General features: G+C 27.0%; 52 protein-coding genes and 1 other annotated feature (2 of these 53 cut by a window edge). Of the genes, 5 read left to right on the top strand and 47 right to left on the bottom strand.

Annotated elements, in window-relative coordinates:
- The 13 genes from wecB to NGI68_RS11205 form a co-directional block, all read right to left on the bottom strand.
- Positions 1–357: the beginning of a non-hydrolyzing UDP-N-acetylglucosamine 2-epimerase gene (gene wecB / locus NGI68_RS11145; RefSeq protein WP_251861563.1), read on the bottom strand. The gene continues 801 nt to the left of window position 1, outside the view; 357 of the gene's 1,158 nt are visible here — the first part of the coding sequence; its start codon is at positions 355–357; its stop codon lies beyond the left edge, outside the window.
- A gap of 13 nt (positions 358–370) precedes the next feature.
- The gene (locus NGI68_RS11150; RefSeq protein WP_251861564.1) at positions 371–1,405 is read right to left on the bottom strand and encodes an MraY family glycosyltransferase; all 1,035 of its coding nucleotides are present in this window, start codon (positions 1,403–1,405) and stop codon (positions 371–373) included.
- Positions 1,406–1,448: 43 nt separating this feature from the next.
- Positions 1,449–1,937 carry a deoxycytidylate deaminase gene (locus NGI68_RS11155; RefSeq protein ID WP_251861565.1) on the bottom strand — a complete coding sequence of 163 codons (489 nt, stop codon included), beginning with the start codon at positions 1,935–1,937 and terminating at the stop codon, positions 1,449–1,451.
- A gap of 326 nt (positions 1,938–2,263) precedes the next feature.
- The gene (gene upp / locus NGI68_RS11160; RefSeq protein ID WP_251861566.1) at positions 2,264–2,893 is read right to left on the bottom strand and encodes a uracil phosphoribosyltransferase; all 630 of its coding nucleotides are present in this window, start codon (positions 2,891–2,893) and stop codon (positions 2,264–2,266) included.
- A gap of 28 nt (positions 2,894–2,921) precedes the next feature.
- Complete coding sequence (gene rpiB / locus NGI68_RS11165) at positions 2,922–3,359, bottom strand: ribose 5-phosphate isomerase B (RefSeq protein ID WP_251861567.1); 438 nt, start codon at positions 3,357–3,359, stop codon at positions 2,922–2,924.
- A 56-nt stretch (positions 3,360–3,415) separates the two neighbouring features.
- Positions 3,416–3,868 carry a low molecular weight protein arginine phosphatase gene (locus tag NGI68_RS11170; RefSeq protein WP_251861568.1) on the bottom strand — a complete coding sequence of 151 codons (453 nt, stop codon included), beginning with the start codon at positions 3,866–3,868 and terminating at the stop codon, positions 3,416–3,418.
- A 9-nt stretch (positions 3,869–3,877) separates the two neighbouring features.
- Entirely contained in the window at positions 3,878–4,933 is a 1,056-nt protein-coding gene (locus tag NGI68_RS11175) for an L-threonylcarbamoyladenylate synthase (RefSeq protein ID WP_251861569.1), read from the bottom strand.
- 21 nt (positions 4,934–4,954) lie between these two features.
- The gene (locus NGI68_RS11180; protein WP_251861643.1) at positions 4,955–5,674 is read right to left on the bottom strand and encodes a ZIP family metal transporter; all 720 of its coding nucleotides are present in this window, start codon (positions 5,672–5,674) and stop codon (positions 4,955–4,957) included.
- A gap of 59 nt (positions 5,675–5,733) precedes the next feature.
- A complete protein-coding gene (locus NGI68_RS11185; RefSeq protein ID WP_251861570.1) occupies positions 5,734–6,342 on the bottom strand; it encodes a hypothetical protein in 609 nt (202 codons plus the stop codon).
- A 31-nt stretch (positions 6,343–6,373) separates the two neighbouring features.
- Positions 6,374–7,450: a peptide chain release factor 1 gene (prfA, locus tag NGI68_RS11190; RefSeq protein ID WP_251861571.1), complete on the bottom strand. Its 1,077-nt coding sequence runs from the start codon at positions 7,448–7,450 to the stop codon at positions 6,374–6,376.
- Between the two features lie 81 nt (positions 7,451–7,531).
- Positions 7,532–8,383 carry a peptide chain release factor N(5)-glutamine methyltransferase gene (prmC, locus tag NGI68_RS11195; RefSeq protein WP_251861644.1) on the bottom strand — a complete coding sequence of 284 codons (852 nt, stop codon included), beginning with the start codon at positions 8,381–8,383 and terminating at the stop codon, positions 7,532–7,534.
- 7 nt (positions 8,384–8,390) lie between these two features.
- The gene (locus NGI68_RS11200) at positions 8,391–9,308 is read right to left on the bottom strand and encodes a DUF1385 domain-containing protein (RefSeq protein ID WP_251861572.1); all 918 of its coding nucleotides are present in this window, start codon (positions 9,306–9,308) and stop codon (positions 8,391–8,393) included.
- A gap of 18 nt (positions 9,309–9,326) precedes the next feature.
- Entirely contained in the window at positions 9,327–9,902 is a 576-nt protein-coding gene (locus NGI68_RS11205; RefSeq protein WP_251861573.1) for a thymidine kinase, read from the bottom strand.
- A gap of 226 nt (positions 9,903–10,128) precedes the next feature.
- Between NGI68_RS11205 and rpmE the strand changes: the two genes are divergently transcribed.
- Positions 10,129–10,347 (top strand): 50S ribosomal protein L31, encoded by a 219-nt coding sequence (gene rpmE, locus NGI68_RS11210; protein ID WP_003355803.1) that lies wholly within the window; start codon positions 10,129–10,131, stop codon positions 10,345–10,347.
- Between the two features lie 39 nt (positions 10,348–10,386).
- Here rpmE and rho read toward each other — a convergent pair whose 3' ends face one another.
- The 7 genes from rho to ypeB all read right to left on the bottom strand — a co-directional run bounded on the left by rho (position 10,387) and on the right by ypeB (position 17,796).
- Positions 10,387–11,832, bottom strand: coding sequence for a transcription termination factor Rho (rho, locus tag NGI68_RS11215; protein WP_251861574.1), 1,446 nt, complete (start codon positions 11,830–11,832; stop codon positions 10,387–10,389).
- Positions 11,833–12,002: 170 nt separating this feature from the next.
- Positions 12,003–12,347, bottom strand: a complete 345-nt coding sequence (locus tag NGI68_RS11220; protein WP_353505389.1) for a hypothetical protein — start codon at positions 12,345–12,347, stop codon at positions 12,003–12,005.
- Between the two features lie 272 nt (positions 12,348–12,619).
- A complete protein-coding gene (gene pyrG / locus NGI68_RS11225; protein WP_251861576.1) occupies positions 12,620–14,221 on the bottom strand; it encodes a CTP synthase in 1,602 nt (533 codons plus the stop codon).
- Positions 14,222–14,453: 232 nt separating this feature from the next.
- Positions 14,454–14,753: a hypothetical protein gene (locus NGI68_RS11230; protein WP_251861577.1), complete on the bottom strand. Its 300-nt coding sequence runs from the start codon at positions 14,751–14,753 to the stop codon at positions 14,454–14,456.
- A gap of 141 nt (positions 14,754–14,894) precedes the next feature.
- A complete protein-coding gene (locus tag NGI68_RS11235) occupies positions 14,895–15,323 on the bottom strand; it encodes a YwiB family protein (RefSeq protein WP_251861578.1) in 429 nt (142 codons plus the stop codon).
- A gap of 23 nt (positions 15,324–15,346) precedes the next feature.
- Complete coding sequence (locus NGI68_RS11240; protein WP_251861579.1) at positions 15,347–16,327, bottom strand: tRNA 4-thiouridine(8) synthase ThiI; 981 nt, start codon at positions 16,325–16,327, stop codon at positions 15,347–15,349.
- Between the two features lie 98 nt (positions 16,328–16,425).
- Positions 16,426–17,796, bottom strand: coding sequence for a germination protein YpeB (ypeB, locus tag NGI68_RS11245; protein ID WP_251861580.1), 1,371 nt, complete (start codon positions 17,794–17,796; stop codon positions 16,426–16,428).
- A gap of 392 nt (positions 17,797–18,188) precedes the next feature.
- On the opposite strand from ypeB, the gene NGI68_RS11250 reads away from it, so the two are divergent.
- Positions 18,189–19,430 (top strand): MGDG synthase family glycosyltransferase, encoded by a 1,242-nt coding sequence (locus NGI68_RS11250; protein ID WP_251861581.1) that lies wholly within the window; start codon positions 18,189–18,191, stop codon positions 19,428–19,430.
- Between the two features lie 37 nt (positions 19,431–19,467).
- On the opposite strand, the gene spoIIR is transcribed toward NGI68_RS11250, so the two are convergent.
- The 12 genes from spoIIR to NGI68_RS11310 form a co-directional block, all read right to left on the bottom strand.
- A complete protein-coding gene (gene spoIIR / locus NGI68_RS11255; RefSeq protein WP_251861582.1) occupies positions 19,468–20,100 on the bottom strand; it encodes a stage II sporulation protein R in 633 nt (210 codons plus the stop codon).
- 72 nt (positions 20,101–20,172) lie between these two features.
- Entirely contained in the window at positions 20,173–21,354 is a 1,182-nt protein-coding gene (locus NGI68_RS11260; RefSeq protein WP_251861583.1) for a Ger(x)C family spore germination protein, read from the bottom strand.
- 37 nt (positions 21,355–21,391) lie between these two features.
- The gene (locus NGI68_RS11265; protein WP_251861584.1) at positions 21,392–22,498 is read right to left on the bottom strand and encodes a GerAB/ArcD/ProY family transporter; all 1,107 of its coding nucleotides are present in this window, start codon (positions 22,496–22,498) and stop codon (positions 21,392–21,394) included.
- Positions 22,499–22,521: 23 nt separating this feature from the next.
- Entirely contained in the window at positions 22,522–23,982 is a 1,461-nt protein-coding gene (locus NGI68_RS11270) for a spore germination protein (RefSeq protein WP_251861585.1), read from the bottom strand.
- A 29-nt stretch (positions 23,983–24,011) separates the two neighbouring features.
- A complete protein-coding gene (locus NGI68_RS11275; protein ID WP_251861586.1) occupies positions 24,012–24,209 on the bottom strand; it encodes a CLC_0170 family protein in 198 nt (65 codons plus the stop codon).
- 150 nt (positions 24,210–24,359) lie between these two features.
- A complete protein-coding gene (gene ispE / locus NGI68_RS11280) occupies positions 24,360–25,202 on the bottom strand; it encodes a 4-(cytidine 5'-diphospho)-2-C-methyl-D-erythritol kinase (RefSeq protein WP_251861587.1) in 843 nt (280 codons plus the stop codon).
- A 92-nt stretch (positions 25,203–25,294) separates the two neighbouring features.
- The gene (gene cphA / locus NGI68_RS11285; protein WP_251861588.1) at positions 25,295–27,916 is read right to left on the bottom strand and encodes a cyanophycin synthetase; all 2,622 of its coding nucleotides are present in this window, start codon (positions 27,914–27,916) and stop codon (positions 25,295–25,297) included.
- A 43-nt stretch (positions 27,917–27,959) separates the two neighbouring features.
- Complete coding sequence (locus NGI68_RS11290; RefSeq protein ID WP_251861589.1) at positions 27,960–28,760, bottom strand: cyanophycinase; 801 nt, start codon at positions 28,758–28,760, stop codon at positions 27,960–27,962.
- A 256-nt stretch (positions 28,761–29,016) separates the two neighbouring features.
- Positions 29,017–30,579, bottom strand: coding sequence for a DUF3794 and LysM peptidoglycan-binding domain-containing protein (locus NGI68_RS11295; protein ID WP_251861590.1), 1,563 nt, complete (start codon positions 30,577–30,579; stop codon positions 29,017–29,019).
- Between the two features lie 103 nt (positions 30,580–30,682).
- Positions 30,683–30,919, bottom strand: coding sequence for a Veg family protein (locus NGI68_RS11300; RefSeq protein WP_251861591.1), 237 nt, complete (start codon positions 30,917–30,919; stop codon positions 30,683–30,685).
- A gap of 197 nt (positions 30,920–31,116) precedes the next feature.
- On the bottom strand, positions 31,117–32,019 hold the full coding sequence (gene yabG, locus NGI68_RS11305; protein ID WP_251861592.1) for a sporulation peptidase YabG: 903 nt from the start codon (positions 32,017–32,019) through the stop codon (positions 31,117–31,119).
- Between the two features lie 122 nt (positions 32,020–32,141).
- On the bottom strand, positions 32,142–33,146 hold the full coding sequence (locus tag NGI68_RS11310) for a CotS family spore coat protein (RefSeq protein WP_251861593.1): 1,005 nt from the start codon (positions 33,144–33,146) through the stop codon (positions 32,142–32,144).
- A 116-nt stretch (positions 33,147–33,262) separates the two neighbouring features.
- Between NGI68_RS11310 and NGI68_RS11315 the strand changes: the two genes are divergently transcribed.
- Positions 33,263–34,393, top strand: a complete 1,131-nt coding sequence (locus NGI68_RS11315; protein WP_251861594.1) for a glycosyltransferase family 4 protein — start codon at positions 33,263–33,265, stop codon at positions 34,391–34,393.
- A gap of 162 nt (positions 34,394–34,555) precedes the next feature.
- On the opposite strand, the gene NGI68_RS11320 is transcribed toward NGI68_RS11315, so the two are convergent.
- From NGI68_RS11320 to NGI68_RS11335, 4 genes are read right to left on the bottom strand one after another with little or no spacing between them, the layout of a single operon-like run.
- Positions 34,556–35,569 carry a CotS family spore coat protein gene (locus NGI68_RS11320; RefSeq protein WP_251861595.1) on the bottom strand — a complete coding sequence of 338 codons (1,014 nt, stop codon included), beginning with the start codon at positions 35,567–35,569 and terminating at the stop codon, positions 34,556–34,558.
- A 12-nt stretch (positions 35,570–35,581) separates the two neighbouring features.
- Positions 35,582–36,349 carry a spore coat protein CotS gene (locus tag NGI68_RS11325; protein ID WP_251861596.1) on the bottom strand — a complete coding sequence of 256 codons (768 nt, stop codon included), beginning with the start codon at positions 36,347–36,349 and terminating at the stop codon, positions 35,582–35,584.
- Between the two features lie 26 nt (positions 36,350–36,375).
- Entirely contained in the window at positions 36,376–36,570 is a 195-nt protein-coding gene (locus NGI68_RS11330) for a hypothetical protein (RefSeq protein WP_251861597.1), read from the bottom strand.
- 14 nt (positions 36,571–36,584) lie between these two features.
- Positions 36,585–37,595, bottom strand: coding sequence for a CotS family spore coat protein (locus tag NGI68_RS11335; RefSeq protein ID WP_251861598.1), 1,011 nt, complete (start codon positions 37,593–37,595; stop codon positions 36,585–36,587).
- Between the two features lie 167 nt (positions 37,596–37,762).
- Here NGI68_RS11335 and NGI68_RS11340 point away from each other — a divergent pair, with 167 nt between their 5' ends.
- Positions 37,763–38,878, top strand: coding sequence for a glycosyltransferase family 4 protein (locus NGI68_RS11340; RefSeq protein ID WP_251861599.1), 1,116 nt, complete (start codon positions 37,763–37,765; stop codon positions 38,876–38,878).
- A 49-nt stretch (positions 38,879–38,927) separates the two neighbouring features.
- On the opposite strand, the gene NGI68_RS11345 is transcribed toward NGI68_RS11340, so the two are convergent.
- From NGI68_RS11345 to ileS, 9 genes are all read right to left on the bottom strand, one after another.
- Positions 38,928–40,202 carry an ABC transporter substrate-binding protein gene (locus NGI68_RS11345; RefSeq protein WP_251861600.1) on the bottom strand — a complete coding sequence of 425 codons (1,275 nt, stop codon included), beginning with the start codon at positions 40,200–40,202 and terminating at the stop codon, positions 38,928–38,930.
- A gap of 220 nt (positions 40,203–40,422) precedes the next feature.
- The gene (locus tag NGI68_RS11350; protein WP_251861601.1) at positions 40,423–41,805 is read right to left on the bottom strand and encodes a radical SAM/SPASM domain-containing protein; all 1,383 of its coding nucleotides are present in this window, start codon (positions 41,803–41,805) and stop codon (positions 40,423–40,425) included.
- 223 nt (positions 41,806–42,028) lie between these two features.
- Positions 42,029–42,775 carry a nickel pincer cofactor biosynthesis protein LarB gene (gene larB, locus NGI68_RS11355; RefSeq protein ID WP_251861602.1) on the bottom strand — a complete coding sequence of 249 codons (747 nt, stop codon included), beginning with the start codon at positions 42,773–42,775 and terminating at the stop codon, positions 42,029–42,031.
- A 21-nt stretch (positions 42,776–42,796) separates the two neighbouring features.
- Positions 42,797–43,603 carry an ATP-dependent sacrificial sulfur transferase LarE gene (larE, locus tag NGI68_RS11360; protein ID WP_251861603.1) on the bottom strand — a complete coding sequence of 269 codons (807 nt, stop codon included), beginning with the start codon at positions 43,601–43,603 and terminating at the stop codon, positions 42,797–42,799.
- Between the two features lie 4 nt (positions 43,604–43,607).
- Entirely contained in the window at positions 43,608–44,906 is a 1,299-nt protein-coding gene (gene larC / locus NGI68_RS11365) for a nickel pincer cofactor biosynthesis protein LarC (RefSeq protein WP_251861604.1), read from the bottom strand.
- A gap of 253 nt (positions 44,907–45,159) precedes the next feature.
- Positions 45,160–46,227 carry a mannose-1-phosphate guanylyltransferase gene (locus NGI68_RS11370; RefSeq protein ID WP_251861605.1) on the bottom strand — a complete coding sequence of 356 codons (1,068 nt, stop codon included), beginning with the start codon at positions 46,225–46,227 and terminating at the stop codon, positions 45,160–45,162.
- A gap of 76 nt (positions 46,228–46,303) precedes the next feature.
- Positions 46,304–50,368, bottom strand: coding sequence for an AAA domain-containing protein (locus NGI68_RS11375; protein ID WP_251861606.1), 4,065 nt, complete (start codon positions 50,366–50,368; stop codon positions 46,304–46,306).
- A 215-nt stretch (positions 50,369–50,583) separates the two neighbouring features.
- Complete coding sequence (locus NGI68_RS11380; protein WP_251861607.1) at positions 50,584–51,582, bottom strand: LacI family DNA-binding transcriptional regulator; 999 nt, start codon at positions 51,580–51,582, stop codon at positions 50,584–50,586.
- A gap of 148 nt (positions 51,583–51,730) precedes the next feature.
- The gene (gene ileS / locus NGI68_RS11385) at positions 51,731–54,847 is read right to left on the bottom strand and encodes an isoleucine--tRNA ligase (RefSeq protein ID WP_251861608.1); all 3,117 of its coding nucleotides are present in this window, start codon (positions 54,845–54,847) and stop codon (positions 51,731–51,733) included.
- A gap of 59 nt (positions 54,848–54,906) precedes the next feature.
- Positions 54,907–55,150: a binding site (T-box leader), on the bottom strand.
- A 136-nt stretch (positions 55,151–55,286) separates the two neighbouring features.
- Between ileS and NGI68_RS11390 the strand changes: the two genes are divergently transcribed.
- Positions 55,287–55,925 carry an MBL fold metallo-hydrolase gene (locus NGI68_RS11390; RefSeq protein ID WP_251861609.1) on the top strand — a complete coding sequence of 213 codons (639 nt, stop codon included), beginning with the start codon at positions 55,287–55,289 and terminating at the stop codon, positions 55,923–55,925.
- Between the two features lie 143 nt (positions 55,926–56,068).
- Here the strand turns inward: NGI68_RS11390 and nrdG are convergent, their stop codons facing one another.
- Positions 56,069–56,584, bottom strand: a complete 516-nt coding sequence (gene nrdG, locus NGI68_RS11395; RefSeq protein ID WP_251861610.1) for an anaerobic ribonucleoside-triphosphate reductase activating protein — start codon at positions 56,582–56,584, stop codon at positions 56,069–56,071.
- Between the two features lie 18 nt (positions 56,585–56,602).
- On the bottom strand, positions 56,603–57,671 hold the 3' portion of the coding sequence (locus NGI68_RS11400) for an anaerobic ribonucleoside triphosphate reductase (RefSeq protein ID WP_251861611.1). The gene runs 1,070 nt beyond the window's last position; 1,069 of the gene's 2,139 nt are visible here — the last part of the coding sequence; its start codon lies beyond the right edge, outside the window; the stop codon is at positions 56,603–56,605.

The following is a 57,671-nucleotide window of genomic DNA, read 5'->3' on the forward strand; positions in this document are numbered from 1 at the left end:
TACGTGGCCAACTTTTATTTGCTTATAAAAAGCAGCTAAGGCTCCTGCAAAAGTTGTAGTTGTATCTCCATGAACCAATATTAAATTAGGTTTTTCTTTTTCAAAAATTTCTTCTAAACCTTCTAGAACTCTAGTAGTTATACCCGTCAAACTTTGTTTGGTTTTCATTATGTTAAGATCAAAATCCGGCTTTATATCAAATAATTCCAAAACTTGATCTAGCATTTCTCTATGTTGAGCTGTTACACAAACATAATTCTCTATTTCTTCTCTTTTTTCTAATTCTTTTACTAAAGGTGCCATTTTTATAGCTTCTGGTCTAGTTCCAAATATGGTAATAATTTTTACTTTATCCACTTTTCCTGCCTCCTTATTCTTTACGACTGAAAAATCCACATTTCCATGCTATTAATATAAGCGCTAACATTATTACTGCAAGTAAAAAATATGATTTTTGATTACTTATTTGCATAGCTATTATAGCAAAGCTTCCTAATACAGCACTTATTAAATACATTATTATAACTGCTTGCCGTTGAGTTAATCCCATATCTAAGAGTCTATGATGAAGATGTCCTCTATCTGCTTGCATTATTGGCTTTCCATTTATCTTTCTTCTAATCATAGCAAATAAGGTATCATATATAGGCAATCCAAGTGCTAATATTGGTACAACTATAGCAAATGCTGTAGCAGATTTAATAGCTCCTTCTATAGATATAGCTGCTAACAAAAATCCTAAAAGTTGTGACCCTGTATCTCCCATAAATATTGATGCAGGATTAAAATTATATGGTAAAAATCCTAATATAGAACCACTTAATATACTAGTTAATATGGCCGCTTCCCATCTTTGGTTTAATATGGCTATCACAAACATGGTAATGCATGAAATTAATGCAACCCCTGCTGCTAATCCGTCAAGTCCATCTATTAAATTTAGAGCATTAGTTATACCTATTACCCATACTATAGTTATAGGTATAGCAAAAGCATGTAATCCTACATATAAAGTAGATTGATTAAAGGGATTTGTTATGAATTCTATTTTTAATCCACACAGTATTATACAAATAGCTGCAACTAGTTGAAATATAATTTTCTTTATAGGAGACATATCATATTTATCATCAATAAATCCCCCTATAACTATAACAGTTGCCCCTAATATTATACCTGCTTCTTGTAAGGTCAAAGGACCTTTTTTAAATATTAAAGCAATTATAAAAGATATATATATTGCTATACCTCCTAAAAGTGGTATTGGCTTTTTATGAATTTTTCTTTTATCTTTAGGTATATCTACTACACCTAATATAACTGCAATTTTTTTTATTATAGGTGTTAAAACAACTGATAGTACTATAGCTGTAATAGCTCCAATTATGTACAATTTTGTATTCATTATAAAACTCTCCTTAATCTAATTACAGGATTTACTATCTTATTTAATATGAACCATCACCACTTAATGAATCATCATTTCTTATCCATTCTATAACTTCTATAATTCTAAATTCTTTTTTGGAATCTCTTATTACTATTTTATCAATACCAGAGTTTATTATAAATCTTTTGCATAATGAACATGGTGCTGCATTTTCAACATATTTTTCAGTATTGTATTCCTTACCAACTAAGTACATAGTTGATGCTATCATATCTTGCCTTCTAGCTGATATAATGGCATTCTGTTCTGCATGAACAGATCTACACAGTTCATATCTAGTTCCACGAGGCACTTTTAGTTGTTCTCTTTTACAATATCCTAAATCACAACAATTCTTTCTTCCTCTAGGTGCTCCTGTATATCCAGTTGCCATTATTTCATCATTTTTTACTATTATGGCAGCAAAATTTCTTCTAAGACATGTACCTCTTTCTAAAACAGTTTCACATATATCCAAATAATAATTATTCTTATCTATTCTATTCATTAATCCCTCCATATATAATATAAATAAAAATTCAATGCTAACTATACTTTATTCTATAATAAAACCCGAATAATTAAAAGTATTTAAACTGATTTTAGAGAAATTACTATATAAAAGCAATTTGTCAGTTATAGTGTACTCTCTTTAAAAATATATACTAAAATTTAAAAAAGTAATTATTGTTATAAATGTTTTATTTTTTAATAAATAAACATGATCAAAAACAATCAATATAATATAATATAATAAAAATAAGAACAACAGAATTTTTCTGTTGTTCTTATTTTTATTATTAGTATGTAAATACCTTTTAAATTCAACTTTTATTATTTTGTACCAAACAATCTATCTCCTGCATCTCCTAAACCTGGAACCACATATCCTTTTTCATTTAGTTTTTCATCTACAGAAGCTACATATATATCTACATCTGGATGTCCATCCATAACTTCTTTTATTCCTTCTGGAGCTGCTACAAGACACATTAATCTTATATGCTTTGCACCTTTTTCTTTTAATAATGTTATAGCATCTTTTGCAGATCCTCCTGTAGCAAGCATTGGATCTGTAACAATTACATCTCTGTCCCCAATGTCTTGAGGTAGTTTGCAGAAATATTCTACAGGTTTTAAGGTCTCTTCATCTCTATAAAGTCCTATATGTCCTACTTTTGCTGCTGGTATTAATCTAGTCATTCCACCAACCATTCCAAGTCCTGCTCTTAATATTGGAACTATAGCTACTTTTTTACCTGATAACATTTTGCATTTTGTTTTACAAATAGGAGTCTCTATTTCAACTTCCTTTAGTTGTAAATCTCTTGTAACTTCATATGCCATAAGCATAGCTACTTCTTCTACCAATTCTCTAAAATCTTTAGAACCAGTGTTTTTATCTCTAATTAAGGATAATTTATGAAGAATTAATGGATGTGCTATTTGTGTTACTTTACTCATTTATATTTTCCTCCTAGTTATGTTTATATTATTTTTCTAATTCCATCATTTTATTGATTCTGTTTTCATGTCTTCCACCTTGGAACTCAGCATTTAAAAAACTATCTACTATATCTAATGCTAAACCTACTCCTACAACTCTTTGTCCTAGGGCTAATATATTAGCATTATTGTGTTCTCTACATGCATGAGCACTGAAAGTGTCACCACATAAAGCTGCTCTAATTCCCTTAACTTTATTTGCAGCTATGCTTATACCAATACCTGTTCCACATACTAATATTCCAAAATCAAATTCTTTTGCTACAACCTTTTCTGCAACTTTTTTTGCATAGTCTGGGTAATCACAAGATTCTTCTGTATATGTACCAAAATCTTGTATTTGTATTCCTTTACCTTCTAAATGTTTTATTATTTCATTCTTCAAAGGTAATCCTGCATGATCGCTTCCTAAAGCTATTTTCATTTAAAACACCTCCATATTATTTATAATTTTGCAAAAAAAGAAGATAAACCACTTATTTAGTTATGTCTATCTTCTTTTAATTTTTTTAATAATAATAAAATAATATTTTTTAATTGGTTATAAGTATTTCTATATACCTCTATGTCTCCACCAAATGGGTCTAAGATTTCTCCTTTTTCTCCTACATATTCAGTTATGCAAAAAATTCTACTACTATCATCTTGAGATAAATTACACAATAAATCCTTGCCTGAATATGTCATAGTTAATATTAAATCTGATTGATCTAATATGTCTTCATCTAATTGAACTGCTTCTCTATTAGATAGGTCTATATTCATATCTTCATTAATTATTTTACAAGCGTTACTTGACGAAACACTTCCTGGCACCACAGCTATTCCTGCTGATTTAGCAGTAACATCTTCTATATGGTTTAAATGATTAAATATAGCTTCTGCCATAAAACTTCTACAAGTATTTCCTGTACAAACAAATAATATGTTCATTAGTACCTCCTAATCTAAATTTATAATATCATAGCCTGCTGATTTTTTTAATCTATTCATTATGGCTACTCCCATGTCTTTCTCATCAAATGCCTCAGATAAAATTAAATCTACATTTTTTTCATCAAAACTTCTTAAAACATAAAACAGATTGTGAGCAATAGTACTTAAATCTTTTCTGCTACCTATGGAAACTACCTCTCCCTGTTTATAATTGCCTCTAGTTTCATCTGTAGCTATAATTCCTACTCTCTTTTTTGCATCTATATAATTTTGCACTATTTCATTAATTTTTTCAATAGTTTTATTTAAATCCCCTTTAACTATTTTCAATGGAGCTTTGGGTGCATAATGTCTATATTTCATACCTGGGGCCTTTGGTCTTAAGTCTTTACTAGGCTTTTTCATTATAGCTGGATCAATATATATATTTGGATCTACTTCTTTTAACATTTCTAATGTTATTCCACCTGGTCTTAGAACACAAGGCTCATCCACTGTACAATCTATTACAGTAGATTCAACACCTACTTCAGAAATTTCTCCACCTAATATTACATCTACTTTACCATGTAGATCCTCTATACAAGTTTCTACATCTGTTGGACTAGGCTTCCCTGATAAATTTGCAGAAGGAGCGGCTATGGGCACACCTGCCTTAGAAATAAGTTTGGCTGCTATTTTATTAGATGGCATCCTAATTCCTATACTATCTAACCCTGCACTAGTTTCATTGGGTATTATATCTTTTTTCTTTAATATAATTGTCATGGGACCAGGCCAAAATCTATCCATTAATTTTTGAGCTATAGGAGATATATCCTCAACCAAATTCTTTATATCTTCTATATGACCTATATGAGCTATCAATGGATTATCTTGTGGTCTTCCTTTGGCTACAAATATCTTTTTTACTGCATCTTTATCCAAAGCATTAGCTCCTAGTCCATAAACTGTTTCTGTGGGAAATGCTACAAGGCCTCCTTGTCTTAATACATTTCCAGCTTGGCTTATAACATCTTCATCTATATTGTTCTCATCTAATTTAATAACCTTTGTTTCCATAATGAACCACCATCCTAAGTTTTATAATAATTTTATTATAATAAGTCCCGCAATAACACCCACTATCATGTAAAAATATGAAGTGATTTTATCACCTAAATTTCTTGATTCTGGAATCATTTCAGCACATACCACATAAATCATTATTCCTGAAGCTAATGCTAAGAGTATACTTAAAAAATTTTTAGATATATTAGCAATATAAGAACCTAAGAGTACACCAAACAATGTAGGAATTGCAGTAAGAAAAACATAAAACAAAGTTTTACTCTTTTTTTCATTGGATGCTATTAAAGGAGTGGCCACTGCTATACCTTCTGGTATATCATGTATGGATATAATAATTGCCATTTTAAGACCTAATCTATTTCCTGCTTGAAACCCAACTCCCATTAAAATCCCCTCTGGGAAATTGTGCAATATGAGACCTAAAGCTGTCATAAAAGCTACCTTTTTATGCATATTTATGTCTATGCTGTTTGTATTTTTATCAATAAAATATACAATTAGTATACCTATTATTAAAAAAATTAAAACTCCAGAGTAGTTCCATGTGTTTAAGGCTTCTGGTATTAAATCAAAAACTACTACAGACAACATAAGCCCTGCTGAAAAGCCCATAAATTTACACAGAAGTTTTTCAGAAGGATTTTTTAAAGACGTTCCTATTACAGCTCCTATCATTGTTCCTGACAAAGATATAATAGTTCCTATTACAATAATAAATAAAAATTTACTCAAAAAATCACCTTTTTTTATTGTTTCCATATGATATTTATTATTGTAATCTATCAAATATTCTAATCAATCTGAATTTCTTTTCTAAGTTCTTTTATTTTTTCTATGCAGTCCTCTGTAAAGTGTGCATATACACACGTTCTATATAGTGCATCTAACAAATAATACTTTTTAAGTCCACCTCTGCGTACAATTGTATAGTAAAAGTTTTTTTCAGGATCAATTCTTTTTAGTTTATAATAAAAGCTTGCAACATAATTGTGATATTTAAGAAATTTTTCATTAACTTTTATTATTTTATTATTTCTAAGTGTTGCTGTTGTTAACAATATTATCTTAAAATCTTCTATATCATATATATTGTTATATTTTTCTATGTGAACCAGTGATACTTTATCACAAGCTATGTTTAATTTTCTATCTAATATACCCAGTACAATTTTCAATCTATTATTAGAATATTGGAATTTTAATTTTTCTCTATCTACTCTAATTATTACTGCTATTACTATTAATACTTCGATTATAACTAAATAAGCCAAGTAAAAAATATTATTAAAATTGTTATACAAATACAAAATTAGAGGTAATAGGATAAAAATAAAGCTCATAATCACAATAAATCTTTCATAAGATCTCTTTTGATTTCTAAGGCCTTTGTTTAAATCCATAATTACCTCTTCTTTCCTTCATTTATTAATATTAATTAACCTTACCTAAATCCTTCATTTTTTCTGCTTGATCTGCTGTAATTAAAGCTTCTATAACCTCATCTATATCTCCATCTAAAAATGTTTCTAATTTATATAATGTTAATCCTATTCTATGCTCTGTAATTCTTCCTTGTGGATAATTATAAGTTCTTATTCTTTCACTTCTATCTCCAGTACCAACCTGACTTTTTCTATCCTCCGCTATAGATGCTGCTCTCTCAGCTTCTGCCGCTTCAAATAGCCTAGCCTTTAAAACTTTCATAGCCTTTTCTTTATTTTTCAATTGAGATTTTTCATCTTGGCATGTAACCACCACTCCTGTTGGCAAGTGAGTTATTCTTACAGCAGAGTCTGTAGTATTTACGCACTGTCCACCGTGTCCTGATGCTCTATAAACGTCTATCCTTAAATCATTAGCATTTATATTTATATCTACATCATCTACTTCAGGAAGTACTGCTACTGTAGCTGTAGATGTATGGATTCTACCACTTGATTCTGTATCTGGAACTCTCTGAACTCTGTGGACGCCACTCTCATATTTTAATCTACTATAAGCGCCTTTTCCTTTAACAGCTACAGTTACCTCTTTAAATCCACCTATATCTGTAGCATTTAAGCTTATAGTTTCTACCTGCCAATTCTTTCTTTCTGCATATCTTGTATACATTCTAAGTAAATTAGATGCAAATAAAGCTGCTTCTTCTCCGCCAGCACCGGCTCTAATTTCTATAAATACGTCTTTATCATCATTAGGATCCTTTGGAAGTAACAATATAGTTAACTCTCTTTCTAAATCTTCTAGTCTTGAAGTTAACTCTTTTATTTCTTCCTGTATCATTTCTTTTAGTTCTTTATCTGATTCTTCCTTTAACATTTCTTTATCTGATTCTAAATCTTCTTGTGCCTTTTTATATTCTTTATATGTAGTAACTATAATCTCTAAATCAGCATGTTCTTTGCAAAGTTTCTGCCATTCTTTCTGATTAGCCATAACTGAAGGGTCACTTATTTTATTTGATAATTCTTCATACTTATTCTCTATAAAATTAAGTCTTTCTAACATTATTTCTCACTCCGTATATATATTTTCACAATTTTATATTATATCATACTTTATAAAGTATTTACAACTAACCTGTGAATTTTAATGTTTTCTCGCTTTTATGACTCTATCATTTCCCGCTAAGTCCTTAATACATATTATATCCTTAAACCCATATTTCTCTAAGATATTAGAAACCTGTATTTTTTGATCATATCCTATTTCAAAAGCTAAGGTTCCTCCATCATTTAAGACTTCTAAGCTTTGCTTTACTATTTCTCTATAGAAAAACAATCCATCTTCTCCACCACTTAAAGCTTCAAAAGGTTCATATTTTTTAACATCATCCATAAGTGTTTCAATAACATCATTTCTTATATATGGGGGATTAGATACTATAACATCAAACTTTCTTTTTTCATTTATAGCCTCTATAAGTAAATCACTTTTTAAAACCTTAATTCTATGTTGCAGATTATATTTAAATATATTTTCTTTAGTAACACAGTATGGAATGTGCTCTATATCATAGCAAGTAATTTCCGTATTATTCAAAGTATGTCCTATAGTAATTCCTATAATACCACTACCACAACAAACATCACAAATATATTTATAATTTTTATTTTGTATTTCTTGTAAAATTGTTTCCACTAATATTTCTGTATCAGGTCTTGGTATTAATACACCTTCCTTTATATTAAAATCTAACCCCATAAATTCAGTTGTACCTAATATATATTTTATAGGCATCTTATTTTTCCTAAGATCTATTAATTTAAAATAAGTGTCTTTTTCTTCTTGATCTATTTTATAATCAGGGTTTGTTAGAATAAATAATCTATCTTTTTTCAATGCCTTTCCTAATAAAAGCTGACTATCTATTTGATAACTATCTATAGATTCTTTTTTTAAAATATTATATCCTGCCAATAATAGTTCTTTTAATAACAAATTAACATCACTCCATTGAATCTTCAATTCCTTCTGATGCTTTTAAAGCCACTATAGCAACCTCTAACTGTTTTAAATCAGGTTCTCTAGTAGTTAATTTTTGTAGCATCAATCCTGGGCACGCTATTATTTTTGAAAATTTAGTGTTGCTTTTACCTAACCATTTTATAATTTCGTAGGTTATACCTGAAACTACAGGTAATAATACTACTCTATATAAAATTCTTTGCCATATGCTACTCCATCCTGTAAGTGAAAATAAAAGTATGCTAACAATCATAACTAAAAACAAAAAGTTAGTGCCACATCTTGGATGAAATCTTTTAAATTTCATAGCATTTTCAGGTAGTAAATCCATATTGTTTTCATAACAAAATATAGTTTTATGCTCTGCTCCATGATATTGAAACACTCTTTTTATATCTTCCATATTACTTATAAGAAAAATATATAATAAAAATATGGCTATTCTTATTATTCCTTCTATTATATTTAATAATAAAGTGTTTTGTATACCTATTTTTTTAAAAAAGTTAGCTATAAAAGTTGGGAAAATAAAAAATACTACTGCAGATATAACAAAAGATATGAGTAATGTTATTCCAATTATGATGTTATCTGCCTTATCTTTAAAAACTTTATTAAGCCATTTATCAAATTCTGATTCTTCAACCTCTTCTTCAAAAAATGATGCAGAATAATTTAAAGTTTTTATACCTATTACTAAGGATTCAACAAGAGATACAAATCCTCTTATTATAGGTAGTGAAAAGAAAATATTCTTTTTAGTATAAGGTGTATAAGCTTCTCTATCTATAGTTATTTCTCCATTAGGTTTTCTAACTGCAGTTGCTATACCCTGTTTTCCTCTCATCATTACCCCTTCTAAAACTGCTTGACCTCCAACATTAGTACTCTTATTCACTTATAATCACCTCATTATTTATCTTGGAACACAATGACACTTTCTGCATCTAGCTTCATAAGATTCCTGTGCACCTATTAATACTACGGGATCAGATTTTTTTGCTGGTCTTCCATTTATAAGTCTTTGAGTTCTTGTAGCTGGATTATTACAAACCATACATACAGCTTGTATTTTATCTACAAATTCAGCTATAGCCATGAGTTTTGGCATTGGTCCAAAAGGTTCCCCCTTAAAATCCATATCTAAACCTGCACAAATAACTCTCCTATTATTATTAGCTATTTTACTTACTATTTCAACTAAATTGTCATGGAAGAATTGAGCTTCATCTATACCTATTACATCTGTATCATCTTGAAGTTTGTCCAATATTTCTTTACTATTTTTAACAGGTACTGCCTGAATTTTATCTCCTGCATGAGATACCACATCTTTTTTACTATATCTATCATCTATTTCTGGTTTAAAAACTTGAACCTTTTGTTTTGCAATTTCTGCTCTTCTTATTCGTCTTATTAATTCTTCCGTTTTTCCACTATACATAGGACCTGCTACTACTTCAATCCAACCATGATCTTTGGGACCATACATAAAAACACCTCCATTTTAATAAACAAATATATTTTATCAAAACTAATTATTATAATAAAGAATTTATTACTGGTAAAATTTACATATAGCTATTAAATTCTTTATTATAATAGTATTTTTAAGTAATTTATGCAATATCCGTAATTTGTTGACTTAATTTAAATGCCTATGTTATAATAATGTAGTTAAAATAGTGATAAGACCAATTCGAAAGAGGTGAAAGTAAATGAGAGAGGGAATACATCCAGAATATAATCATGACGTTGTAGTTAAATGTGCATGCGGTAATACTTTTACAACTGGATCAACTAATAAAGAACTAAAAGTAGAAATTTGTTCAAAATGTCATCCATTCTTTACTGGAAAACAAAAAATAGTTGATGCTGGCGGAAGAGTTGATAAATTTATGAAGAAATTCAATCTATCTAACGAAGACGTTAAATAGTATAAAACCTAATCTTTTAGATTAGGTTTTATTTATTTTCTATCTATTATTTTTGTTCATATCCATTTTACTTATTATATTTACAAACTCTTCATTAGTTTTAGTTTTAGATAATATGCTTAGCACTTTCTCAGTTACATTTTCTACGTTATTTTCTTCATAAAGAAGCTTTCTTATATTAAATGCAGTTTCTTTTTCTAGAGAATCCGTAAATAATAAATCATCTCTTCTTGTACCTGACTTATAAATATCTAGTGCAGGGAATATTCTTCTTTCTTGAAGTTTTCTATTAAGATGTACTTCCATATTACCAGTACCTTTAAACTCTTCAAATATCATGTCATCCATTCTGCTTCCTGTTTCAGTTAAAGCTGTAGCTAATATGGTTAAGCTTCCCCCATTTTCAATGTTTCTGGCAGCACCAAAAAATTTCTTTGGCATTACTAGTGCACCAGGGTCTAATCCGCCAGACAATGTTCTTCCTGTTGGTGTTATAGTTAAGTTATAGGCTCTAGACAATCTTGTTATACTATCTAATAATATAACAACGTCCTGTCCTTGTTCTACCATTCTTTTAGCTCTTTCTAAAACCATATAAGTAACCTTTGTATGATGCTCTGGTTCTTCATCAAAAGTTGAATATATTACTTCTCCTTTAATAGACCTTTGCATATCAGTTACTTCTTCTGGTCTCTCATCAATTAAAAGCACTATAAGTTTACATAATGGATTATTCTTAGAAATACTTTGGGCTATTTTTTTTAGAAGAGTAGTTTTACCTGCTTTAGGAGGGGCTACTATCATTCCTCTTTGTCCTTTACCTATAGGTGATATTATGTCCATCAAGCGTGTAGATAAGTCTTGTGAACTTGTTTCAAGTCTGATTCTTTCATTAGGATATATGGGTACTAAACTTTCAAAAGGTTTTCTTCCTACTGCTTTTTCAGGATTTTCTCCATTTACTCTTTCTACATATATTAAAGCTTTGAACTTTTCTCCATCTTTTGGTATTCTAACCTTTCCTTCAACTTCGTCACCTGTTCTTAAATTAAACCTTCTTATTTGTGATGGCGATACATATATATCTTCTGGACCTGACAAATAATTTTGACCTCTTAAAAATCCATAATTATTGTTTTCTATAATCTCCAAAACGCCTTTAGATCTCTGAGACTCATTTATCATTTCTTTTAACTTTTCTGCTTTATTCTCTTCATTGTTTTTGCTAAGAGAATTATTTTTATCTTCACTAAAATTATGTTCTCTGTTTGTTTTGTTATGTATATTATTATTATTTTTTATAATTTTAGGTGATATTTTTTCAACTAAAATTTTTCCGTCTTTCTCTATAGCTGTTGAATGGGAAGCTTTTATTTGTTCTATTAATTCTACTTTTTTGTATTTAGAAATATTTTTTATATCAAGCTCTTTAGCTATTTCTCTTAGTTCTTTAACGGTCATATTTTCATAATCTTTATTTATCAAAAAAATCCCCTCTCTCTATTAAATTGTAAATATTAAATAATAGGAAAATATTAAGACTTAGGTTAAAAGAGTAGTTAATTTTTAGAAAATCGTTCAAAATAGATTATACCCTATTTATGTATTTTAATCCATATTCAAATAAAAATAAAGAGTAACTTATTTTAGTTACTCTAAACCAGCATATATATTTTATCAAAAATCCTATTTTGTTTGTATACTCTTTCTTCTATAGTAGCTTTATTACCTATATAAAATAGTGGCATACCCAGTACTTCACAACCACCTACAATAGTTTCTCTCTTTAAAAATTCATCTATATTATAATTGTATCTATGAATATTATTGCATATGTGGCATCTAACAGTAATTGCAATAGTATTTTTATTAATGCTATTAGCTGAGAGCCCTAATTTATATTTGTTAATTTTAGATATATTAAATAAAGAAAAATCTACTAATTCATACTTTCCAAATGCATTTTTTATAGCTATACCTAACTCTGTTTGTATTATCATAGGCCCCTCATCTCCCTTCATAATTTTACAATTCATAACAAACTTATATATTTTTCATTAACTTTTTTACATCTCTTGTTATTATACTTCTATAAATATGTATTAAATCCTTCAAATATTATTAGTTTAATGATTACTTTTAATGCTAAATTTAGTTATAATTAATATCTTATATAAGCAAAACCCCACCAGTATTTATAAAAATTATTAATTTTTATAAATACTGATGGTGTCTGTTATTAATATATTAAATTTTATATATCAATATAAATCTATTTTTTATCCAAGGCTGCTTTTACAAAATCTCTAAATAATGGATGTGGTTTGTTTGGTCTTGATTTTAATTCTGGATGAAATTGAACAGCTACATACCATGGATGATCACTTATTTCCACTATTTCTACTAATCTATCATCAGGGCTAGTTCCTGATAATATTAGTCCTGCTTCTGTTAATTTACTTCTATATTCATTATTAAACTCATATCTATGTCTATGTCTTTCATATATAACTTCTTGACCATAAGCTTTTTCTGAATTTGTTCCTTTAGTTAATTTGCATGGATATGCTCCTAATCTCATAGTTCCACCCATATTGTCTATATCCTTTTGTTCTGGCATTAAATCTATTACTGGATATTTTGTATCTGGATCTATTTCAGCACTATGAGCACCTTCATAATTTAATACATTTCGTGCAAACTCTATTACTGCACATTGCATTCCAAGACATATTCCTAAGAAAGGTACTTTGTTTTCTCTAGCCCATTTAGCAGCTAATATTTTACCTTCTATTCCTCTATCACCAAATCCACCTGGTACTAATACACCATTTACATCTTTTAAGCATTCTCCAATATTATTTTCATTTACCTCTTCTGAATTTATCCATTTTATATTAACCTTACTATCATTAGCAAAACCACCGTGGTTTAAAGCTTCTACTATAGATATGTAAGCATCATGTAATTCTACATACTTTCCTACTAAAGCAATAGTAGTATTTTTAGAAAGATTCTTTATATTGTTTACCATTGCTGTCCATTCTGAGTTATCTATTTCACCACAATTTAAACTTAATTTCTTGCATACTAAAGTATCTAAGTTTTCTTTATGTAGCATCAATGGTATTTCATAGAGATTTTCTGCATCTAGATTTCTGATAACATCATCTTTTCCTACATTACAGAATAATCCTATTTTTTCTTTTAATTCTTCAGGGATATCTTTTTCTGATCTACAAACTATAATATCTGGTTGTATACCTATTCCTCTAAGTTCTTTAACTGAATGTTGTGTAGGTTTTGTTTTTAACTCTCCTGCTTTTCCTAAGAAAGGTAACAATGTTACATGGATGAAACAAACATTTTCTCTTCCAACTTCATACTTTATTTGTCTTATTGACTCTAAGAAAGGTAGTGATTCTATATCTCCTATAGTTCCACCTATTTCGGTTATAACTACATCTACTTCTTTTTCTTTAGCCACTCTATACACTCTAGATTTTATTTCTGTAGTTATATGTGGTATTACTTGTACTGTAGCTCCTAAATATTCACCTTTTCTTTCTTTAGATATAACAGACCAGTAAACTTTTCCTGTAGTCACATTACTATTTTTACTTAAATTTTCATCTATAAATCTTTCATAATGACCCAAATCCAAATCCGTTTCTGCACCATCTTCTGTTACAAATACTTCACCATGTTGATAAGGGCTCATTGTTCCTGGATCTATGTTTATATATGGATCAAATTTTTGTATTGAAACCTTAAGTCCTCTATTTTTTAAAAGTCTTCCTAAAGATGCAGCAGTTATTCCTTTACCTAATGAAGAAACAACACCGCCTGTTACAAATATGTATTTAGTGCTCATACGCTATACTGCTTTAATATATAATAAAGCAGACTTCACCTCCACAATCAAAGTTTGTATTATTTTGCACTAATTTACATAAAATCTATTGACATTATTATTCCTTTAATATATAATAATCCTTACCTTTAATATTTAAAATCGCGATTTTATGTAAATCTTTATGTATACAAAAAACATACTTGTATATAATAACACAAATTATTATATTGTGCTATATTTTTTGTTAATTTTATTTTATATTATCTAAAATTTTTCCTGCCTCAAAAAACATGTCCCTTATTTTTCTATTTAATAATAATTTTTTTTCAGCTTCTTCTATATTATTACATATTCCCTCATAATCATTAATATTAAAATCTTTTTTTAGATTTTCTGTTTCTATACAATTATATTTTCTTAATAATAAAAATAATAAGTACCTACACTCATTATCTCTCATTATTTTCATCATTTCATATTCAGATAAGCCTTTATACTGGCAAAGTAATTTTATTATACTATCATATTTTGAACTTCTAAAACAATTCATAATAACACCTCTTACGGTTTTTATTATAATTTTGTCCATATAATTTATTTTTAAACAGCATTAGCCCACTTAATGATGTTTTTCCATTTTAACACTATATTATTAAGAGGGCTCTTGCTAGCTATGTAAACAATCTTATATTTATTTATTTTCAGGTGATATATTTATATTTAGTATAGTATTTTGTGGTTTCTGCCCTGCTACACTCATAATATAATCAATATATACACTTCCTCCATTATTATCTACATTTATATCTAATTTTTTAGTTTTTATATTTATTTCTAATGTACCATAAGGAGTACTATACATAGACATATTCTTTTTATCTAATGTGAACTTCATTTTTGTACTAGTGCTTCCCATTCTTATAAGTGAAAAATCATTTTCTCCTATTTTAAGAGTGGTAGTAGTACCTTCCATACCAGATATTTCCGTTTCTTCATAAACAGCATAATAGTGCTTATCTTTTTTATAAAAATTTCCTGGAGTAACTACTTCTATTAAATCATCCTTTTCTTTTACATCTGGCACAGAACTTAAAACATGAATAAGTGCTTTCTTTTTCATAGCTTACATTCCTTTTCCTTATTTTATATTATAAATTCTTTTAAATAATCATCAGAAGCTGGTTTTGCTTCTACTGTATTATTTAAATCAGTATTAAATTTACCATATTTAATTTTTATATTATCTTCATCTTTACCCTTACTATATCTTCCCGTTATTTCAGCTGCTAATTTTATATCTTCTTCACCAGGTTTTCCTATTATTACTACAGTAGATCCATTATAGTCACAAGCTAAAAACATATAGTCTTTTGAACTTAAATAATTTTTTATAATATCTCCTTCATCTTTGGTTCTAGTAGATATTATTTTACATTTTTCTGATATTCTAAAATGTCTTCCATATTTTAATAATTGAAGTTCTCTTTCTTCTGGAAATTCTTCATGGTCTAATAAATCTCTTAATCTCTTTGCATAATTAGGCTCTGTAAGCTTACATCCACCTGCTGGTGAAGGATACTCCTTTACACCCCATTTGTCAGCCAACTCCATTTGAATTTTTCTACTTCTACCAGATATATCTAAAAGTTTTTCTCTATCTACAAGGTTTTGTAATTCCATTTCAGTAGGTGGTAAAATCTTAGCACACAGCGGTCTTAATATTTTTTCTTCATATCCTGATTCCTTTTTTACTACATTTAAAGCTGCTTTATTTTGTGACATAGGTCTTTGATTTAAAACTTCTCCTGTTATTATAAAGTCTGCATTAAATTTTTCTAAAAGTTCGCCTGAATATTTCATCATCATAGCATGACAATCGATACATGGATTCATATTTTTACCATAGCCATGCTTAGGATTCTTTACCATTTCAAAGTGTTCCTTTGAAAAATCTACTACCTCTAAAGGTATATCTATTTGTTTAGTCATTTTCTCTGCATTTTTTTCATTAAAAAAATATGATCTAAAACATATTCCTATTACTTCTATTCCTTGATCCTTTATAAGTTTAGCGGCTAATATACTATCTAAACCACCTGATACCATAGCTAAAGCTCTTGTCATTAAACTCACCCTTCTTTTTATATTTCATTTTAATATTTATTATTATAATACAAATAAAGAGTGAATACACTACTATTCACTCTTTATTTCTAATTATATCATATTGTTAACTCTCCATTTGGAGTATCAAGTATTTGCAGTATTCTCTCCTCATATCCTGTATTAGCATTTATATATATTTTAAACTTATCATTTTTATAAGTTCCAGAAATCTCATAGCATAGAACTTCTTCATTTGTATCTGTTGGAACTATACTCAATCTAATATTACTAATATCTAAATTTTTTCCTACTCTTTTTCGAGCTTCATTTTCACTAATCTTTACATTTTTAACAATAGTTCTACTATGATGGGATATTACATATTTTTCCGACTCAACTCCTACTATATCTCCATTATCCAAAGCTACCTTCAACTTTATTTGATCTGGATATACTATTACACCATCTTGCTTATATACATAACTTATTAGGGCCGTATTATCATAGTTTAGAGTATATGTAGGTATCATATTAAAAATCTTAAGATTTTTTAAATACTTATTTCCTATATTTATAGCTTTTTTCATATCTATCTTAGGTTGGCCTATTGCCCTAGAGTCTATTAAATATACTAAGCTTCCTCCATGCTTACTAATTTCGCATGTAATATTATTATTTTTTCCTTCTCTACCTTTTATATCTGCTATAAACCTATAAGTTGATATATCAGTTTTCCCTTGATTTGTATCCAATCTAATAGCTTGAATTTTATCCTTACCAATTATATTTTGAGCTATTTCTTTTGCTTTGTTTTCGTTAATCTTTTTTTTATTATTTATTTTAGGAGTAATTTCTAAATTATTATCAGAAAAAGGTCCATCATAAATTAAAGCTGGATATTGCATAACTTGTTTTTGTATATTACCAAACTGGCCCTTAACTGAACTTGTATCCTCTTTAGCTAATACCCCACTAACTTTCTTTCTTATATCTCCCCATTTAACATTACCTTCATTAACATTCATGACAACATTGTTTAATTGATTTTCTAGCTGAAATGATTCTTTCTTTAATCTTTCTATATTATTATAATCTTTTTGGGATAAATTATTGTTTTTAACTATTGATTTTGCCAAATTATTAGAAAAATCTCCTACTTGTGATAGAAAGTTGCTTGTATCTGTTATTGTATTTTGATCTATGGGTAATGAATGTAATTTATCATTAGCTACGGATGCATGTTTAAATATCTCTTCGAATGTAATTATTTCCTGATCTCTAGAACCTATAATAGGGGCTTTAGATAAATTAACTCTTATATTTTGTACAGAAGTTATTAATTCATGTAAATTTTTGCTATATTCGCCTTGAAGATAATTTCTGTAATCATTTCTTTCTAAAGTCATTAAAATAGCAAATGTACTTGAAAAAACAACTATTAATGTTACAACTAAAGTATATAGTATTCTTCTAGTACTCTTTTTCATATATTCTAACCTCCCAACGTTTCTTATTTTATTATCTGTATTTATAGTTGGGGTTATTCATTAATTAACAAAATTTATTTAAATATACATCTATAATTTATATGTTTTTTATTTTCAGTTCTATGTTATTATAAATTATACTGCATAAACTCTTTTTCCTATTTATAATATATGAAGTATTTATTTTGTATTTATTTTATATTTATAATATATAATATATTTAATATGCTTCTTAAAAATCTATAATTTTGATATTAATAAATCCTTAAAACTTATGTAAATAAGTTTATAATTATATATTTATCCTATATAATGTTAATGTATAATACATACACTACATTTTATTTTTAAATAATATTGTACTTATTAACAATAAATTAGAGGGTGACTAAATGAAAATTTTACTATTATCTGTTTCTGCTGGGGGTGGCCACGTTCACGCAGCTGAAGCACTAAAATCATATATAAAATCAAATAATAATAAAGCGGAAGTTACTATAATAGATACATTAAAGTATATAAACCCTTTAATAGATAAGGTTGTTATAGGCAGTTATCTGAAAACATTGAAGATAACTCCTTCACTATATGGTAAATTATATTATAGCTCTGAGGATGATGAAGGGTTAACTACATTTATAAATTCCAATTTTAACAAGATTATGACTTATAAACTTTCTCATTTAATAGAAGAATTTCCCCCAGATGTTATAATATGTACTCATCCTTTTCCCGCTAAAATGATATCTATTATGAAAGAAAAAGGTAAATTATATATACCATCTTTAACTATACTTACTGACTATGCTGCTCATAGTCTTTGGGTTCAAGAATATACAGATGCTTATGTAGTGTCTAATTCTGATATGATAGATGAAATGGTAGATAGAAATGTTGCTAGTAGCAAAATATTTGACTTTGGTATACCTGTTAATCCTAATTTTTTTAAAAAATATAATAGAGAAGAAACATTAAAAGAATTAGATTTAAGTGTAGATCTCCCTACTTTTTTAGTAATGGGCGGAAGTTTGGGCATAGGTAAAATATCTGATCTTTATAGTGAATTGATAAGATTAAAGGAACAAATACAACTTATTATAATAACAGGTAACAATAAAAAATTGTATAAGCAATTAAATAAATTAAAAGAAGGTTCTAATAAAGAAACTAGAATTATAGGCTTTAGTAACGAAGTAAATAAATATATGCAATGCTGTGACCTGCTCTTAACTAAACCGGGTGGTCTTACTATAACAGAAGCATTAATTTCCAATATACCTATGGCTATTTTTTCTCCAATACCAGGTCATGAAGAAAAGAATGCAGAATTTTTATTAAGACACAATTTAGCAATACGTATAGACTCTATAGAAAATACTAAAAACATAATCAGCACTTTATTAAAATCCAAATCCAAATTACAAACTATGCGTTTAAACTGTCAACAGTTTGCAAAACCAAATTCAGGAGATAATATCTATAACTTATTAAAATTTCTAATGAATATGAAGAAAAATAATTCTAATAAAAATAAAATATACGTCTCTAATCATGTACTCAGTAATAAAAATAAAAATTTATTTAAATCTATAGAAAAATACTTTTTAAAGACTGCTGAAAAATATCTGTTATAGCTTTTCTCTGTATTATTTTTTAAATACAGAGTCTTATTTATTTTTTTAATTTATTAATTTCGTCTACAACTTTAAATCTTATTTCATAAGAGTTTTTAGAATTATTGATTTTTTTTAGTTCTTCATCTTTTAATACTTTCTTCATTTTTTGCTCTGTCTTTTTTGATGATACTTCACCTTTAGTCACATCAACAAAACATAACGGTGGAAACATTACACACCACCAGTTTTGCCCTTTCCCATTTCCTATAACTATTTTATATGCTTCATACTTTCCTTGTGGTAAAGTTATGTTTCCATAAGTTTTTATAGGAAATTGGTCTTGCCCTAAATGAGTATCAACAGAATATTTGTATCCATTTTTTTCTATAATATTTTGTGCTATTTTTTTAATTTCATCATTATTTTCTTTTAATATTTTTCTTGATTCATCTATACTATTACTTTTATCTAATTTAGGCATCATATATTTTATTACTTCATCTTTAATTTTAAGCTTTAGACTTTGATCTTCTATACTATCACTGTTTGCTATAACATGAAATCTTATTATTTTCTTTGAAATATTTTCTTGATCACTTCTTGTACTACCATGGACTAATTTAAAAGAACTAAAACCAATAAATAATATAACTATAATACCTAACATAGAAACTAATATCTTTTTCATATTTACTCCCCCTGCTTGTCTTATTTATTAGATATTATTACCAAGTATTATAGTTATATTCATTTTTTTAAATTATTTTATAGATCCTATTCTCCTAACTTTTGTATCTGCAGTAACATTTATATTTGCAGTCTTATATAAATCATTCCAATTTCCCTTTATCTCTTTCCAAAGTTTAGGGTGATGTTTATGAATGTATTCATCCAAATGTAAAATATCTGTATTGTAATCAATTTGAGATATTCTTACAGCTTCATTTATTTCTTGAACTATAGCCTTATTTAAATCCTCTTCTATTTTATTTATATCTCCTTTAGAAGATATTTGTTTATCAATATTATATCCTTTAATCTCACCTTCTATATCTAATTTTATATTGAAAGTTAAATTTTTTTTATTTGTTAACGTGATTTTCCTACTACTATCTTGTATGGAATAGTCTAAAGGACTTCCATCTTTTATTATAGTTCTATTTCCCCCTTTAAATTTTTTGTCACCTATAAGTTGTATACTATTAGCCTGTTCTGTAGTTATATATCCCTTTATTTTATTGTTATTGATTACAGCAACTTTTGCTATTTTAAAATTTCTATTCTTTTTATCTATATTAATAACAGGCACTAGTGCTGAATTACTTTCACTGGTAGACTCTAAAAATTCATTTAAAGTAAGAGGAAAAGCTGTGTTATTTTGAGTGTTATTTTCTAATATCCCTACTATATAATTTTCTATACTTTTTTCCATATTAGGTTTAAAATTTAATATTTCTTCGCTTTTATTATCTGAAAATACTATATACGTCATTCTATTTACAGCTGGTTGCCTTTGTAAATAATCTATTATTTCTTTAAATGTAATACTAGAATCTAAAAGGCTTGAATTTAAAACTATAAGTTTTAAATGTCCAAAGCTTATAAACCTACTACTTTTATTTGAAACCTTGTCTAAACTATCTTGCATTGAGTATGCATCTACTGACATACTACTTTCCCCTGCAGTTCCACCTTTTTCAGGACCCAATTCACTTATATTTGGGAAAGAATAAGTTACTCTAATTTTATCAAATTTATTTCCTGTAAAAGATGCTCCTTGACTTACTCTATTTAAATGTTCCTCTTTTGATATATCCTTTCCTGCATCTATTCCCAAAACAGAAACAAAAGCTTTTCTATCTATCTCTACCTTATCCCAGCATCCTGTCATACACATAGTTGATAATATAAGCATTATGGTTAAATATCTTTTTAATTTCATAATATAACAACTCCTAAATACATATTTATGCTTATACTTATTTTGAATATGGTCTTTTGTTTTTATTTGATTTAAACTTACTTACTATAAATAAAATTATAGGAATAACTACTATATTTAAAATAAACAGTATGGGCATTAAATTTTTACCTATATCAGTAACTTCAGCCACATTTTCAGGATATATTGAAATAATATATACAAATGGTATTATAAGTAATGCAGATAATTTTATGTCCTCCATATTTAATATATCTTTTAATAGATCTGCTGAAAAATAATAGGAATTAGTAAATGTAGTAAAGAAGAACAACACCCATATAGCCATAATTATTCCTTCCCATCTTTCAACAAATGTACCAGGTATATTTATTGATTTTATCATTGTTATTCCTGGCCAAAGCATTAATTTTACTTGTTCTGATGAAAACATGGCTACAGATAACACTACTATTAAAATATAAAAAATACATATAAAAAACAAACTATTAACTAACACTTTTAATGTCTTTTTCTTTTTTTTCATAAATGGTAACATCAAAAATACAATTTCTATTCCTTTAAATCTAGTTATAGTAGTCCATGTGGTCGTTATGTAATTTGTAGGTTTAGCCTGTAATACAGGTAATAAATTTGTAAAATCTCCCTGATATATAGCAAATATTAATAAAAATATAACTGGTATAAAACTAATCCAAAAAGCTACTTCATTAAATTTAACAAGAGTATCTAGTTCTCCCCTTATAATATAGCTACCAACAATCACAGTAATAATCACCAAAAATTCTGTGGGAGTTTTTTGCAATAAATATAATTTAATTTCCTCTATAAAAACTCTTAATCCATTGGATATATATATAATATTATAAATAATAAAACTTAAAGCTATAACTTTACCTAATACTGTTCCAAAATTATCATCTACTACTTTATAAAATTCATTATAATTATTAAGTCTTACAATGGAACTCATAATATATATCAGCAAGAAACTAATTAAAGCACTTATTATTATTACAATCCATCCATCATTTCCAACTGTATTGGAAAGATCACTAGCATAAGAAAATACACTTATACCAATAACGCTACTTACAATAGTAGCAAACAAGCTATATGATGTTACAAAATTATCATCCCTCACTACTAAATTCCTCCAAATCTATTTTATCTTTGTCTTATTTTGTCTTTAGTTTTCATATAATCTGGTCTTTTCTTAAAAAATCTTATAGGGGCTATGATATACATATCTTTAAAGTCACTTATACTTGGATTAACAACAGGAGATAAATAAGGTATTCCAAAGCTTTTTAGCTTTACTAAATGTACTAATAGTATTATTAATCCCAGAACTACACCATATAATCCTAAAAGCGATGCTGCTATAATTAATAAGAATCTAATTATCCTAAGGGAAGAACTTACATCGTAGCTTGGAGATGTAAAGCTAGTTATAGCTGTTATGGAAATAATAATTATCATTATGGGACTTACAATGCCTGCTGATACTGCTGCCTGACCTATTATTAATCCACCAACAATTCCTATAGTAGACCCTACAGGTTTTGGCAATCTAACTACAGATTCCATTAATAATGCTAAACTAACTTCCATTATTATAGCTTCCATATAAGCAGGAAACGGCACTCCTTCCCTAGATGCAGCTATAAAATAGGCCAATTTAGATGGTATTATTTCACTATGATAAGAAGTTACCGCCACATACATAGCTGGTAATATCATTCCAACAAGTATAGAAAATAACCTTATTACTCTTATTATTGATGAATATATCCATCTTTGATAGTAATCATCTGGAGACTGAAATAAACTTGGAAGAGTAGCTGGAATTATTATTGCAAAAGGTGAATTATCAACCAAAATAGCTACTTTTCCCTCATATAGAGCTGAAGCTACCACATCTGGTCTTTCTGTACTTTTAGTTGTTGGGAATATAGACCACTTATTATCTTCTATAAGATGTTCTACATATCCGCTCTCTAATATGGCATCAATTTTTATTGTCTCTAACTTATCATATAAATTATTTAAGACATCTTCATTAACAATATCTTCTATGTACATAATGGCCACATCTGTCTTGGATCTTACCCCCAATTTTTGAGATTTTATTTTTAATCTAGTATCTCTTATTCTTCTTCTTACCAATGCAGTGTTAAATCTTATAGTCTCTGTAAATCCATCCCTACTACCTTTTATAACTGTTTCTGAATCTGGTTCACCAACTCCCCTAACAGGCCAGAGTCTTGTAGCTATTACATATGCCTTATGTAGGCCATCTATCAATAATAGTGTGTCTCCTGACAATATTAAATCTATAGCTTTACTCAACTTTTCTTGTTCAGATACATCTGTTACCGTTAAAATCTTGTTTTTAATATCTTTTATATTGGTAGATTTATCTGCTTCTAACATAAGTGATTCCATTACATAGTTATTTAATAAATTTTTATCTGCCATACCATCTATGTACATCATAAATGCTTTTTGATTTCCTATTAGAAAATCTCTAAAAACTACATCAGAATTACCTTCTAGTAATTCTTTTATGTATTGTATATTTTTATTTATATTTGTATATATATCATCTTTAACTGCTTCCTTCATTTTTACACTCCCTTTTAGAAATACCCTATTTAAAATAATGTCATTTGCAAAATATATAATATTAAACTTACAATTACAATAAAAATACCCATATATCTTGCTTGTTTATAGCTTTTTATCATATTGGATTTTTTAAAAGAAGGAGCATCAATAAATATGGTAATAAAGCCTTCAATTAATACTAAAATTACAAAGTACTTATCAAATATGCCTATTATTTTTTCCATAAAATCCTCCTACAAGCCAAAAATTACTTCTAAAGTATTTTTTCCTTTACAACCTTAATTTATTCATTGAATTAAATTGTTAGTTTTATATAAAAACACTAAAAAGACCATAGAAATAATTTTAAAAATATATTTCTATGGTCCTTTTTATTATATTGTTCTAGTTATGAATACTTCTTTATATTTCTCTTTCAAATTATCATAGCATGTTTGCGCCTTTAACATATCATCAAATAATCCAAATACACTTGGCCCACTTCCGCTCATCATAGTTCCTAGAGCACCCAATTCCATGAAATTGGTTTTTATGGAACTTAATGTTTTATATTTTCTAAGAGTAACATTTTCTAAGACATTTTTCATATTTTTAGCTACAAAATTTAAATCATTATCTTCTATTGCTTGTATTAGTTTCTTTGTATGAGGATGAGTATATATTTTTTCAATTCTTAAATTACTATACACATCTTTTGTAGACACCCCAAAATTAGGCTTAACTAGCACTAATATTTTATCTTTAAAAGGCTTTATGGTAGTAATTTTTTCTCCTATACCTTCACAAAGGGCTGTTCCACCTTCCACACAAAAGGGTACATCCGCTCCAATATTTAAAGATATCTCTTTTAATTGTTCATTATTTATATTCGGTTTAAATATATCTCTCATTATTTTTAAAACCGTAGCTGCATCTGTGCTTCCCCCTGCCAATCCTGCAGCTACTGGTATATTTTTAATTATATTTATTTTAACTCCAGAATTTATATTATACTTATTTAAAAATAGTTCCGCTGCCTTATAAGCCAAATTTCTACTATTTTTAGGAATGTACTCCCTATCACACTCTATTATTATACCTTTTTTTATCTTCTTTATTTCTATTAAGTCATAAAGATCTATAGTCTGCATTAACATCTTTAAAAGATGATATCCATCATCCCTTTTTCCTATTACATCTAGTGACAAATTTATTTTAGCATGAGCTTTTGATAACATTTTATTCCTCCAAAAAAACATAGTATAAAATACATAATACACCAAAAAAATTAAAGCTACAATCATGATATTCATAAATTGTAGCTTTAACTTTAAGCTAATGCTGTTTTATCTGTTGTATGTTTTCCTCTTTTTATTTTATCCTTTACAATATCTACTGCTGGTTCTAATTCTTCAAAGAACATTACAACTAAATCTCCTGGGTCAGAAAATTCTATAGCCTTTCTAAGGGCTTCTTCTTCATCTAACACTATATTTAATTGAGATTTTTTAAACCCTGATTCTACAATACCCTTTTTCAATAATTCTGCTATTTCTCCATCTTTTCTTCCCCTTTTATCTCTATCTTCTTTTATATATATATAATCAAAATTTTCTCCACATATATTACCTACTTTTAGTGTACTACTATCAGTTCTGTCCCCTGGAACACCCACTACTCCTATTATTTTTTTATGTTTAAATTGTTTAGCTCCTTCTAACACTACTTTATATCCATCAATATTATGTCCATAATCTAATATTACAGTTGTTCCTTCCACATCATAAACATTAAATCTACCAGGGTTTTGTTCCTTGTTATTAAAGCTTTCTATTCCTTGCCTAATAGTATCTATATCTACTCCTATTCCTATTAATGCTGCTACTGACGCCATTATATTTTCTATATTATAAGTTAACTTTCCACCTAAAGTTATTGGTGCTTTATTAATATTTATTATTTCCTCATTTTTACTTAAACTTTTTAAATGTATAGTATCTTGATCTAAATATACTACTAAATTTTTATCATCTAAATATTTAGATATGATGGGATTATTTTTATTTTTAGTAAACAGTATAATTTTGCTTTTGATTCTATCTACAATCCCTAAACTGGCTTTATCATCCCCATTTATAACCACATATCCATCATTTTTAACAGCTTCTCCTACCAATGATTTAACATAAGCCATATCTTCCAAAGTATTTATACCACCTAAGCCTAAATGATCCTCTGTAATATTTGTGATTATACCTACATCAGCTAAATCATAAGGTAATCCTGATCTTATTAATCCACCTCTTGCCAATTCCAATACTGCTACGTCTACATCTCTATTAGTAAGTATTGCCCTAGCGCTATAATATCCTGTAGTATCTCCCTTATTTATACATTTATTATCTACATATATACCACCAGTAGTTGTCATACCTACTTTTTTACCTAAATTTTTTAAAGTATGCCCTATTAATCTAGTAGTTGTAGTTTTTCCATTTGTTCCTGTAATAGCTATAATAGGTATGTTCCCATCATCGTTCTTAAACATCATATCTACTATAGCCTTTCCTACATTTCTGCTTTCACCTTTATAAGGATATTGATGCATTCTTATACCAGGTGCTGCGTTTACTTCAATTATTCCTTCATTCTTACCAAGGGGTTTTCTTATATCGTCACAACATATATCTATTCCACATATATTTAATCCTATAGCTTTAGCGGTTCTCTCACATACTTCTTTAGTTTCATCACATATTAAGTCAGTACAATCTATAGCTATTCCTCCTGTAGATAAATTAGCATTATGCCTTAATTCCAATTTATGTCCCTTAGGAAGCAAATCCCCAAGAGTATATCCCTCTTTATATATATTATCTTTAAGATCTTTATCTACTTTTATTTTTGTTAAAGGCTTCTCATGTCCATTTCCTCTTCTTTCATCTCTATTTAACTGTCTTATTAATGCGTAAATTGTACTTTTACCATTACCTATTATGTATGGTGGAATCCTCTGCGCTGCAGCTACTACCTTTCCATCAACAACACAAACTCTATAATCATTGCCCTTAATATATTTTTCTATCATTATATTTTGAAATTTTTTATTTATTGTGCTATACGCATTTACTAATTCTTTTTGATTTTTTATATTTACCATTACACCCTTGCCTTGATTACCAAAGCGAGGTTTTAATACTACTGGATATCCTATTCTTTCCACTTTAAATAATAAATCGATATAATTTTTTATTTTATACCCTTCAGCTACAGGTATGCACTGATCAATTAATATATTTTTAGATAAAAGTTTATCACAAGCTATATCTACAGATACAGAACTAGTATCATTACACATAGTAGCCTCTATAAATTTGCCTTTGACCCCATATCCCAATTGAAACATACTGTCCTCTCCTATCCTCATAATGGGAATATTTCTTTTTTTAGCTTGTTCTATTATGGATGAAGTACTAGGTCCAAGTTCCTCTGACTTTAATAAACACATTAATTCTTTAACTTTGGCTTTTACATCATACTTTTTACCATTTATTATATTATTAATTAGATTTACAGCTATCTTTCCACACTCAATAGCAGCATTTTTATATTGGTATTGATAAATTATATAATACTTTTCTCCTTCTATTTCTCTTGCCTTGCCATAACTAACATTTATACCAATTTTATTTTGTAGTGCTATTATTAAATGTTCACATATATGAGATAAATAAGTCCCTTCGTAAAGCCTTTCTACAAATCCACCTTTTCTTCCTACACAACAGCAATGATCTTTTAATTCTGGAATATAATTAACAAGAGTCTTATTAAATCCTTTTATTTCTTTACTAGATATATTACTATATCCTTCTAAGTCTACATCCATTCTTATGCATTTTTTGTGGGAATAAATATTTCGTCCTTCAAATACTCTTATATTTTCTATTTTCATGTTGTAACTTTTCCTCCTCTTTTCCAAAAACATATATGCTCTGTTATATAGGTCTTCTATAATTTAAATCAAACTTATCTCCATTTTTAAGCACATGAAATTTAACATCAAATATAGATAATATTTCATCTGGATATTGTTCGGAAACGTTTGTACCACTTATTTCAGTTCCATCTATTATATATACTGCTCCAGATCCAATCACCTTAAATTCTCCCTCTGGTTTCACCACAATAGCTGTATCCTCATCAATTCCTATTCCTAGCCATTGAGGATTTTCTGCAATGCCAGTTAAAAGTCTTCCTATTCTTCCTCTTTGAGCAAAGTGTTGATCTATTATTACTCCCTTTATAAGTGCTAATCCTGGTGCCATTTTTAACGTACATTTTCTTGGTGATTCATCATTTAATCCAGAAACTATCATAGTATCACTCATAACTGATGCACCTGCTGAAGTACCAACAAATATACAACCTTCTCTATAAGCTTTTTTTAATGCACTATAAAGAGGGGTTCCACCTAATAAGCTTGTTATTCTTAATTGGTCTCCTCCAGTAAAAAATATAAGTGATGCATTTTTAATTAAACTTATGTTTCCTTCATAATGAGTATCCTTTCTATTATTTATATTTAGTACTCTTACATTTTTCACTCCAAGATTTTTAAATATATTTGTATATTCTCCACCTAATTCTTCTGGTAATTCAGATGCTACAGTAGCTATTAACAATTCTTCTTTTTCTTTATCTATTTTTTTACATACTTCTTTTAATATGTCTTTATCATGTTTTTTATCTTCAGCTCCTCCTATAATTATGAGGTTACCTTGTATTTTTTTTGTCAAAATACATACCCCTTCCTTTTATATATATTTTTTATTTTTTCCATATAAACTATTTTTATGCACAAAAATACTCTATATAACAATACTTATAATATTATTGTCATATAGAGATTTTTTATTTATATAAATTAAATATTAAATTAATTTACTGGATACCTATTACAATTTCATAAAATTAGTAGCTTTAAACATTTTACAACTTAAAATTTGTAAAAATTAAAAACTAACTGTAATATATATTTAATTTTATATAAGATTATATAATAGCTTTTCCTGGTATTATTAATTTTTGCCCAGGTTTTATAACATCAGGATTGTCTATTTCATTAATTAGCACTAAATTATCTATTGTGGTATGATATCTCTTTGCTATTTTCCAAAGAGTATCCCCTTGTTGTACCACATATATTGTTATACTAGCTTTTTTTTCTGGAATTTCTTCTTCCATAGGTTCTACATTTACTAAGAACTCTTTATGTGATATATAGTTAACTCTTGAATATACCTCTATTAAAGCTTTTACAGCTATAGTATTAGCTTCTATGCTAGCTTCTATATTCTCCAGTACAATCTTTGTCATGCATTGCATATCTATTTTAGCTCCTGGTATATCTATAGTGCAGTTGAAAGGTATATCTTCTTTTAAAGTATAAACATACTTCTCATCATCTGTAGTCTTGTACATAACTTCTGCATTTAAAATTCCTTCCACAACTACCTTATCTTCCACTATTTTTTTATCTGTTATATATGCCTTTCCTTCTGTCATTATTATTTCTCTTATACCAGGCATATCAGATGTTATTTCTATATTTTCTTTAACTATAGCTTCTCCTTTAGAATGACCTTGCATAACATTTAATTCATAATCCTCTTTATTCATATCTAACATCATGTTAGGTGAATACATATCTTCTATAAGTTCTATTTCTTTTTTGTACATAACTCTTGTATTAGATTTAACAAGAGCTTCTACATCTACAATCCTACTTTCACCTAAATCATCTTCTTTAGGCTCTATATTTATTCCTTCTACGGTAAAATCCGTATAACTTTCCATGAAGGAATTCACACCCTCTAATTCTACTTCTTTATCTATAAATACATCATCTATTATATAATAAATGTCTCTACTATCTTTAGCCCTATACATTAATTCAATTTTAGCAAAAGCTTCTACACTTACTTTATCATCTAGCACAGTTACTTTCTTCTTATGAATATTTAAATTGGTCTTTAATATACTTCCTACCTCTGGTTTATCCGCTCCTATTTTTATATTGGATTTTACCAAAATCTCTCCTTTAGCTGTGCCTGCTATCTTATCAATAGATATAGGATTTCTAAGCATTTGTATATCTTCAATTGCATTTAAATCCTTTATTATTTCAAAATTATATTTTTTATACACTGCTCCTTTTAATCTAACTATACCCTCTATAGATATTTTTCTTTCGTTAACTATTTTACAATACATATCCTCAATAACACATTCTGCTTCACATAGCATATCTTTTTCTGTGCCAGATATCTGCATATCATTTGAAAACTTATTACTATATCTAGTGTTATACAAAACTCCTTTTTCATCTTCCTTTGCAAGATATAATATGTTGTAGTCTATATATCCTTCCATATAAAGCTTATCTTGCATAACTTCCTTACTTGTTATATAAGGTTTAGCATCTAACATAAGTACTTCATAAACATCTGGATGAGTATCCGGAATAACATATTCACCCTTTATAGGGGTATTTACAAAATTTTCTCCAAGTAATTGTTCGCATTCTATATTTTCTTTAAGTAAATTCAAGTCCATTTAATTTATCCCTCCCATAAAACCTACTAATAATGTATACAATAGTTTTATGGAAATTATGCATAAAAGAAAAAAAAATTGGTACTTATTAGTACCAATGCATTTATAATACAAAATTCAATTGAACAGTCTTTGTTAATACATCCGAATAACTATATGTCACTTTCCTTTGGGTGTCGTCTTCTAATCTTATAACAAAAATACTTGGGTAAGTTTCTTCTAGTACACCTTCATTAACAAATGTTTTTCTTCTTCCACCATTTGCCTTTAAAGTTACCCTTTCACCAACATGGCTTTCTATGTCTCTCTTTATGTTAGCTATGACATTTCTTCTTTCCATATTTAACACCCTCTTTCTACATTTTACATTATACATTAAAATATAGAAAATGTCAAATCAACTTTATATTTTACCAATTTATTATAAGGTTTGTCAATATTATTTTTAATATAAATATTGTTATTTTTTTAAAAATTTCTTCTTATTCTTAATATTACCTTAAATTTATATATATATTCAGAATTTTTATACCCTCTTTACACATATTCTGATTTAGGAAAGCCTTCTCTATATTTCCCTCTAGTTTGTAATCCCCCAATTCCTTTTATACCAGTAATTGTATTTTCTAGAGCATCTTGTATAGATACTATATTGCTTATGTTTGTATAAGCTATTTTTTCGCATAAAAATACTGGATCTAAACAATGTATTAAAATTCGTCCTGGAGAACTAGCATAATTAGCCCCTGCATCTAGTATAGCTTCGTAACAAGATTGACAAGCTCCAGCAAATATTATCAAATCATCATAACTTCTTTCATAATCTCTCAAAACACTTACAGTTTTAGCAAAATATTTAGAGTTTCTATAATTATTTATATCTGTATAATTTTCTGTTTCCTTTAACACCGCATCATGACCTGTTACAACAACTATATCAGGTTTATATAATTTAACTAAGCTTAATATCTTATCTGGTTGTTCTCGCTCTAGAATAGTCTCTCCTACAACATCTAACTGTAATTGTTTATATACCTTAAGGCATGTATCTAAGTATTCAGAATCTCCATCTACATGAAGAATTTTACCTGGCCTTCCAAAATACATTTCTTTAGTTTTTACATTTTTACTTGACCTGTACATTTTTTCTATCTTGCCTTTCTTGTTTGAGTGCTTTCCCTTATCATCTCCTCTAAATTTTCTATCATCTAATATTTTTTTTATGGAATCATTAACTTTACCAGTGAACACTTCCTCTTTCTTAGTCATAGTAGCTACTGACACTTCTTCTAAATCTTCATATGGGGCATCCGCTATTATTCTTACATTTACACCTTTTAAGGTATATATCTCTCCCTCAGATTCTTTCTTTATATCTATTATTTTAAAGGTTATATCTTTTTTATAAGATTTTCTTACAACTATGTCTCCAATTTCCATATAATTAGCTCCACCTTAATAAATCAATTACTCTATATACTATGACATTTATGATAAATTTGTTAATAAAACTATTTAAGGCATATAAAACTATACAAGCTTCATATGCCTTAGTATATTCATTATTCTTTCTGTGAATATATTTTTTTAAATTCTTCAATAAAATTAATATATTTATCTTGTTCAGAAATCAATTCCTCCATCTTCTTGTTAAAAGTATTGGATGGCCACGTAACTTCATTATAATAATATCTATTACTTAATCTCCAAAATCTTTGTGGAAATAATAAAAATGCAAATAAAGTCCTATATTCTTCTTGTTTTAATGGATTTATTGCTGTATAGGAATTTAATATAAGTTCTGCATATTCTATGTTCCAATCTACTCTCTTTAGAACCTTTATCATAAAGTTAGAAATATCATAGGTTTTTATTTCTCTTTTACAATAATCAAAATCTATGACATTAATGCTATTATTTTTATCTATTATTATATTGTGATAAGTATAATCATGATGGCAAAAGCTCTTTTCTTCCTCTGTAGCCTTACATATTTCCATATAAGCAGAATCATCTAAGACTTTCATAGATCTTTTACCTAATTCTTTGTAAAATTCTATGTTTTTTATATAGGTCAAATCAAAATCTGTTTTATTATTATTCTTTCTTATCATTTCTCTCATTTTATCTAAGGATTTAATTCTTTTTCTCATTAAATTTGGCCATCTACCTAAATCAGTTTTTAGCTTACTATTTTCTGGAGGTTCATAGCCTTTTGATGCTATATGGAGATAGGCTAAAGCCCTAGCTGCTAATATAAGATCTTCTTTATCTCTAAAATTACATTCTCTCCCTTCTATCCATTCTGATAGAGTATATATATCTTCATTTACAAGTGCATAGGGCTCTTCATTTAAATTAAAGAAATAATTATCTACATAATTAAATCCATTTTTAACAAGATGCTCTTTAGCGCCATAAACAAATAATAATTTTTGCACTCCATAATTAATTTTTTTTAAACATCTATCTCCCTCATTTGTTCTTAAATGATACACTCCTCTATGAGGTTTAAGTTTTTCAATTTTAATATTAAACTGTCTTTCAATTTCAAATTCTCTCATCATAGTTAACCACCTCTATTAAAACTATATGTGCATTATTATATTTTTAGAAGTAATTTAACACTTTTCCATGCAAATTAATATAATGAATTATGATGAATTAAGAAAGGAAAATTTTTATGCGCATAGGTATTGATGGAAGGCCTGCCTATTGGTATAGAGGAACAGGAATAGGCACTTATACTTACCAATTAATCAATTCTTTAAGTAAAATGGATAAAAAAAATGATTATTTAATTTTTAATCCTGAATTTTCAAATTCCCCTCTGAAATTAAATAATAATTTTAATATAAAAAATATAAATGCTCATTCTCCAAAGAACTTTTGGAATGAGGTGAACATACCAGCTATATTAAAAAACAACAGTATGGATATTTATCATGTACCTCAAAACGGTGTAGGTCTTCCACAAGACAAAAAAAACTGTAAATTTATAATAACTTTACATGACGTAATTCCTTATAGAATGCCAGAAACCGTAAGTGATAGATATTTAAAAATATTTTCAGAAGAAATGCCTGAAATTGTTTCTTCTTCTGATGGCATAATAACAGTTTCTAATTTTTCTAAGCAGGATATAATCAAATCTTTTAACTATCCTGAAGATAAAATTTTTGTAACTTATTTAGCCAGTGAAGATATTTATATACCTCTAAATAAAAATTTTTGTAAAAATATATTAAAAATGAAATATAACATAAATAAAAACTTTATATTATATGTGGGTGGATTTAGCCCTAGAAAAAATATTTTGGGACTAATCGATGCATTCTCTAATCTTGTAAACATATATAAAGAAGATATTTGTTTAGTTATAGTAGGAAGAAAAGGTAAACTATATGAAAAATATATAGATAAAGTTCGTGAACTAAACTTAGAAAATAAGGTACTCTTTCCTGGATTTATACCAGTTAAAGATTTGCCTTACTTTTATAACTGTGCAGAAATATTTGTATATCCATCATTTTATGAAGGCTTTGGATTGCCACCTATAGAGGCTATGGCCTGTGGTACTCCAGTAATAACATCTAATGTAACATCTATACCAGAAATAACTAAAGATGCCGCAATGTTAATAAATCCTTATGATACTGATAGTATATGTAAAGCTATGTATACTGCCTTATCCAACGAAAACATGAGAAATATATTAATAAAACGAGGGTTAAACAGATCCTCTCAACTTACTTGGAATAATTGTGCTAAAGATACCATATTAGCTTATAATAAAATACTCTCCTCTAACTAGGCTCCAGAAAAATTTTACTGGAGTCTTTTTTACAGCTATATATTAATAATTTTTATATCATATAATTATATATGAAAACTTATTTAAGAATATATAAAGCACTATCAAATTTTATACAGTAAAATTTGATAATGCTTATGTTTATTTAAATTCATATTTATATTATAATATACTATTTTTAAACTGTTTTAAAAAGTCTTTTCTATCCTCTTTATAATTACATTTTTTTACTAATCTATTGAAAAATGCATCTTCATTCCAATCTTTTCGTTTTGTATAATAATTTTTAGATATATCATAAAAATCATATGGAAAGCTTAATAAACCATATAGTATTTCTAATTCTTTTTTATCTATATTGTATGTGTTAGAATAGCTATTCAATATAATATTAACTTTATTAATATCAAATGCAAAATTTTTTATAACTTTTGTTATAAAATTACATAGATCGTTAACCTTTAAATCTAAAATAGCATAATCGAAATCTATAAAATAAGATTTATCTTCTTTAATCAATATATTATGATATGCTAAATCGTGATGACAAATAGATATATTATTACTATCTTTACATACATCATAATAAGAGCTATTTTCTAATATATTTAAACTTTTATTCACCTCATCTATATAATAATCTATTTCAGTCAAAAATAAATTATCAAATTCATTCTTATTTTCATGAATATTAGCTATTTTTTTAAAAAAATTCATTTCTTCTTTTTTTATTTTAAATTGTTCTATAGCTTTTCCATGTAATATTTTTTTATTAAAATTTGTCTTAAATCCTTTAGATGCCTTATGCATTTCAGCTAAACCTATAGATGAAATTTTTAAATCTAAGGGGTTACTAAATTGACATTCTCGTCCATCAATTAAATCCATTAAACAATACATTTCACCTTTATATATTGTATATATATCCCCTTGCAAATTCTTTTCCAGATCCATTATTCTTCCAAAATTAATCTTTATATAATCTATCACTTCTTTTATAAAATTCAACTCTTCTATTGTGTAATTAACTTTTTTTAATATTTTTTTACCTTTATCTGTATCTATAATATAAACATTTCTTATAGGATATATATCCTTTACTGTAAGATCATATTGTTGAAATAAATCTAAAGACAAATTATATTTTTTAAGATAACTTCTATTTAGCTTATCCATTTAATCACTCCTTTAAACAAAGCTATTATTATCTAATTTCATAGCCTTATTAAGTCTATTCACATAGTGTTTTTGTTTATTTAAATCTTCATCTTTTATATACTTTGTGCAACATTTTATTACGGAGTAAGGATAAGATAACATATAAATAATAAATTTATAACTTTCATCATCTAGATCTTCAAATTCACAAAATTTTTTACTTAAGTTTTTTATATTTAAAGATGAATTTTTTTTATTTATTTTATATAATAATTCTATACAATCCATTTCTATGATATTATAATTACATTTGCTGATATCTATAACTTCTATAGCTTTATTATACCTAATATTATCGAAGTATGTTTTTTCCAAACATATTTCTTTTCTTTTCATACTTCTCCATACTAAATCTATATAGCCATTTTCATATATATTTTCTATACATTTTTCTGCTCTTTTTATATATCTAGGCATGTAATCTAATATTAATTTTTCCATATCGCTATTATTGCTTTCCTTGTTTTCTAGCTTCTTAACATACTTATTTATTTTTTTTAAATCTAATTTATACTTTTCAATTATACTACCTGTTTTATTTTTCATTCCACTTCTTATATAGCTTTTATGTCCAAGTGTATTTTTATGAAAAAGGCTAATTACTTTTAATTGATCTAATACTAATTCCTCTGATATATTATTTAAATTTCTATTATCATCTTTAAAATCTTCTATTATATTTATATCCTTACTTTTTAAATAATAAGACATATCAATTATTTTTTTTAATGAATCCATTTCATATATTGCACCTCCTTTAGTATCTATTTATATTTTTTTCTTATCTTTCTTAAAACTTCCCTTTCCTCGTCTTTAAGTTTATTTATCTTTTTCTTTTTTTTCTTTATTTCTTTCAACTTTTTAACAGACTCTTTTAATTCTTTTAGTTCTTCTTCATATTTATTTAATTCATTTATATCTTCCTTTGTATCATCATAGTAATCTTTTTTACTAGACATGATTATATTTCTCCTTAAATATTGATAGTTCTAAATTTTTCTATAAACTCTTGTCTTTCTTCTCTGTCTTCATAAAATCTATTTAACTTATTTAGAAAGAATTCTTCACTCCAAGGTTGTTTTTCCCAATAATATTGTATACCAATTTGCCAATAATCCTGTGGGAATTCCATAAAAGCTGCTATTATAGGGATATACTCCTTATCTATATATGATTCTTTTCTATATGAATCTAAAATAAGCTCTGCTGATTTTAGATCCCATTTACCATTTTTCATAACTCTAATAAGTATGCTAGATAAATCGTGTAATTTAGTATCCAAAATACAATAATCAAAATCTATTATATATATTTGATTTTCATTATCTATAAGTATATTATGATTAGCGTAATCATGATGACAAAAACATCTATCATTAATTTGTTCTAGCATTACATTTAGATAATTAGTTTCACATAAGTTTTTTATTGACATTTCCGCTCTCTCAATCTCATCTTCTAATATTCTCATATAAAAATTATCAAATTCACTTTTTTTATCTTTACTCAATATTCTTTTTTTAAAATCTAATATTTCATCTCTTCTTGTTTCAAATGTCTTAGGCCATTTAAACCATCCAACTCTAGGATTCATATTTTTTGTTAAATAAAAATTTTTACTTTTTTCATGTAATTCTCCTAATTTTTTAGATGCCATAATAACTTCTACTGGATTGCTATAATTACATTGCCTTGAATCTTCTACCCATTCTGTTATATACCCATAAAAGCTATCTATCTTTGTATAATCTAATCCTTTATTATTAGGAATTATGTCTGGAATCTTACCAAAATTATTATGTTGTAAATGCTTCATGCAACTTATTATAAATAAAAAATGTTTAAATTCATATTTTATTATTTTCAAAGCATATGCTTTATTAGAATTATTAATTATTTTATATACATTTTTTATTTTTTCTATGGAATTAATATTTATATCATAATTGTTTTCCACTATGTTTATAATTTCTGATTTATTCAAAATAATGCCTCCATTATTTTATTAATCTATATGTATTATATGAAAATCTCATACTTTGGTGATAACTGGAACATTTTTTAGGAAACATTAATATTATATATAACAGTAAAGATATACTTTATATTAAGACATATATAATAAATGCTTTTAATGAGGTGGTTATAAAAATGAAAATTTCCATAGATGGCAGAGGAATAAATTGGTATAGAGGTACAGGCATAGGAACATATACTGAAAAAATATTGACAAATATGATACCACAAGCTACAGAAGATTACTTCAATATATATTGGTCAGGGGGAGACTATCTTAAATTTAAAAAACATAATACCAATATTATACTTACCTCTAAAAAAAATAGTAGATTTTTTGAACAAACCTATATACCGTATAATCTTAATGTATCCCAATCTGATATATATCATATTCCACAAAATGGTATAGGTGTTTCTGAAAATATAAATTGTAACACTGTAATAACTATTCATGATTTAATTCCTTATATAATGCCTGAAACCGTTGGTAAAGGGTACTTAAATAAATTTTTAAAAGAAATGCCTAAAATAATTGAATTATCCCATAAAATAATAACTGTATCTGAGTGGTCAAAAAAAGATATATTAAAGTTTTTTCCTATGAAAGAAGATAAAATCAAGGTTATTCCCCTAGCTGCAGATTCAAAATATAAGCCATTAAATAAATCCTACTGTAAAAATATACTTAGAAAAAAGTATGGAATAGAGTTGCCTTTTATACTATATTTAGGAGGCTTTAGTTCTAGGAAAAATGTTAAATCTATAATAAAAGCCTTTGAAAAAATATATCACACATTGCCACAAAAACACGCTTTAGTTATAGTAGGTTCTAAAAAAGATGAAGGAGAAAAATTATATGAACTTAGTAATAAATTAAAAATAAGTTCTAATATAATTTTTACGGATTTTGTAGACGAACAAGATTTACCTATATTTTATAACGGATGTAGTTTATTTATTTATCCTTCATTATACGAAGGTTTTGGACTTCCGCCACTTGAAGCTATGAGCTGTGGTTGCGCAGTTGTAGCTTCTAATGTTACCTCTATTCCAGAAGTTACTTCCGATTGTTGCATTAATATAAATCCTTTAGATATCGATGAAATAGCAAATTCCATGGTAAACATACTAAAAAATGAAGATTTAAAGAATATTTTAAGTAAAAAAGCTTATGAACGTTCAATGTTCTTTTCTTGGAATAAAACTTCCAAAGCCACTTTAAATGTATACAAAGATATTTTAAAATAGCATAAAAAAGGTTAAAATTTACAAATAAATTTTAACCTTTTTATATTATTTATTTTTTTATACTATTAATAAAAATTTTTATATGTTTCAATTCTTTTTCTACATCTTTACTATTAAGTAAATCTTTTTTTAAATTAATCATAACATTTTTTACATCATTGTAATCTTTAGTATAATTTATATTAGGCGTTTTATTTGCTATATCAACAAAAATTCTCCAAATTTTTTCTCCATTAAAATATCTAACATTTTCTGAGAATTTATCATAGTCATAAGCTGGTTTATATGAGGGAAATTGACCATAATCAATAAATCCTTTATTTAAACTGTACTTGTTTAATGTTATACTCCTTACAAATTCTATTGATAGTTTATCTTTAGATTCCTTACAAGATTTTATTGAAACAATAGATGTACCTCCTGTGATTGCAGAGTTTTTACCTCCTATTTCAAAGGCTGGCAATTTTATTATGTCCCATTTTCCTGTTTCTTTTTTTCTTTGACTAATCAAATAATTAGCTAACTGTGAATTATATGGAGCACTCACTATATTATTATTATTAGCAAATTGTTTAAAATCTCCTTTATCATTCAATGTAATATTTGCTGTTTCCATTCTTTTTAAAATATTAAAAGCATCTATGTAGTCTGGTTCATCTATTTGTAATTTACTATCTTTATCAAAATAATAACTTCCTTTTTCATTCAGCAAAATTTCAAGCATACTGTTGTCTTCTTTATTAAATGAAAGCATTTTTACTTTTCCAGTACTTTTTTTATGTATTTCTTCCCCAACTTTTATAAAATCATCCCATGTTTTTATATCTCTACCATCTATATTATATTTTTGCAACAAATCTTTTCTATAGTATAATGCTATAGGTTCTACAGTGTATGGAACACCAATGAAATTATTGTACATCTTTACCAGTTCTCTTTTATAAGGAATAAAATCTTTTATATTATTTTTTATAACATCATTTAGTATAATTACATCTTTATAGTATCTTGTTCCAAACTGTTTTATATCTTTGTCATTTAAACATATTACATTGGGATATAAATTTTTATCTTTTATTTTTGAAAATTCATCTATAATATTTTCACTATTTACATTATAAAACTCTATTTCTACGTTAGGATATCTTTCTTTAAAGGACTTAACACCTTCATTCATAGCCTGGTTATGCTTAATATCCCCCCATATAACTAATTTGTCTTTTGTAAAATTCTTGTTATTATTATACTTATCTAAAATAATTAAGGTAGCAGCTATTATTAATACTATAACAATCCCTATATAAATAAGTTTATTTTTCTTCATTATTAACCTCCTTTAAAGGTCTTATGTTAATACATTTAAACATATACTCATAATTATAATATATTATAATATAATTATGTTCAACTTAATGAAGTCTTAATAATAAAATCCAGTTTTATATATTTTTATTTTAACTAGAGCTTTAATAAATTCTTATATAGTAAATAGAAGGCATCTCATTTTAAATGAAATACCTTCATAGTATAAAGTGAATTTATTTTTAGCCTTTTGACATTCCATAATTCCCTTTTTCATGGAAATCTTCTTTCCAAGCTTTTTCTGCTAAAGGATGAAAATCTTTTGCTAATTTATCCAATTTGCCTTTAAATACTTCGTCATGAAGCATCATTTCTGCTCCTTTATCTGTTGGTTTAGCACCTGTTTTACTAGCTACCTCTCTTATAACTTCTGGATTATCTATCATCATACAAGGCTTTAATAGATTATTGTTGTAAGGTTGTCTATTTCTTAGTTCCTTAAAGAAAGGTCCTTTAAATACATCTATTAACTCCTTATCTTTTAAGTTATCTGTAGCAAAATGAGCAAATATACATGGTTCCACATCTTCATGTGAGTTTATATGACAATAATATTTTCCTGCTATACAACCACCAACATATGGTGCATCATTAAAGAAATCTATAGCAAAATATGGCTTTTCATTTCTTATTTTTCTAACTTGCTTACCTAAGTATATTCTTTGCTCTGGGGTTAACATTAGATTGAAATCTGGATCTTCACCCACAGGCATAAATATGAAATACCAGCTCATCTTAGCGCCTTTTTCTATTAACATATTTATGAATTCATCTGAAATTACTGTATCTATGTTATTTCTACCAGTGGCTGTAGAAACACCAAATAGTACACCTCTTTCTCTTAATAGATCCATGCCGTGCATAACTTTCTTAAATACACCTTTTCCTCTTCTTGCATCAGTTTCTTTTTCAAAACCTTCTAATGAAAACATTGGTATTATATTACCTAAATTTTTAACTTTATCTGCTAATTCATCATTAAATAAAGTCCCATTTGTAAAAGGTGTAAACACACAATCATTATATTTTTCATAAATGTCTAACATATATTCATTAAAGAACGGCTCTCCACCTAATACTATAAAATAATATATTCCAATTTCTCTAGCTTCTTTAATTATTCTATCTACTTCTTCATATGGTATATCATCTTCTTTACTATAATTTGCAGCATAACAGCCAGTACATCTTAAATTACATCTCATAGACGGACTTATTAATATTACAAAAGGTGTTTTTATACCTTCTTCTTTAAAAAGTTGTTCTCTCTTTGGCATTCCATACCAAACAGCATTTGCGAAAAAATTTGTGAAAAATTTCTGCATGCAATTTTTGTCTGTTGTTTTAAATAGATTTTGCACAAATTCGTGTGTTGATGGATTATTATAATACTCATCTTCCACAACTTTTAATCTTTTTAGATTGTCCTCATCCCTAGCTATCGTTTTTTCTATTAATTTAAATAATCTGTCTACATTTTTCTCGGGGTTTGTGCTAAGTAGTCCTGCTGCAGTTTTTACCATCTTATCCTTTGCAGATTTTTGCAATAAATTTATTACTTTCATAATGATCTCCTTCCCCATAAAATAAAATTATTTTAAACTTTAGCTATATTTTATTATAATTATGATTGCATATAATCATTATATTACCAAATGACTAATTGTCAATAATTTAACTTTATGATTTACAAAGTATTCACAAACTAACTTTAATAATATTCTATTCATTATATAAAAAAAAATAACCTAATGATTGTAAAATCACTAGGTTATTTATTTATAATTATTATAAATTATTTATCATACTAGCTAAATATCCAGCTCCAAAACCATTGTCAATATTAACAACACTTACACCACTTGCGCAACTATTTAACATAGATAATAATGCAGAAAGCCCATGAAAGTTAGCTCCATATCCTATACTAGTAGGTACTGCTATTACAGGCTTATCAACAAGCCCTCCTACCACGCTGGCCAAGGCTCCTTCCATTCCTGCTGCTACTACAATAACTTTAGCATCTCTTATTAATTGTAGCTTATCAAATAATCTATGAATTCCTGCTACTCCTACATCATAAATTCTTTCTACTTTATTTCCAAATATCTCTGCTGTAATAGCTGCTTCTTCAGAAACTGGTATATCAGATGTTCCTGCTGTAACTACAGCTATATATCCCTCTTTAGATTCTACTTTTCTTTTTTTTATAACTATAGTTCTAGCTAATTCGTTGTATTCAGCTTCAGGACATATTTTTTTCACCTCATCATAGGCCTCTTTTGAAGCTCTTGTACCTAATATATTATTATCTTTTGTAAGCATAAACTCTACTATACCTTTTATTTGATCCACTGTTTTTCCTGCACAATATATAACCTCTGGATATCCTACTCTTATCTCTCTATGATTATCAATTTTAGCATATCCTAAATCTTTAAAAGGAAGGTCTTTTAATAGGTTTACCCCTTCTTCTAAGGAAATTTTATCATTCTTAACATCTAACATTAATTTTTTAACATCTTCTGTATTCATATTTTATCACCTCTTTTAAAGCTATTTTATATCTATTTCAGCGTTTAAACTTCCCATTTTATATCCTTCTATATCTAATGTAACATATTTAAATCCCAATTTTTTTAAATGTTTTGATACTTTATCTAAAACCTGTTCATTAAACAACTTGATTCTATCCTCTTTGGGTACTTCTATTCTAGCTAAATCTCCATGACTTCTTATTCTTATTGCTCTAAACCCTAATTCCATCATATATACTTCTGATTTTTCTATTCTATCTAAATCTTCTCTTTTTATTTCTTGATTATAAGGGATTCTTGATAAAAGGCATGCATAAGCTGGTTTATTCCAAGTATTTAATTGTAATTTCTTTGATAACATTCTTATTTCTTCTTTATTAATAGAGTTTTCTAAGAGAGGACTCTTTATTTCTAATTCCTTTAAAGCTCTCATTCCAGGTCTATAATCCTTAGTATCATCTGCATTTGTTCCATCTACTATATATTTAATACCTTTTTCATTTGCAAAATCTTTTATTTTATTAAACACACTTTTTTTACATATATAGCATCTATCTTCTGGATTAAACTTTATTTCTTCAAGCATTGGAACTTCTAAAAAATATGATTTTATTCCTATGTTATCTGCCAATTCCTTAGCTTCTTTTATTTCCCACTTAGGTATATAAGGTGCCACTACTGTAATAGAGATAGCATTATCGCCCAAAGCTTCCTTTGCTGCTTTTAATAACAATGTACTATCTACTCCTCCTGAAAAACCTACTGCAACACTTCCTAAATCCTTTAGATAGTCAATAAGCTTATTATATTTATAATTTATGTTCATATTATTACTCCTTACTTTTATTAACTGCGTCATAAACTTTTTTTATAGATATATTATTTTGTAATGCAGCTTTTTTGCAATCTTCATATTCTGGTTTACTATTTAATACCTGTCCTTTTAAATAAGACTTTTTTACAGAAATTTCTCCATATTCAGTTCTTACTTTTTCTATTTTTCTATTTAGCATTGACTTTTCTACACAGTATTTTCTTATTCCTAAAGTAGTAGTTTCTCTAAATATAGTCTGTTTCATAATATCTTCTAATCTATTTTCACACAAAACTGTTAATTTAACAGCTGGTCTAGTCTTTTTCATTATTATTGGTGTAATATAAACATCTGCTGCGCCCTCATGAAGTAATTTATTAATTACATATTCATAAATCTCAGAATTCATATCATCTATATTACATTCCAATATTAAAGCTTCTTGTTTTTCAAAATCCTGCTCTTTTTCTTCCTTATATTCTGCTAAAAAAGCTCTTAATACATTAGGTATATCTGACAAGTCTTTTCCTCCTATACCATATCCAACTTTTTTAATGTCAAAATTCTTGCTTTGAGTAAATTTACACACTATAGATGCTACTATAGCAGCTCCTGTAGGAGTAGTTGCTTCAAAAGGTATTTCCTCTGAAGACACCATTGGTATATCTTTTAGTATTTCTGCTGTAGCTGGGGCTGGAACTGGCATTGTTCCATGGGCGCATTTTACAAATCCAGATCCTACTTGAACTTTTGAACATAATATTTCATCTACTTTTAAATAATCTAAGCATATAGCAGCTCCAACTATATCTATTATAGAATCAGTTGCGCCTACTTCATGAAAATGAACTTCTTCTAAAGATTTATTATGTACTTTTCCTTCAGCCTTAGCCACTTCTAAAAATATTTCTTTACTAATATTTTTAATATTATCATTTAGTTCACTATGTTCTATTATTTTATTTATACTTATTAAATTTCTATGTTCATGATGATGTTCATGCCCATGACTATGTTCATGCCCATGACTATGTTCCTGATCATGATTATGTTGATGATGATTATGCTCATGACTGTGCTCTTCATGGTGACTGTGTTCGTGTTCACATGAGTTTTTTAATATAACATCAACCTTTGTTCCTGATATACCTTTTCTTGAATCTTTATATGTTTTAACTTCAAATTCATCATTAATATTAAGTTTATCTAATTCTTTTAACAAATAATTTTCATCTACACCTAAATCTATTAATGCTCCTAAGTTCATATCTCCACTTATTCCTGAAAAACAGTCATAATACAATATTTTTCTCATACTTAATTCTCCTTGCTTTTAATTATTTTATGGTTACTATTGTTTAATTTATATTCTTAAAATAATTGTCTAAATATATAATCAATTTTAACATATATCAAATAATCTTTTAACAATATATTGCATTTAATTATTTAAATTAACAAAAATAATATATATTTAATAAGTTATCTTTATTATTACTAGTTTATGCATTAAAAAGTATTTTTCAATGATATAAAAAATAGTATGGATATTAATATCCATACTATTTTCATATATATTTTTTTAAATTGTCATTTTCTTTTAATTCCTGTACCAAATGTTTAATTTCCTGATCTTTATATTTGTCCATTATAAGCAGTACATCTCCACCATCTACTATAACTAAATCTTTTATGCCGAATCCTATAACCAACTTGTCTTTTGCTATTACAGAACAATTTTCACTCTCTTTTAAATAACTATTACCACATACACTATTATTTCTATAACTGTTTAGAAATCTACTAAGAGCAGTAAAACTTCCTATATCATCCCACTTGAAATTACTCTTTATAACATACGCTTTTCTGGTTTTTTGCATAATACCAAAATCTACAGATATTCCTTCTATTACCTCATATTCTTCTCTAATTATTTTATCTTCTTCTTCCGTATCTATCTTGGTGTATATTCTCATCATGCTTTTATATATTTTAGGCAAATATTTCTCCATCTCTCTTAGATAAACATCTGCTCTCCATATAAACATTCCACTATTCCATAAATATTCTTCACTAGATACTAGATCTCTTGCAATTTCTACATTAGGCTTTTCTAAGAACCTTTCCACCTTATAAGTAAAACTCTGATTGTTAACCTTATCCCCCATCTTTATATATCCATATCCTGTTTCCGGTCTTAATGGCTTTATTCCTATGGTTACTAATCCCCTTCTTTTTTCTACTATATCTACACCTTGTTTTATAATATCAGTGAATTCTTTCTCATTCTCTATATAGTGATCTGAAGGTAGTACTATCATAGATGCATCCTTATCTTTTTTTAAAAGTTTTACAGCTGAAAGCCCTATACATGTAGCAGTTTCTCTATTGTAAGGTTCTGCAAATATATTTTCTTTTTTCAGTTCTGGTAATTCTTCATATATTTTGTCCATATACTCTTCATTAGTTACTATATATATATTATCATTATTTACTAATGGTTTTATTCTATCTACAGTTGCCTTTAGGAAACTTTTATCATTTATTACCTTTAAAAACTGCTTTGGGTTTTCTGATCGTGATAATGGATATAGCCTTGTTCCTTTTCCACCTGCAAGTATTAATGCATATAACACAGAATCCTCTCCCAATAATGCTATATTCATATATTATGTATAAAATATAGCATTTGTGAAAAAACATTGTATATATTTAAACTACTAACAAGTTATTCTTTAATATTTCTTTAGAATAATTTTTATATAATCCACTTTTCATCAAAAATTCGTAAAATTTTTCCATTTCTCTTTCTGGATTTCTGTAAAACTTACTCCCTCTTATTTTATAAAAAGACCAGCCTAATCTAGTCAGATCCATCTCTAAATCTAGAATATGTTGTATATTATTATTTTCATATAACTCACCATCATCGCATATTACCGCAATTCTATTATGTTCACCTTCTAGTATAAAATCTATAATATATTTACCTAACTTTATATTAGATTTTATATCACACTTTAAATTTTTTATATTATCATATATGTCCTTTTGAAATTTTGTTTGCATAACATAATTTATATTGGGTAATTTACTTTCGTAGTTCTTATAATTATTAAAATAGTCTATTAACTTATATCTTACGCAATTACTATTTAAATTTTTATAATTTATAGAATAAAACAAAAATATTTGATTTCTGGCTCTGCTTACTGCTACATTAAATCTTTTTGTATCAGTTTCTTTTGTTAAGGCAGTATATTTCATATTGTCTCCAACTACCATGGATAAAAATATTATATCCCTTTCATCCCCTTGAAAAGAATACGCATCTCCACATACTAATTTTCTTCTTTTTATTTCTTCTTTACTTAAATTATTTTTTAATAAATTTTCTATAAATTCACTTTGAGAATCTCCTAGTAGAGATATCACCCCCATGGTCATATCCTTATATTTACTATCCCTACAGCACTCTAGCACCTTATTAACTAATGCTTCTGCCTCATTGATATTTAATTGTTTGCTTTTCTCTCTATATCCATCTTCAACTTTTATACATTGCACAGCTGGATTAAAAACCTCTCTCTTTGTAGGATACCTAAGAGGTACTATTAAATCTGAATAACATAATTTATTGCTAAACTGAACTATTTCTGGCACAGATCTAAAGTGTTCTTTAAGCATTGTTCTATCTTTAAATGTTCTAAGAGCTGTATCATACAAACTAGTCTGCAAATCAAACCATTGGCTCTGAGGTATACCATCTAAATACTTATCAATAAAATTGTTTATCATGGCTTGATCTGTGCCCACTACTTCTGGGCTAATCTGTTTATCATCCCCAACTATTATTGCTTTCTTAGCTCTCATAAGAGCAGATATGGCAAATATATTACTTTGACTACTTTCATCAAATATTACCACATCAAACTGTTCTTTAGATGGTTTTATATTCTCTATTATCTTATCTAAAGGCATAATCCAAACAGGAATTATGCCTTTACATTTTTCCATTTCTTCCTTTGCTATGTTGCTATACTCTAATACGAATTTTCCCCTCCCTTTTCCGATTCTTTTTACAGCTTGTACCCATGAAAATAGACTTCTTTTTTGCTCTTCATTAATATTTGATATTACATTTTTCCATGCTTTTTTACTAATTATTTGATTTATTATTTTCTTTTCCTTATTTTTTTCTTCTATCAATTTATCTTGCAACTTTTTTTCATCTATTTTTTCTAACTTTTTAAACAAATCGTTATATTGAGCCCATTTCCATGCATTTTCCCAATTATTAAATTTATAATCTTTTTTATAATTTTCTAATACAAAGTCTAATGTCTTAGGACAATTTTCCTCCAACTTTTTATATACATAGTTTATTTCATCCATATTGGACTTCATTGACATAATTTTTTCTATATATTCATAAGCTTCCTTTATATAATTTATATTTTCTTCATCTATTCCTTCTACTATACAATTTAAACTTTTAAAGTTTCTAACTTGTTTTTTTATTATTTCCATAAAGGCCTTTAACTCATTATACTCATTTATTGATTTTATACATTCTATACACTGTATGAAATATTCATATGTGCTTATTTCATACCAATTTATATTAATAGGTATTCTTATTCTTCCTAATAATTTTATTATTTTATCTCTATACTCTCTATTCCAATTCATAATAATATCTAAATTATTAGTTATATATTCTACTAAAATTAAATTATCTATATTATAATTTATATCCTTTTTTACATAACTATTTATTATATTTTCCCACAATCTATTTAAAAAACTATAAATTTTTCTTTCTTCTATATAGTCATTCATAATAGTTAGTTGCTCTATGGTTTTTATATTTTCTCCATTTATATAACAATTTTTAAAAATATAATCATATTTATTATTAAATACTTTAAATATTTTACCAATCTTCTTTTTACCTTTAACTTTTGAATATACCATCTGAAAATCCTTTATAAGTATATCCATATTATCTATTTCTTTTATTTCTATTGAATATTGATTTATATTGCTTCTTATTTTTATCAAATTATCTTTATAACTATTTAAATTAAGTAAAAAATTATTTATTGATTCTCTAAAAATTTCACTTGAATAATATAATTTAAACATTTGTCCTATGATAGGATCTTCTGTTATATCTTTCATTTTTTCAATACATTTATACAAAAATTCTAATAACGTATTATAATTACATTTGCATTCTGCAGGTATATACCATCCTTTTATTTTATCTTTATAGAAATTCAAATTACTTTCTAAATATATCATTTTATCTAATTTATTTTCTACTTCATTGTATAAAGGCATTTTATTACATATAAACATAAGATCATTAATATTATTTATATACCCTTTACCCTTATCTTTTAATAAAGATACTAATTTATTAAACTGCTCCTCATTAACAGGCTTTATATCCTCATATCTTATATTGTCTTTAATCCATCCATATTTATATTCATTTTCGTTTAGCCAAGATCCTATATTAATTAATTTATAGTAATTTCCTCCATAATATATTTTTTTATTTTCCATAAACTCTATTTCTTTTAATTTCTTATATAAAACTTCTTTATTTTTCTTACATTTCTCTCTTTCATTGTTCAAAATATATAAATCATCCATTATGTCACTTGGATTTTTGCATAAATTATCAGATATATTTTTAATGCATTCTTCTAATTCATAATCTCCATCATTGTTATCTAATAAATTTACACATAAAGGCTTTATATCTTCAGGTATTTTATTTATTAACACTTTTAAAGCTCTACTTGTTTCACTGGTAACCAAAACTTTTTTACCATGAGCTAAAAAATTACATATAAGGTTTGCTATGGTATGGCTCTTTCCTGTACCTGGTGGCCCTTGGACTAATATAGCCTCATTATCACATATTTTTCTTGCTATAGAAATTTGCTCTTCATTAGCATGTAGTGGAAATAATATATCTTCTTTACAGCTTTTCCATTGATCTTTATCAATAATAGTATTATCTTCTATTTCCTTTTCATCTACTAAAGCCTCTATAGTCTTAGGTATATCATAACCTTTGTCTATTACATCTATCATTGACTCTATTTCTTTAACCCATAAACTATTATCTATTTTCCTTATTATAATCACTGGACAATTATATATAACGGGTTTTTCTGTTAACTCTATTTTATTTATATCTTTTATATCTTTAAATTCTACTTCTGAATTATTATTTAATAATAATTGTATTTTATTTTTAATATTTTTATAATCCATTATATCTATTTCTTCTTTTTCCCAGTTACTTTTCAGAGTAAGGATTTTTTTAAATATATTTTTATTAAAAAAATCACAAGCCTGCATTTCTAATTTTATATTTTTACAAATGTTTAAATTTAAAATATCTTCATTTTCTATAAAATCAACTTTAATCTTTGATGTTATCATCGGATGAATCACATTTTTGCTGGTTTTTAACGCTAAAATAGCTTGTCCTAATATTAATTCATTTTCGTCTTCTCCCATTTGCTGTTCTAAATAATATTTATAAATTTTATCATATATATCCCCTGCTTTTTTAGATATTTTTATATTAATATTATTATTCTTATCTTTATTTAAATTACAATAATTATTTCTAGCTATGTCTTTTTTAGTATATGCAGCTTCATATGTTCTAACATCACTTGAACTTTTATTCATTTTTTTTATTCTTAAAAGATAATAAAATATATTTTTTATCTTCTCTGAACACTTCATATGTACACCTCCACTAATTTTTAGAAATAATATATTAACTTTTATGTTAAATTATACCATTTACTATTGGTATATTCAAAAAAATCGTAATACAAATTATTATGAAAAATTCTTTAATTTTATTGTTTAATTTAAGCTTTTAAAAATTATGATAAAATAAAAAAAGATGTGCTATTTATCTACACATCTTTTTTATAAAATATATTAATAATTATCTATTTTTTACAGGAATCTCTTTCTACTATTTTATATTGTAATACATAATCATTATTTTCTAATTGTTCTTTGTTTATTATTTTTATAAGCATTCTCATTCCTACAGATCCCATATCATACATTGGCTGTGCTACTGTTGTTAATTTAGGATAAAAAACATCAGCAGAATATATATTATTAAATCCCATAACATCTATATCTTCAGGAATTCTTAAATTTTTATCTCTTAAAGCATTTATTGCTCCCATAGCTATTTCATCATCAGCACAGAAAATAGCATCTACTTTTTCATTTTCTAATATTTTATTTACACCTTCATAACCATCCTTTACCTTCATACCACCTAAATAAACTAAGTTTTTGTTTTCTTCAATATTATTCTTACTTAAAGCTAATTTATATCCTTCATATCTTAAAGCTGCACCATTTGCCATATCTTCATGCAATCCTATGTAAGCTATATTCTTATTGCCTTTATTAATTAAATATTCTGTAGCATCTAAAGCTGCTTTTAAATTATCTATAGTTACACTTGGTAGATTTTCTTTATTATCTTTTGTTTCTACTAAAACTACTGGTAGTTGCAAGCTTTTAATTAGTTCTAATATATTTTTTTCCAAGGAATTACTCATATATAGAACACCGTCTGCCATTTTCTCTCTTAATACTCTTAAATACTCCATTTCTTTTTCTGGATCTAAATCTGTATTACATAGCATTATATTATAATCATATATATTAGCTACATCTTCAGCTCCTCTTACAATCTCTGGATAAAATTGATTTGATATATCTGGTATTATTATTCCTATGGTTTTAGATTTTTGTGTTTTTAAACTTCTAGCAACTATATTAGGTCTATATCCTAATTTTTTTATTGCATCTAATACTTTCTTTTTAGTATCCTCATTTACAACATCTATATTGTTTAATACTCTTGAAACCGTAGCTATGGAAACTTGAGCTTCTTTAGCTACATCTTTTATTGAAACTGCCATTCAAATCACTCCTATTATTTATTAAAATCTAAAATATTTATATTTATAAAATTTTCTATTCTTTAATAGTTTTCCCTTATTACAATTATTATAATAAAAAACGTGCATAGAATAAACAATTTTTATTCTATGCACAAAATTGTATGTGCTATTTAACAACTTTCATTGCTATATTGTAATCTTCTCCGTTTATTTTACATTGAGTGTAATCTGCATTTTCATCATAACTAATTTTTTGTGATAGAGTCTCTGCTTTTATTTCATCTTCATATTTTTTAACTATGGCATTTAAAGTATCATTTCCTGATACATATAAATTAATTTTATCTGCCACTTCAAATCCGCTTTCTTTTCTCATATTTTGTACTTTACTAAGTATTTCCCTTAAGAAACCTTCTTCTTTTAATTCTTCTGTAATATGCGTATCTAGTACTACACCTATTTCTCCTTCACCAGCAAAAGCAAATCCTTCTAGTCCTTGCATTGTTACAAGTAAATTTTCTGCTGTAAGTTCTATTTGATCTTCACAACCTTCAATATCTATAAATACAGACTTACCATTATTTATATTTTGAGCTAATTCCATTTGGTTCATAGCACCTATAGTTTTTCTGATAGCAGGTATAAATCTTCCATATTTTTTACCTAATACAGGTAAATTAGGCTTTATTTCAAAATTAACATAGTTAGAAAGATCTGCTCCAGATACAACTTTCTTTATATTAAGCTCTTCTTTTATTATATCCTCATAATATTCTGGTAATTCCTTTGTGCTAACTAACATCTCTTGAAGAGGCTGTCTGTTCTTTATATTAACTGAATTTCTAGCACTACGTCCTAATTTAACTATTTTATAAGCTAAATCCATTTTTCCTTCTAAATCTTTATCCATACTACTTTCATCATAAGATGGCCATTTACACAAATGAATACTTTCTTTTGCATCTTTATCTAGATTTACAACTAGATTTTGATACATTTCTTCTGTAATAAATGGTACAAATGGTGCCCCTACTTTTATTACTGTAGTTAAAACTCTATATAATGTTGTATATGCTCCAATTTTATCATCTGTAAGTTCTGTACTCCAAAATCTTGATCTATTACGTCTAACATACCAATTTGAAAGTTCATCTACAAAATCTTCAAGTAATAATGAAGCTTGAGTTATTCTATAGCTATCTAAATGTTCTTCTACATCTTTAATTAAAGAATTAAGCTTAGATAATATCCATTTATCCATTACATGTTCTGATTTAAAGTTCTTATATTCTAATGGGTTAAAGTTATCTAAATCTGCATATAAAACATAGAATGAATATACATTCCATAATGTACTTAAGAATTTTCTTTGAGTTTCTCTTACATCTTCTTCTGAAAATCTTGTTGGTAACCATGGTGCACTAGCTGTATAGAAATGCCATCTTGCCGCATCAGCTCCTTCATTTTCTAGTACATCAAATGGGTCAACTACATTTCCCTTAGATTTTGACATCTTAAGTCCACGTTTATCTAATACATGGCCTAAAACTATACAGTTTTCATAAGAGCTCCTTCCGAATAATGCTGTAGATATAGCAAGTAACGTATAGAACCATCCTCTAGTTTGGTCTACAGCTTCTGATATAAATTGAGCTGGGAATGTTTTATCAAATAATTCTTTATTTTCAAATGGATAATGATGTTGTGCAAAAGGCATAGAACCTGAATCAAACCAGCAGTCTATAACTTCATTCGTTCTAGTCATTTCTTTTCCACAGTGTGGACAATTTAATTTAACTGCATCTATGTATGGTTTATGAAGTTCTATGTTTTCTGGAACATCTATTCCTTTTTCCTTTAATTCTTCTATACTTCCTATACACTCCCTGTGTCCACAGTCGCATTCCCATATTGGAAGAGGTGTGCCCCAGTATCTGTCTCTAGAAATACCCCAGTCTATTACATTCTCTACGAATTTTCCAAATCTACCTGTTCTTATATGATCAGGATACCAATGTATACTATTATTATTTTTTACTAAATCATCCCTTAAAGATGTCATTTTTACAAACCAACTATCTTTTGGATAGTATAAAAGTGGTGTATTACATCTCCAACAATGTGGATAAGAATGTGTAAATTTTTCTGATTTATAAAGCATACCATTTTCTTTTAGATATTCTAATATTTTAGGGTCTGCTTTTTTTACAAACATTCCCTTCCATGGTTCTACTGAATCTACAAAATTACCTTCACTATCAACTAAATTTATTAAAGGTAAATCATACTTTTTACCTGTTTTACTATCATCATCACCATAAGCTGGAGCTGTATGAACTATACCAGTACCATCTGTAAGAGTTACATAATCCGCATGTACTACGTAGAATGCTTTCTTTTCAGGTGCTTCAAATTTAAATAATTGTTCATATTCAACGCCTACTATTTCTTCACCCTTAAATTCTTTAACTATTTCACATTCACCTTGTATTACTTTTCCTAAAAGTTCCTTAGCTAATATATAATGTTCTCCATCATTTAATACTTCCACATAATCATAAGACTTATTTATTGCTAATGCTACGTTACTTGGTAATGTCCAAGGAGTTGTAGTCCAAGCAAGAAAATATTTATTTTCTTCTCCTTTTATTTTGAATTTAACAAAAGCTGTTGACTCTTTCACGTCCTTATATCCTTGAGCCACTTCATGAGAAGATAATGCAGTTCCGCATCTTGGACAATACGGTGTTACTCTATGGCCTTTATATAAAAGTTCTTTTTTCCACATTTGTTTTAATGCCCACCATACAGATTCTATATAGTTATTGTCATAAGTTATATATGGATTATCCATGTCTACCCAAAATCCTAATTGTTCAGACATTTGCTTCCAAAGACTTGTATATTTAAATACACTATCTTTACATTCTGTAACAAACTTTTCTATGCCGTATTCTTCTATTTGTGGTTTACCTGATATACCTAATTTTTTTTCTATTTCAAGTTCTACCGGAAGTCCGTGTGTATCCCAACCAGCTTTTCTTAATACCTTATATCCTTTCATAACTTTATATCTTGGAATAAGATCTTTCATTACTCTTGTAAGAACGTGTCCTACATGTGGTTTACCATTAGCTGTTGGTGGTCCATCATAAAATGTAAAATATTCCCCATCTTCATTTGAATTTAAACTTTTTTCTATTACATCTTTACTTTTCCAAAGATTAGCTATATCTTTTTCTCTTTGCACAAAGCTTTTATTAGAATCGATTTTATTGTACATAATCTATTGCTCCCTCCTATAATTAATATTTCCCATATTAAATAAAAAAACTCCATCCACAATAGGACGAAGTTACATTCGCTATACCACCTATAAAACTTTAAACAATTTTCAAGTACAATATAATTTTAATATTATATTAGACTCTATTCTTTAACGCAGAAATACGAGAGAACTTACTTGCAAATCTTTCAGTCTCCAGCTCCCAGGGGATTTTCTCTAGATCTATTCTGTAGACTTTCACCAACCGCCCACTCTCTTTAAGAAATCAATTTAAATACTCTTCCTGTTCACCGCTTTTAAGATATTATAGTATACATATTTTTTATTGTCAATTACTTTATTTATAAAAAATTAGAAATATTAGAACATATTTTGAATACTATATATTTATTTACTAAAACTAAGTTTAAAATACTTTTAAACTTAGGAGGTAAGCATGAAAATTAAATGGTTAGGTCATTCTTGTTTTATTTTAGAAAGTAGTTCTAAAACTACTATATTAACCGATCCCTATGAACCTAGTATAGGTATTCATAGTCTGAATTATAATTCAGACATATGTACTATAAGTCATAATCATTTTGATCATAATTTTAAAGATGATCTAAATAAAAATTGCATAATTATAGATACTCCTATACAGTATAAACATAAAGATTTAAAAATAAAAGGATTCAAAAGCTATCACGATAAACTTAAGGGTCTTAAAAGAGGAAATAATATAATATTTAAATTTAAAATAGATGGTTATGACATATGTCATCTAGGTGATTTAGGTCACTTATTATCAAAAGACTTTATTTCTAATTTAGGTAACATAGATGTATTATTTGTACCCATTGGAGGCAATTATACACTTAATGGTAAAGAAGCTGCTACTTTATGTAAAAACTTAAATAGTCATATAGTAATCCCAATGCATTTTGGATTAAATAATATAAAAATCAAACTAGATGGTTTAGAAAATTTTTTACTACATATGGATAAAAGACTGCAAATAGGCTGTGATACAATAACCTTAGAAAACAATATAAGAAATTACACTAATATGGTTTATATACTCAATATGTATTAATATATTTTGCATAAATAATAAAAATACTTTTGTTATATATCAATTAAAGCCGCTAAACACATTGTTTAAGCGGCTTTCTAAATCCATATAATAATATATTACAGTGATATATATTATTATAATACTGATAAAACTTACTACTTTTATAAATTTAAAGTAACAATTTTATCTTTATTTAAACTTCTTTTTACATCAATTATTCTTTGATTAGATGATCCTCTATATTTTAAAGATCCATCTTTTTTTAATTTATCATACTTACCATCTACCAGTACATCTATTAAATTCATTAATTCTTTAAGTTGTACATTTTTATTAACTTCTTCTTTAATATATTCAAAAGTATAGCCTGTATAACACCATATATTTAATCCTAATTCTTTTATTTCTTTAGCTAAAATACTTAACTCTTTTGTATGTTCTAGTGGTTCTCCTCCACTAAAGGTTACTCCTCTTATTAATGGCATATTACTTTCTATTCTTTTTGATATATCCTTTAGTGACACTTTATCTCCATAGCAAAAGGATTGCATTTCTATATTTTGACATCCTTCACAATTATGTTTACATCCTGATACAAATAAAACTGACCTTAGTCCAGCTCCATTAGCTAATGAATTATCTAAAAAACCCGCTACTTGTAAATACTTATTATTCATGGCTAAACACCTCAATTATTATACAGTATAGATTTTTTTATGTTTGGAATTATTTGATGTTCTATCAGCTCTTTCTGCTACTTTGCCAGCTCCAAATCTTTCATCTAAACTTAAATATCCCGTTACCCTTGATATTCCTTGTATATTTGTGCTTCCACAATTACAAACGTCCTCTTCCACTCCAAGATATGTTCCACATTCTCTACAATATTTTATATGAAAATTTATTCCCATATATGATATGTTAGTATTTCTATATGCATATTGAATTATATCCATAATTATTTCTTCTGATGGGTAGTCATCTAATTCAATATAACTTATATGTCCACCATTACATAACTTATGATAAGGAGCTTCTATATTAATTTTTTCTTTGATTGATATGGAAAATCCTACTGGTATATGATAACTATTTGTATAATAATTTTTATCTGTAACACCCTTTATTTCTCCAAAAACTTTCCTATCTTGAAGAATAAATTTACCACTTAAGCCTTCTGCTGGTGTGGCATAACAACTCCAATTCAATCTGTCTATTTCTTTATATTTATCACAAAAATCTCTTATATATGAAACTATTTTTAGTCCTAATTCTCTGGCTTCTTCTGTTTCTCCGTGATGACTTCCTACAAGTGCTGTTAAAGTTTCAGCTACTCCTATAAAACCTATAGCCCAAGATCCTTCTTTTAAAATAGGTTCAATAGAATCATCCGGTGATAAATTTTCTGAGCCTTTCATAAGTCCTTCACCTACAACAAACGGTAAGTCCTTTACCCTTAGTTTTTTTAACACATTATATCTATGCAATAAAGATTCCCTTGCTGATTCTAATCTATTATCTAGTATCTCAAAAAATTTATGTATGTCTTTTTTAGCTAATATACCGATTCTAGGAAGATTTATAGTTGTAGGAGCTATATTACCTCTACCACCGGGACCTTCGTCTCCATTTATATTAGAACATACATAGGTTCTGCATCCCATAGTAGCTGGAATTATTCCTTTATCGTAATATTCCTTATTAAAATCCGAATCCATATTCATAAAGGTAGGATTCATTCTTTTACCAGCTATCTTAGCAGCT

It is taken from the genome of Clostridium sp. Marseille-Q2269, from assembly GCF_943736985.1.
Taxonomy (GTDB): Bacteria; Bacillota; Clostridia; order Clostridiales; family Clostridiaceae; genus Clostridium_F.

Bases quoted from the DNA above. Each gene is read 5' to 3' on its own strand.
- NGI68_RS11150 (WP_251861564.1), bottom strand. From the start codon at position 1,405: ATGAATACAAAATTGTACATAATTGGAGCTATTACAGCTATAGTACTA.
- NGI68_RS11155 (WP_251861565.1), bottom strand. From the start codon at position 1,937: ATGAATAGAATAGATAAGAATAATTATTATTTGGATATATGTGAAACT.
- upp (WP_251861566.1), bottom strand. From the start codon at position 2,893: ATGAGTAAAGTAACACAAATAGCACATCCATTAATTCTTCATAAATTA.
- rpiB (WP_251861567.1), bottom strand. From the start codon at position 3,359: ATGAAAATAGCTTTAGGAAGCGATCATGCAGGATTACCTTTGAAGAAT.
- NGI68_RS11170 (WP_251861568.1), bottom strand. From the start codon at position 3,868: ATGAACATATTATTTGTTTGTACAGGAAATACTTGTAGAAGTTTTATG.
- NGI68_RS11175 (WP_251861569.1), bottom strand. From the start codon at position 4,933: ATGGAAACAAAGGTTATTAAATTAGATGAGAACAATATAGATGAAGAT.
- NGI68_RS11185 (WP_251861570.1), bottom strand. From the start codon at position 6,342: ATGGATTTAAACAAAGGCCTTAGAAATCAAAAGAGATCTTATGAAAGA.
- prfA (WP_251861571.1), bottom strand. From the start codon at position 7,450: ATGTTAGAAAGACTTAATTTTATAGAGAATAAGTATGAAGAATTATCA.
- NGI68_RS11205 (WP_251861573.1), bottom strand. From the start codon at position 9,902: ATGTATGGTCCCAAAGATCATGGTTGGATTGAAGTAGTAGCAGGTCCT.
- rpmE (WP_003355803.1), top strand. From the start codon at position 10,129: ATGAGAGAGGGAATACATCCAGAATATAATCATGACGTTGTAGTTAAA.
- NGI68_RS11220 (WP_353505389.1), bottom strand. From the start codon at position 12,347: ATGATAATACAAACAGAGTTAGGTATAGCTATAAAAAATGCATTTGGA.
- pyrG (WP_251861576.1), bottom strand. From the start codon at position 14,221: ATGAGCACTAAATACATATTTGTAACAGGCGGTGTTGTTTCTTCATTA.
- NGI68_RS11230 (WP_251861577.1), bottom strand. From the start codon at position 14,753: ATGAATTGTTTTAGAAGTTCAAAATATGATAGTATAATAAAATTACTT.
- NGI68_RS11235 (WP_251861578.1), bottom strand. From the start codon at position 15,323: ATGAAAAAGAAAGCACTTATTCATGTTTTAAGTTCTGTGCCAGATGTA.
- NGI68_RS11240 (WP_251861579.1), bottom strand. From the start codon at position 16,327: ATGACAAGAGCTTTAGCTATGGTATCAGGTGGTTTAGATAGTATATTA.
- ypeB (WP_251861580.1), bottom strand. From the start codon at position 17,796: ATGAAAAAGAGTACTAGAAGAATACTATATACTTTAGTTGTAACATTA.
- NGI68_RS11250 (WP_251861581.1), top strand. From the start codon at position 18,189: ATGAAAATTTTACTATTATCTGTTTCTGCTGGGGGTGGCCACGTTCAC.
- spoIIR (WP_251861582.1), bottom strand. From the start codon at position 20,100: ATGAAAAAGATATTAGTTTCTATGTTAGGTATTATAGTTATATTATTT.
- NGI68_RS11260 (WP_251861583.1), bottom strand. From the start codon at position 21,354: ATGAAATTAAAAAGATATTTAACCATAATGCTTATATTATCAACTATG.
- NGI68_RS11270 (WP_251861585.1), bottom strand. From the start codon at position 23,982: ATGAAGGAAGCAGTTAAAGATGATATATATACAAATATAAATAAAAAT.
- NGI68_RS11275 (WP_251861586.1), bottom strand. From the start codon at position 24,209: ATGGAAAAAATAATAGGCATATTTGATAAGTACTTTGTAATTTTAGTA.
- ispE (WP_251861587.1), bottom strand. From the start codon at position 25,202: ATGTTATCAAAAGCTCATGCTAAAATAAATTTGTCACTAGATGTAATA.
- cphA (WP_251861588.1), bottom strand. From the start codon at position 27,916: ATGAAAATAGAAAATATAAGAGTATTTGAAGGACGAAATATTTATTCC.
- NGI68_RS11295 (WP_251861590.1), bottom strand. From the start codon at position 30,579: ATGGACTTGAATTTACTTAAAGAAAATATAGAATGCGAACAATTACTT.
- NGI68_RS11300 (WP_251861591.1), bottom strand. From the start codon at position 30,919: ATGGAAAGAAGAAATGTCATAGCTAACATAAAGAGAGACATAGAAAGC.
- yabG (WP_251861592.1), bottom strand. From the start codon at position 32,019: ATGGAAATTGGAGACATAGTTGTAAGAAAATCTTATAAAAAAGATATA.
- NGI68_RS11310 (WP_251861593.1), bottom strand. From the start codon at position 33,146: ATGATGAGAGAATTTGAAATTGAAAGACAGTTTAATATTAAAATTGAA.
- NGI68_RS11315 (WP_251861594.1), top strand. From the start codon at position 33,263: ATGCGCATAGGTATTGATGGAAGGCCTGCCTATTGGTATAGAGGAACA.
- NGI68_RS11320 (WP_251861595.1), bottom strand. From the start codon at position 35,569: ATGGATAAGCTAAATAGAAGTTATCTTAAAAAATATAATTTGTCTTTA.
- NGI68_RS11325 (WP_251861596.1), bottom strand. From the start codon at position 36,349: ATGGATTCATTAAAAAAAATAATTGATATGTCTTATTATTTAAAAAGT.
- NGI68_RS11330 (WP_251861597.1), bottom strand. From the start codon at position 36,570: ATGTCTAGTAAAAAAGATTACTATGATGATACAAAGGAAGATATAAAT.
- NGI68_RS11340 (WP_251861599.1), top strand. From the start codon at position 37,763: ATGAAAATTTCCATAGATGGCAGAGGAATAAATTGGTATAGAGGTACA.
- NGI68_RS11345 (WP_251861600.1), bottom strand. From the start codon at position 40,202: ATGAAGAAAAATAAACTTATTTATATAGGGATTGTTATAGTATTAATA.
- NGI68_RS11350 (WP_251861601.1), bottom strand. From the start codon at position 41,805: ATGAAAGTAATAAATTTATTGCAAAAATCTGCAAAGGATAAGATGGTA.
- larB (WP_251861602.1), bottom strand. From the start codon at position 42,775: ATGAATACAGAAGATGTTAAAAAATTAATGTTAGATGTTAAGAATGAT.
- larE (WP_251861603.1), bottom strand. From the start codon at position 43,603: ATGAACATAAATTATAAATATAATAAGCTTATTGACTATCTAAAGGAT.
- larC (WP_251861604.1), bottom strand. From the start codon at position 44,906: ATGAGAAAAATATTGTATTATGACTGTTTTTCAGGAATAAGTGGAGAT.
- NGI68_RS11375 (WP_251861606.1), bottom strand. From the start codon at position 50,368: ATGAAGTGTTCAGAGAAGATAAAAAATATATTTTATTATCTTTTAAGA.
- NGI68_RS11380 (WP_251861607.1), bottom strand. From the start codon at position 51,582: ATGGCAGTTTCAATAAAAGATGTAGCTAAAGAAGCTCAAGTTTCCATA.
- ileS (WP_251861608.1), bottom strand. From the start codon at position 54,847: ATGTACAATAAAATCGATTCTAATAAAAGCTTTGTGCAAAGAGAAAAA.
- NGI68_RS11390 (WP_251861609.1), top strand. From the start codon at position 55,287: ATGAAAATTAAATGGTTAGGTCATTCTTGTTTTATTTTAGAAAGTAGT.
- nrdG (WP_251861610.1), bottom strand. From the start codon at position 56,584: ATGAATAATAAGTATTTACAAGTAGCGGGTTTTTTAGATAATTCATTA.